Source organism: Nocardiopsis sp. CC223A, assembly GCF_030766825.1.
Taxonomy (GTDB): Bacteria; Actinomycetota; Actinomycetes; order Streptosporangiales; family Streptosporangiaceae; genus Nocardiopsis.
Map to the genome: position 1 here is coordinate 166,186 of NZ_JASFDV010000001.1, position 47,574 is coordinate 213,759.

Sequence of the window (47,574 nt, forward strand, 5' to 3'; positions counted from 1 at the left end):
CCGTTTACTTCTTTTCGCCCGGAACGTTCCGGTGACCGCATCAGTCCCTCCCCCCGCCCCGGGGAGGGACTGATGCGGCGTATCGCCATGTTCCGCTCACTGTCGGTGCGCAACTACCGCCTGTACGCGCTCGGCCAACTGCTCTCCAACCCCGGTACCTGGATGCAGCGCATCGCCCAGGACTGGCTGGTCCTCCAGCTCAGCGGCGGCAGCGGCATCGCACTCGGGATGACCACGGCGCTCCAGTTCCTTCCCATGCTGCTCTTCGGGCTGTGGGGCGGGGCCCTGGTGGACCGGCTGAACAAGCGCCGCCTGCTGGTGTTCACCCAGAGCACCATGGGCCTGCTCGCCGTCGCCCTCGGTGTGCTGGCCACCCTGGGAGCCGCCCAGGTCTGGCACGTGTACCTGTTCGCCTTCGGGCTCGGGCTGATCACGGTGCTCGACAACCCCGGGCGCCAGGCCTTCGTCCCCGAGATGGTCGACCGGGAGCTGCTGAGCAACGCGATCGCCCTCAACAGCGCCAGCTTCCAGCTCGGCCGGGTCACCGGACCGGCCGTCGCCGGGCTGCTCATCGCCTGGATCGGCAGCGGCCCCGTCTTCCTCGTCAACGGGGCCTCGTTCGGGTTCACCATCGTGGCGCTGCTGCTCATCCGCACCGCCGAGCTCAACCCCACCGAGCCGGTGCCGCGGGGCAAGGGGCAGATCCGCGAGGGCCTGGCCTACGTGAGCGGGCGCCGGGACCTCGTGCTGCTGCTCCTGCTGGCCGCGTGCACACAGTTCTTCGGCGCCAACGGGCAGACCCAGATCGCCCTGATGGTCAACAACGTGTTCGAGACCGGGGCGGCCGCGTTCGGCGTGGCCGCGGCCTGCCTGGCGGTCGGCGCCCTCGTCGGCGCGCTGCTGGCGGCGCGCCGCGAGCGCCCGCGATTGCGGCTCGTCCTCGTGGGGGCGATGGTGTTCGGCGTCGGCCAGGTCATCGCCGGGCTGATGCCGACCTACTCGGCGTTCGTGGTGGTGCTGGTGCCCATGGGCATCGCCTTCATGACCTACGTGACGACGCTCAACGCCACCTTCCAGCTCACCGTGGAACCGCACATGCGGGGGCGTGTCATGAGCATGTTCCTGCTGGTGTTCATGGGCGTGGCCCCGATCGGCGCCCCGGTGGTGGGCTTCCTCGCCGACGCCTTCGGACCGCAGACCAGCATGGTCATCGGCGGCACGTTCACGGTGCTCGTGGTCGCGGTGCTCGCCGTGCCGCTCTTCCGGGTCAAGGGCGTGCGCGTGCGCGACCTGCTCCCGCGCCGCCGCCCGGAGCCCCCGGCGGAGCCGGGAGCCGACGGGCCCGCCCCCGAACGGCTTGCCGCCGCCGAGGGGGGCGCGGCCGGGACGCCCGCCGCCTCCGAACGGCTTGCCGCCGCCGGGGAGGGTGTGGCCGGGACGCCCGCCGCCTCCGAACGCCGCGGCGGCCTCACCGCCTCTCGTCCCGGCTGACCCGGCCGACCGTCCCCGGCCCGCGAAGGCCGGGGACGGATGCGAGGATGCCCGCATGAGACTGTTCGTCGCACTGACACCGCCCCCCGGGGTCGTCGACGCCGTCCGCGGCGCCCGCGAGCCGGGGCTGCGGCACAGCCCCGACCTGCGCTGGACCCCGCCACAGGACTGGCACCTCACCCTCGCCTTCCTCGGCGAGGTCCCCGACGGGCTGCTGCCCGGCCTCACCGGAGCGCTGGGCGCGGCGGTCGGCGGACACGCCCCCTTCGACCTCACCGTCGACGGCTGGGGCCTCTTCCCCCACCCCCACCGCGACCGCGCCGCCGTCCTCTGGGCGGGGGTGGGCGGTGACACCGGCGCCCTCGCGGCACTGACCGCCGACCTGCGCGCCGCGGCCGTGACCGCCGGGCTGCCCGGCGAGGACCGCGCCCACGTGCCGCATCTCACCGTGGCCCGCAGCCGCCCGCCCCGGGACCTCACCGATCTGCTCGCGGAGCTGGGCGGCGGCCCGCACGCCCCCTGGCCCGCGCGTGACGTGCACCTCGTCGAGAGCCGCCCCGGACGGGAGGACCGCTACCGAACCGTCCGGACCTGGGCGTTACGCTGGAAAACAGACCCGGGACGATCACCAGAGCGGAGCACGGCATGAGCATGCTCACCAACAACCACAAACAGCGGTGGCTGCTGCCCGTGGTGCTGGGTGCCATCATGCTGATCGTGCTGGTCGGCGCCCTGCTGGACTGAGCCGGCCGGGACCGCGGACCGCCGCGGCGCGCCTCAGGCGGCCGCGGCCGCCAACCGCACCGCGTGCGCGACCAGCGCCGCGTTGTCCTCCGCCTCCGAACCGTCCGGCATCCGCATGGTGTCCTCCAGGCCGATCCGGACGTCCAACCCGGCGTCCAGCGCGTCCTCCAGCATCGGCCAGGCGGTCGCGTCCGAGCCGTGCAGCAACCGCGGCGCCCGCACCCCCGCCCGATCCAGCAGCGACAGGATCGAATCCGCGTTGCGTCGGGCGTCCGCCACCGCGACCTGGGTGGGCTCCACCAGCACCGCCGCCACCGGCACCTGCGTGGCGATGAGGATGCGGGCGGCCTCCACCGTCCACACCCCCGCCTCCACCGCCACCCGGCGGTCCCCCAGCAGGTGGATGAGGTCCACCGACCCGGCCTCGTGCAGGTTCACCGTCACCGAGTCGGGCAGTGCCGACGACGCCCAGCGCTGCACCAGGTCGTAGCGCCGCCACGGGTCGGACTGGGCGGACAGCGCCGTGGTCAGCGACACCGGGACGTCGGGGCCCTCGGCGCGCAGCCGCTCCATGAGGGGACCCACCACCTGCGGCTCCAGTGACTCCGCGCCCCCGGGATCGCGCGGATGCACGTGGAGGGCGGTCGCCCCGGCGGCCACCGCGGCGTGGGCGTCGGTCAGCAGCTGGTCCACGGAAACGGGCAGGGAGGGGTGCGCTCCGGGGCGGCGGTCCCCGTTCAGACATGCGACGATCCTCATGGATACTCCTCACGGCACTCCGTAAGCCGAATGTGCCCGTTCATACCGGTGTGCAAAAGCCGTCCCGGATGCGCAACCGAACCGATGTCCCCTGGCAGGATGTCCGTCATGAGACGACCGCTCGTGTGCGCCCTGGCCGCGCTGTCCGTGTTCCTCCCGGCACCCGCCCTGGCGGAACCGGAGATCCCGGACGGGGGTACCGGGTTCGACTACCCGCGCGGCGGCGAGGGGCCGGAGGGGTCGGAGGTCGCCTTCACCTTCCAGGACCCGCGGATCTCGGAGTCCAGCGGACTGGCCCCCTCGCTACGGCACGAGGGGGTGTGGTGGACCCACAACGACAGCGGTGACCACCCCACCGAGGTGTACGCGGTGGACGGGGAGGGGAACACGGTCGCCACCGTCACCCTGGCCCTGGAGCGGCGCGACTGGGAGGCGATCACCGTCGCCCCCGGGCCGGACGGTGAGCCCGCGGTCCACATCGGGAACATCGGCGACAACTTCGGCGGGAGCTGGAGCGAGGTACGGGTCTACCGGTTCACCGAACCGGAGGTGCTGGCCGACACCACCGTCGAGCCGACGGTGCTGACGTTCTCCTACGCCGACGGGGGCCGCGACGCCGAGTCGATGATGATCGACCCGCGCGACGGGCGGCTGTACGTGGTCTCCAAGGAGTTCGCCGGCGGGCTGTACGCCGCCCCGGAGGAGATCGACCCCGAGGGGGTGAACACCCTGGAACGGATCGACTCGGCGCCGCTGTTCGCCACCGACGCCGCGTTCGGCCCGGACGGCACCCGGTACGTGATCCGCACCTACTGGGGGGTGACGGTCTACGACTCCACCGACGGGGTGCCGGGCACCTCGCTGGGCGGGTTCGACCTGCCCGAGTCCGACCAGGGCGAGTCCATCGCCTTCACGCCCGACGGTACGGAGCTCATGGCGGGCACCGAGGGGCCGGCCGCCCCGGTCTGGCGCGTCCCGTTGGAGGAGCGCTTCCGCACCGGGGAGGTCGTGAGCGGAGAGGCCGGGAGCGGGGAGGCCGGGAGCGGGGAGGCCGGGGCCGAGGAGGAGGGCGCGTCCCCGTCGGAGGCCGCCGGTGAGCCGGCCGGGGACGACGGGGAGCGGGGGAGCGCGGTGCCCTTCCTCGCGGGCGGCGCCGCGGTGGCCGTCCTGCTCATCGGCGGCATCGTCCTACTCGCCCGCCGCCCCTAGACCGGGGCCGCCCCGGCGGCCGGTGCCCGCGGCCGGGGGACCGGCCGCGGCGGGTCAGCCGCCCTTCTTCTGGCCGCCCTGGCCGCCCTGGCCGTTCTGGGCGGCCTGCCCGGCGTCCAGGAAGTGCTCGCGCACCAGGAACGCGTGCCGGGAGAAGTCCGTGAACACGCCGTCCACGCCCAGCTCGAAGAACAGCTCGTACTCCGCGGCGAAGGAGCCGTAGTCGCCCGCGTCGCCGTCCGAGCGCAGCGCCGGCGGCAGGAAGTGGTTCTCGCTGCGGAACGTGTACGGGTGCACCAGCAGACCCGCCTCGTGCGCGTCGTCCACCAGCGAGGTCGGCTCGGTGAAGTCCCCGTCCTCGCCGACCGGCGCGATCAGCGCCTTGTCCGGGCCGATCGCGTGCGCGAACGCCGCCACCTCGGCCAGCCCGTCCGGAGTGGTGTAGTGCCGCCAGTGCTCCTCGGTGCCCATGAGGAACACCAGCGGCAGCTCCGTCCCGGCGAGCTTGCGCAGGCTCTCGGCCTCGAACGACTGGAGGAACACCGGCACCCGCGGCTCCGGCCCGGTCAGCCCGGCCTCCTTGAGCGCCGCGATCAGCGGCGGCTCCAGCTCCAGGTCCTGGGACACGTGGTAGGAGGGGTGCTTGGTCTCCGGGTAGATCCCGATCGGCCGCTTCAGCTCCGCGGTGAGGGAGAACGCCAGGTCGATGACCTCCTCCAGGGTCGGGATCTCGTAGGTCCCGTCCATCAGCGCGTTCATCGTGCGCACGTCCTGGAGGCGCTCCCTGGCGCGCAGCGTCTTGATCTCCTCCAGGGTGAAGTCCTGGGCGAAGAACCCCGTGATCTCCCGGCCGTCGATGGTCCGGGTGGTGCGCCGGTCGGCGAACTCCGGGCGGTCGGCGACGTCGGTGGTCTCACCGATCTCCGCCTCGTGCCGGCAGATCAGCCGGCCGTCCCTGGTGGCGACCAGGTCCATTTCGATGAAGTCGCCGCCGTGCCGGGCCCCCAGCTCGTAGGAGGCCAGGGTGTGCTCGGGCCGGTGCCCCGAAGCACCCCGGTGGGAGATGATCTTGATGGGGGAATCCAACTTGTTCCTGCGCACAGTCGACCCGTCCTGGAAGTCCGGAAAAGGAGAAAAAGAGGAGGTCGGTCCGCGGGGAACGGACCGACCTCCATTCTGCCCCTTCGCGCGACCGGGCCGCGGCCGGCGGCGGGGCGGTGCCCGAAAGCGTCAGGAGAGCCGTGCGAGCACGTGGTCGATGCACTCGGTCAGGGCCTGCACGTCGGCGGGCTCGACCGCGGGGAACGTCGCGACGCGCAGCTGGTTGCGGCCCAGCTTGCGGTACGGCTCGGTGTCCACGACGCCGTTGGCGCGCAGCACCTCGGCGACGGCGGCGGCGTCCACGTCGTCGCTGAAGTCGATGGTCGCCACGACCTGGGAGCGCTTGGCCGGGTCGGTGACGAACGGCGTCGCGACCGCGGACTTCTCGGCCCAGGTGTACAGGATCGAGGAGGACTCGGCGGTGCGGGCCACCGACCAGTCCAGGCCGCCCTGCCCGTTGATCCACTCCAGCTGCTCGGCCAGGAGCAGCAGGGTGGCCACGGCCGGGGTGTTGTAGGTCTGGTCCTTGCGGGAGTTGTCGATGGCGGTGGTGAGCGAGAAGAACTCGGGGATGTACCGGCCGCTCGCCGCGATCTCCTCGGCCCGGGCCAGAGCCTTGGGCGACATGACGGCCAGCCACAGGCCGCCGTCGGCCGCGAAGCTCTTCTGCGGGGCGAAGTAGTAGACGTCCGTCTGGGCGATGTCGACCGGCAGGCCGCCGGCGCCGCTGGTGGCGTCGACCAGCACCAGCGCGTCCTCGTCGGCCCCGGCCACCCGCGCGATGGGCGCGGCCACACCGGTGGAGGTCTCGTTGTGGGTGAGGGCGTAGGCGTCCACCCCGGCCTCGGCGACGGCCTCGCCGTGGGTGCCCGGGTCGGTGCCGATGACGGTCGGCTCGGCCAGCCACGGGGCGCCCTTGGCGACCTTCGCGAACTTGCCGGAGAACTCGCCGAACGACAGGTGCTGGGACTTCTCGCGCAGCAGGCCGTGGGCGGCGATGTCCCAGAAGGCGGTGGTGCCGCCGTTGCCGAGGACGACCTCGTACCCCTCGGGCAGGGAGAACAGGTCGGAGACCCCGGTGCGCACCCGAGAGACCAGGGACTTCACGGGCTTCTGCCGGTGCGAGGTCCCCAGGTAGCGGGAGCCGGAGGAGGCCAGCGCCTCCAGCTGGGCCGGGCGGACTTTGGAGGGGCCGCTGCCGAATCGGCCGTCGGAGGGCAGGAGGTTCGCGGGAATCTGAATCTCGGTCACGGTCCCCAGGGTAGTGGTGGGGGCGGTGACGCCGCCGGTCAGGGGTGTTATTCGTGTGCGTGAAAACACGTGAGGCGGGATCGCCGCATCACAATCCTCTGGCGGTGGCCGGTACGGGCCGATGACAATTGGGCCGAATAAGTGAAATACGGGTGGCCTTTGTCGTCCAACGGGGTCGCCTCGGGGGCGACCCGGGCCGACGGCCACGACCGGGGTGCCCGCGCGTGTCCGAGCCCATCGGCTCCACGGGCTCCCCCCGGACTCCCGAGAGCACCGAGGCCGCGGTCGGCCCCGGTCCCGGCCGTGTGTGACGCGCGCGTCGCCGCGGCCGGGTGGCGCGGCCGGGCCCCGGCGAGAGAAGATGCCCCCTGTGGACCGTACAGACCCCGCCGAGCTGCGCAAACCCTACCTGGGGGCGCCCCTGCGCCGCGCCGACCTCGCCGAACACCCCATGACCCAGTTCCACCTGTGGTTCGAGGAGGCCCACGAGTCGGGCCTGGCCGAGCCCAACGCGATGGTGCTGGCCTCCACGGAACCCGACGGCATGCCGCGGGCCCGTACGGTGCTGATGAAGGGCTACGACCGCAGGGGCCTGCGCTTCTTCACCAACTACACCTCGCGCAAGGGCGTCGCCCTGGAGGCCGACCCCCGGGCGAGCGTCGTCTTCCCCTGGCACCCCATCCGCCGCCAGGTCCTCATCGCGGGCCGGGTGGAGCGCCTGGGCGACGCCGAGAACGACCGCTACTTCGCGTCCCGCCCGCGCGGCTCCCGCCTGGGCGCCTGGGCCAGCGAGCGCCAGTCCCAGCCGGTCGCCGACCGCGACGACCTGGACCGCCTCTACCGCGAGTTCGAGACGGTCTGGCCGGGCGACGCCGAGATCCCCCGCCCCGCCTACTGGGGCGGCTTCCGCCTGGTCCCGCGGGAGGTCGAGTTCTGGCAGGGCGGTGCCGACCGCATGCACGACCGCTTCCGCTACCTGCTCGCCGAGGACGGCACCTGGGACATCACCCGCCTCGCCCCCTAGACCCCGGACCGGGCCGCGGGGCGGGGAACGGAACCGGGCCCGACGGCCGGGTGCGTACGGAATTCCGGGTCCTTGCCGTCACGATATGCTTGCGGTATTCGGTGGTCGCTCCCGCGGTCGTGCGGACGCCCCGGTCCCCACTCGGCTCTCGGGAATCGCATCGCCCCGGCCTGTGTTGTGAGAGACCTGCCGTGCCCGCCGTGACCGTGCGCCGGGCGCAGAGTCATGGGAGGGGAGTCTTGACCGCACACGGGCTGATCGACACCACGGAGATGTACCTCCGGACGGTATTCGAGCTCGAAGAGGAGGGCATCGTCCCCCTTCGGGCCCGGATCGCCGAGCGCCTGCACCAGAGCGGCCCGACCGTCAGCCAGACCGTGGCCCGCATGGAGCGCGACGGCCTGCTGCGGGTCGAGAACGACCGGCACCTGGTCATGACCGCCGAGGGGCGCAGGCTGGCCACCCATGTCATGCGCAAGCACCGGCTCGCCGAGCGGCTGCTGGTCGACGTCATCGGACTGCCCTGGGAGGACGTCCACATCGAGGCCTGCCGCTGGGAGCACGTCATCTCCGAGGCCGTGGAGGAGCGTCTGGTGACGCTGCTCAACGCGCCCTCGGTGTGCCCCCACGGCAATCCGATCCCGGCCCTGGACGAACTGGGCCTGGACGACTACTCGCCCGAGCCCTTCACCGACGAGTCCATCGTGCCGATGGTCGACGTCGCCTCGGGGCCGGAGACCACCGTCACGGTCCGCCGGATCAGCGAGCAGATCCAGTCCGACGCCGACGTCATGCGCACCCTGCGCGAGGCGGGGGTGCAGCCCGAGCGCGAGGTCGTGCTGCGCGCCACCGACGACGGGGTGCGGGTGCTGGCGGAGGACGGCGAGGGCACCGATCTCACGTCGGAGATCGCCGGGCACATCTTCGTCGCCAAGCCGTGACGACGGGGATCCGTTGCTCATCAGGATTGTCACATTGCGCTGCGGGAACGTTGACGGTGTTGCTACGCTCGCTGCAAGGTGCGGTCGTTCGGGTGATCCGGGGCGGGCATGCTTGCAGTTCATGACGGCGAGGTGGCGGCTAGATGACACGGTGGGGTGAGCCCTTCCGGGAAGGCGACGCGCTCGCCACGGCCGCCGTCGTGGACCGCGCGCAGATCGCCATCGTCGTCATCGACCGGTTCAGCCTGCTGCGCTACTGGAACCCCTTCGCCCGCGAGCTCTTCGGCTTCGTCGGCGGCCGCGACTACGTCGGGCTCTCCCTGCTGGACATCGGCATCCACGAGTCCGACCGCGAACACGCCTCCCAGCTGGCCCGCCGCGTCCTGCGCGGCGAGCCCTGGGAGGGCACCTTCGCGGTCCTGCGGGGCGACTCCACCTGGATCCACGTCCGCGCGCAGGCCGTGCCCATGCGCAACGACGACGGCGAGATCGACGGCATCACGCTGATCGCCCGCGAGGCGCTGCGCAGCGGCCGGGTCGAGGAGCAGTACGGCCTGCTGGAGCGGATCGGCAGCCGGCTGGCCGGCTCCCTGGAGTTCGACTCCACCGTGCGCGGGGTCGCGGGCATCCTGGTGCCCCAGTTCGCCGACCACTGCTTCATCGACCTCTACGACCACGACCGCCTGGTCAGACGGGTCTCGGTGCACGCCGAGGGGTGGACACCCCCGGCCCGCACCTGGTTCGACGTCGGGGACGAGGTCCGCTACCCCGAGCGCCACTTCGTGACCCAGGCGCTGCGCCGCCTGGAGACGGTCGTCAGCAGCGACTACCTCTTCGAGAGTTCCCCCAACACCCGCTCCGACATGGTCTCCCGGCAGGTCGGCGTCACCTCCGCGATCGCCGCTCCGCTGCGCGCTCGCGGCGAGGTACTGGGAGTGCTCACCCTGGCCCTGTCCGGGCTGTCCCCGCGCCAGAAGGACACCTACGGCGGCTTCGACCGCGACCTCGTGGGCGCCATCGCCTCCCGCGTCGCACTGGCCATCGACAACGCCCGCCTGTTCGAGGAGGAGCGCAGCACCGCCCTGGCCTTCCAGAACAGCCTGCTGCCCAACGGCTTCCCGCCCCAGGACGGGCTCACCATCGCCTCCCGCTACCTGCCCGCCGGACCCACGCAGGCGCACGGCCACGGCATCCAGACCCAGGTGGGCGGCGATTTCTACGACGTCATCCCGCTCTCGGCCGGCCGGGTGGGCCTGGTCATCGGCGACGTCGAGGGCCGCGGCCCGCACGCCGCCGCCGTCATGGGCCAGCTGCGCGCCGCCCTGCGGGCCTTCGCCCAGGCCGACCGCGAACCCGCCGACATCCTGCGCGAACTCGACGAGTGGGTGCGCCGCCTGGGCCGCCCCGTCGACGGCGGCACCTGGATCCCCAGCGTCAGCTGCCTGTACATGGTCTACGACGCCTGGTCGCGCGAGCTCTCCTACGCCAACGCCGGGCACGCCCCCCCGCTGCTGATCACCTCCGACTCCGTCGAGGCCCTGGAGCTGGAGGTCAACGACCGCATGCTCGGCACCCGGGTCAAGGGCGGCGCGGGCGAGGACGTGGTCTACCACCAGGCGGAGCTGCGGCTGCCCACCGGTGCCACGCTGCTGCTGTACACCGACGGCCTGATCGACCGCACCCCCGTCGGCGGCGCCCGCGACCCCGAACGGGCGTTCCGCAGTCTCACCGAGCGGGTCTCCGAGGTCGCCGACAAGGACGTGGAGCAGATCGCCGAGGCGGCGGTGCACAGCGTTCCGGGCGAACTGGACGACGACACCGCGCTGCTGGTCATGCGCACCGACTCCGACGAACTGGCGCTGCGGGAGGGCTGGTTCCCCTCCGAGGCCTCCACCGTCGGCGAGGCCCGCCACCTGGCGGCCAACACCTTCAAGGAATGGGGGATGGACCGGGACCAGTCGGAGCTGGCCTGCCTGCTGGTCTCGGAGATCGTCACCAACGTCGTCATCCACGCCACCCCGCACCCGGTGCACCGCGAGTTCACCGACGGCGGGGTGCGCGACTCCGAGACGCCCTTCGACGGCACCGCCTCCTTCGACGAGTTCGACGAGGACTGGAGCGACCTGTTGGACGAGGTCGCCGAGGCCGACGAGGCGGAGGCCCAGGACGGCGACAAGGAGTTCCTGCTCCGCCTGCGCAAGGGTGCCTCCCGGGTGTGGGTGGAGGTCTTCGACCACGACCTGCGCCTGCCGCGCATCCGCAGCGCCGCCGCGGACGACGAGGGCGGCCGGGGTCTGTACCTGGTGGAGCAGCTGGCGACCCGCTGGGGTTCGCGGCCGACCCCGGACGGCAAGGCGGTCTGGTTCGAGATGCCCATGCACGCGCCGGTGGAGGACGGGGACGCCGGGCCACCGGCCTGACCGGCGCACGGGCGAACGCGTGACCTGCCGGGCACTCTGCGTTTCGTGACGCAAAAGACCTGGATTCACCCCCGGCCAGGTAGGTAATTTGTACGGCATTCCCGTCCCCCATCCCGCGGAGTGAGCCGATGACCTCCCGCCACCTGCCCGCGCTCGGCGCCCTCGCCGCCGGGGCCGTCCTGTTGGCCACCGCCTGTGCCCCGGCCGACGACGCCGCCTCCGGATCCGGCGAGGAGAACGCCGCCGAGTGCACGCCCGGCGGCCTGCCCACCCTCACCGAGGGCGTGCTCACCATCGGCACCGACAGCCCGGCCTACCCGCCGTGGTTCGCCGACGACGACCCCGCCAACGGGGAGGGCTTCGAGGCGGCCGTCGCCTACGCGGTCGCCCTGGAACTGGGCTACGACGCCGAGGACGTCACCTGGACGACGGTGGCGTTCAACAGCGCCATCCAGCCCGGCCCCAAGGACTTCGACTTCGATATCAACCAGTTCTCCATCACCGAGGAGCGGGCGCAGGCCGTCGACTTCTCCAGCCCCTACTACGACGTCCGCCAGGCCGTCGTGGCGCTCGCCGGCTCCGAGGCCGCCGAGGCGGCCTCCACCGCCGACCTGGCCGGGCTGACCATCGGCGCGCAGGTCGGCACCACCAGCTACGACACCCTGCTGGAGACCGTGGACCCGCAGACCGAGCCGCTGGTGTACAACAACAACGACGACGCCAAGCAGGCACTGGAGAACGGCCAGGTGGACGCGGTCGTCTTCGACCTGCCCACCGCGTTCTACATCACCGCCGCCGAGCTGGAGGACGCCGTCATCGTCGGGCAGCTGCCCCGCACCGAGGAGGCCGCCGAGCAGTTCGGCCTGGTGCTGGACCTGGACTCGCCGCTGACCGACTGCGTCAGCGGGGCCCTGGACTCCCTGCGCGAGCGCGGGGTCCTGGCCGAGCTCGAACAGGAGTGGTTGGCCGAGGCCGCGGACGCTCCCGAGCTGGACTGACGTGGCGGCACACGACACCGGGCACGCCCCCAGCCCCCTGGAAGTCGAACGGGCCGCGCTGCGCCGCCGCCAGAGCATGCGCTCGGTGCTGGTCGGCGCGGTCTCCACCGCCGTGCTGGGCGCCGTCCTGGTGACCGTCGTGGTCGGCTCACCCGGCTGGGAGCGGGTGCGCGAGACCTTCTTCGACCCCGAGGTGGCGCTGGAAGCCCTGCCGGCGGTGCTCACCGGCCTGTGGCTCAACGTGCGGCTGCTGGTGTTCTGCGCACTGGGCGCGCTCGCCGTCGGCCTGCTCGCCGCGGTGCTGCGCACCCTGCGCGGGCCGGTGTTCTTCCCGCTGCGCGCGATGGCGACCGCCTACACCTACGGTTTCCGGGGCGCCCCGCTGATCATCGTGCTGTACCTGATGGCGTTCGGGGTGCCCGGGCTGCGGCTGGAGAACACCCCGAGCGTGCTGGTGCTCGGCGGGATCGCGCTCGTGGTCACCTACGGCGCCTACATCGCCGAGGTGTTCCGCGCCGGGATCGAGTCGGTGCACCCCAGCCAGATCGCGGCCGCCCGCTCCCTGGGGCTCACCTACCCGCAGGCGATGCGCTGGGTGGTGCTGCCCCAGGCGGTGCGGCGGGTGTCGCCGCCGCTGCTCAATGACATGGTGGCGCTCCAGAAGGACGTGGGCCTGATCTCCCTGGCCGGACCCATCGACGCGATCCGGGCCGCGCAGATCGCCACCGCGCAGACCTACAACTTCACGCCGTACATCGTCGCCGGGGTGCTGTTCGTGCTCATGGCGGTCCCGCTGGTGGCGATCACCGACCAGGTGACGCTGCGGGCGGCGCGGCGCCAGTCCGCGGAGGGGGACCGATGAGCGAACTGGAGCGGGCGGCCCGGATCGAGGGCCCGGCCCCGGTGCTGCGCCTGCGCGGGGTCCGCAAGGAGTTCCGCGGGAACACCGTTCTGGACGGGCTGGACCTGGACGTGCCCGAACACGCCGTGGTGGTGCTCATCGGCGCCTCCGGCTCGGGCAAGTCCACTCTGCTGCGGTGCGCCAACCTGCTGGAGCCGGTCACCGACGGGACCATCCACCTGGACGGCGAGCACATCACCGACCCGCGGGTGGACGCCGACCGGGTGCGTCGCAGGATCGGCATGGTGTTCCAGTCGTTCAACCTGTTCCCGCACATGACCGTGCTGGACAACGTCACCCTGGCCCCGCGCCGGGTGCACCGGCGCGAGCGCCGGGAGGCGGAGGAGAGGGCGCGGGAACTGCTGGACCGGGTGGGCCTGGCCGACAAGGCCGGGGAGTACCCCGACCGGCTCTCCGGCGGCCAGCAGCAGCGGGCGGCGATCGTGCGGGCACTGGTCAACGGGCCGCGGCTGCTCCTGCTGGACGAGATCACCAGCGCTTTGGACCCCGAGCTGGTGGGGGAGGTGCTGGACCTGGTGCGGGGGCTGCGCGACGACGGCATGACCATGCTGCTGGCCACCCACGAGATGGGGTTCGCCCGCCAGGTCGCCGACACGGTGTGCTTCCTCCAGGACGGGCGGGTCCTGGAGCAGGGGCCGCCCGAGCAGGTGCTGGGCGACCCGCACGAGCCGCGGACGCGGCGGTTCCTCCAGCGGATCATCGACTCCGGCCGTCTGTGAACGTTCCCCGCGCCGAACGCGCGGGGAACACTCCGCTCCGGTCCCGAACACCCGGAGAACTCCGCGTTGCCCCCGTTGCGCGGGGGCGGTCCCCCTGGTGTCATCGACTCCGACCGGCACGCCCACGCCCCGCTCGCTGACTCAGAGTGATCACGCGAACCCCGTGCGGCGTTCCGGCCACCGGCGCACCCCCTGTGCCGGACACCGAGAGGAGACCCCCTTGTCGCAACGCGCACCCTCCCGTATCGCGCGCCGGGCCCTGGCCCTGGCCGCCGCCCTGGTCCTCGTCACCCCCGGGATCGCCCTGGCCGCGCCCCCGGCGGCGCTGCCCACCGCCCACACCGCGGAGGAGGGCCGGTGGCAGCCGGCCTTCGACTACGACACCGACGGCTGCTACTCCACCCCCGCCATCGGCCCGGACGGCACCCTCAACGGCGGCCTGAACACCAGCGGCGCCCTCAACGGGAGCTGCCGCGACCGGTCCGACCTGGACAACACCAACTCCTACTCCCGGTCCAAGTGCGACCCCAGCGGCTGGTGCGCGTACATGTACGCGCTGTACTTCGAGAAGGACCAGGTGCTGCCGGGCTGCTGCGGCCACCGGCACGACCTGGAGCACGTCGTGGTGTGGGTGTTCGGCGGCCAGGCCCGCTACGTGTCCGCGTCGGCCCACGGGGACTACGACACCCGCCCGGCCGACCAGGTGCGCTGGGAGGGCACCCACCCCAAGATCGTCTACCACAAGGACGGCGCGTCCACCCACGCCTTCCGGTTCGCCGCCGGGCACGACGACCCGCCGGAGAACCACTACGGCGTCTGGCAGTACCCGGACCTGGTCGGCTGGGACCACTTCCCGCCCGGCATCCGCGACATCCTGACCTCCGCCGACTTCGGCAGCGCCCAGCTCGACCTGCGGGACGGCTCGTTCCCGGGCGCGCTGAGCAGGGCCGAGCCTGCCGGCATCGACTTCGACCCCTGGGCCTGACCGTGTTCTTCCGAACCCCCGCCTCGCCGCGGTCCGTCCGTCGGGGACCGGAAGGTCCTCAACGGATGGCCTGCGGCCACAGGCCATTCCGCGAAGGTGTCCGCCCCGGACCTCCGGAACCCCGCCCCGCCGGGACCTGAGGGCGTGTCCACCCGCCCTTCTGGGCCGCCCCCGACGTAGTGTTCCCACGTCCGGGGCGCGCGGCCCGGGGCTGGGGCGGAGGGACATGGACGGCGCGGAACTGGGCACGATGGGCATGCTCCTGGCGCTCCTGGTGGCGGCCCTGCTGGCCCCGCTGCTCGGCGACCGGCTGGCGCGGTGGGTGATCGTGCCCTCGGTGGTGCTGGAGATCGGTTTCGGAATCGTGCTCGGGCCCTCGGCGCTCGGCATCGTCCGGGAGAACGAGACGATCACCCTGCTGGCCGACCTCGGTCTGGCCCTGCTCATGTTCATGGCCGGGTACGAGATCGACTTCCGGCGGATCAAGGGCAGGCCGCTCAACCGCGCCCTGCTGGCCTGGGCCTGCTCGGTGGCGCTGGGGCTGGCCATCGGCTGGGCGCTGCTCGGCACCTCTCAGGCGGCGCTGATCGTGGGTCTGGCACTGACCACGACCGCGCTGGGGACGGTCCTGCCGATCCTGCGCGACTCCGGGGCGCTGGGCGGGGCGTTCGGCACCCGGTTCCTGGCCTCGGGCTCGGTCGGCGAGTTCGGGCCGATCGTGCTGATCGCCCTGCTGCTCAGCGGCTACCGACCCTGGCAGGGCACCCTGCTGCTGGCCGCCTTCTTCGCACTGGCCGGGGCGTGCGCCTGGGCGGCCACCCGGCCGCGTTCGGAGCGGTGGGCGCGGCTGATCCGGGCGACCCTGGGCTCCAGCACCCAGGTGGCGGTCCGCCTGTGCATGGTGGTGATCGTGGCGCTGGCCTGGCTGGCGTCGGTCATGCAGTTGGACGCCCTGCTCGGGTCGTTCGCGGCGGGCGTCGTCATCAGGCTCATGATCTCCATCAACCACGGGGAGGAGGCGGAGCAGGTGGAGGCCAAGATGGACGCCATCGGCTTCGGGTTCCTCATCCCCGTGTTCTTCGTGGTCACCGGGGTGCGCTTCGACCTGGCCTCGCTGCTGGCGCAGCCGCTCCTGCTGCTGCTCCTGCCGGTGCTGCTGGCGGCGTTCCTCCTGGTCCGGGGCGGGCCCGAGTACGTGTTCTCGCGCGGGGACGTCCCCGACGCCCAGCGCCCCGCGCTGGTGCTGTTCTCGGCCACCGCCCTGCCGCTGCTCACGGTCCTGACCACGATCGGCACCCGCGACGGATCCCTGGACAGCGCCCACGCGGCGGCGATCGTGGGGGCCGGGATGCTCAGCGTCCTGATCCTGCCCCAGGCGGGCGGTGCCCTGCTGCGCCGGGCCACGGGCGCGGGGCCCGCGGCCCCCGCGAACCGGCGCCGCGAGGTGGACGAGGAGGAGGACTACTGACCCGGCCGGTTCTCCCGGCCGCCGCCGCGCTCCGGCCCCCGCCGAGCGCTCAGCGCCAGGACCAGGCCCACAGCATCAGGCACATGAAGATGAAGAAGACCACGATCGCGCTGGTCTTCCAGGGGATGTGGACCTTGGGGCGCAGCCTGCGCACACCGATGACGAGCAGCACGACCAGCAGGCCCATGACGATGAGGCCGTCCCACGCACCGCTCATGACCGACTCGACCCTTCTGGACGGGGGCTGGCCCGGCTACAGGCCCAGGCCGCGTCCCACGATCTCCTTCATGATCTCGGTGGTGCCACCGTAGATCGTCTGCACGCGGGTGTCCTGCCAGGCCCGTGCCACCGGGTATTCCATCATGTACCCGTACCCGCCGTGAAGCTGTAGGCAACGGTCCATCACCTTGTTGCACAGCTCCGTGGTCCACCACTTGGCCATGGCGGCGTCCTCGACGGTGAGTTCGCCCCGGTCGAGCAGGGTCACCGCGCGGTCCACGTAGGTGCGGGCGATGTCGACCTCGGTCGCCAACTCGGCCAGGACGAAACGGGTGTTCTGGAACCGTCCGATAGGACGGCCGAAGGCGGTGCGCTCCCGGCAGTACTCGATGGTGTGCTGGAGCATGTACTCGGCGGAGGCCGTCGCGCAGACGGCGATGGACAGCCGCTCCTGCGGCAGGTTCTGCAACAGGTGGATGAACCCCTGCCCCTCCTGCCCGATGAGGTTGGCGGCCGGGACCCGCACGTCCCGGAAGGACAGCTCGGCGGTGTCCTGCGCCTTCATGCCGATCTTGTCGAGGTTGCGGCCCCGCTCGAAGCCCGGGGTGCCGCGCTCGACGACGATGAGGGAGAAGCCCTGCGCGCCGGCCTCGGGGTCGGTCCGGCACACCACGATGACCAGGTCGGCGTTGATGCCGTTGGTGATGAAGGTCTTGGACCCGTTGATGACCCACTCGTCGCCGTCGCGGACCGCGGAGGTGCGGATGCCCTGGAGGTCGCTGCCGGTGCCGGGTTCGGTCATGGCGATGGCGGTGATGATCTCCCCGCCGGCGAAGCCGGGCAGCCAGCGCCGCTTCTGCTCGTCGTCGGTGAGGTCGACGAGGTAGGGGGCGATGACGTCGTTCTGGAGGGTGACGCCCAGCCCGCTGGCGTGGGCCCGGCACACCTCCTCGTTGACGATGGCGTTGTAGCGGTAGTCCTTCAGGCCGGTGCCGCCGTACTCCTCGGGGACGCCGTGCCCGAGCAGGCCGACCTCGCCCGCCCTGACCCAGACCTCGCGGGGGACGATGCCGTCCTTCTCCCACTGGTCGTGGAAGGGTACGACCTCCCGCTTGAGGAACTCGGCCACCGCTTCGCGGAAGAGGTCGTGGTCGGCATCGAAGAGTTCCCGCTTCATGCTTGCGCTCCGAGGGTGTCGTGGATCACGGTTGCCGCCACAGTAACCGAATCGAATTCGGTTTAGAAGAGGGGGGTCCAAGCGGCGGCAAAGTTCCCGTTCTCCGGGGCGTTTCGGGCTCTTCGCCCCGTGAGTCCGCTTCTAGGGTGACCGCACCGGCCGACGGAAGGCGGAGCCGATGGTCCAGACCCGCAGGGAGCGGCGCGAACACCGGGGCGGGCGGATCGCGGTGATCATGGCCGCACTCATGCTCACGGTGCTGCTGTCCGCGCTCGACCAGACGATCGTGTCCACGGCCCTGCCGACGATCGTCTCCGACCTGGGCGGCCTCAACCACCTGTCCTGGGTGATCACCTCCTACCTGCTCGCGGTCACCGCCAGCACCCCGCTGTGGGGCAAGCTCGGCGACCAGTTCGGCCGCAAGACGCTGTTCCTGGTGTGCATCGCCGTGTTCGTGGCCGGGTCGGCGCTGTGCGGCCTGTCCCGGGACATGCTCCAGCTGATCCTCTTCCGGGGATTGCAGGGCATCGGCGGCGGCGGGCTGATGGTGCTGTCCATGGCGATCGTGGGCGACGTCGTCTCCCCGCGCGAACGCGGCCGCTACCAGGGGTGGTTCGGCGCGGTCTTCGGCGTCTCCAGCGTGGCCGGGCCGCTGCTGGGCGGGCTGTTCGTCGACCACCTGTCCTGGCGGTGGGTGTTCTACGTCAACCTGCCGCTGGGCGTGCTGGCGTTCGCCGCGGTCCTGGCGGTGCTCCCCGCCTCCCGGCCCACCGGGAGGCGGACCATCGACTACGCCGGGATCGTGCTGCTGGCCGCCACCGCCGTGTGCCTCACCCTGGTCGCCTCCTGGGGCGGCACCGTCTACGACTGGGCGTCGCCGCAGGTCATCGGGCTGGCACTGGCCGGTGTCGCGCTCGGCTTCGGCTGGTGGCTGTCGGCCCGCCGCGCGGCCGAGCCGGTGATGCCGCTGGGGCTGTTCCGCAACCCCGTCGTGGTGATCGCCATGGGCGTCGGCCTGTGCGTCGGGTTCGCGATGATGGGCTCGATGGCGTTCCTGCCGCTGTTCCTCCAGGTCGTGCACGGCCTGTCGCCGACCGCCTCGGGACTGTTCCTGCTGCCGATGGTGGTCGGGCTGTTCCTCACCTCGATCACCTCCGGGCGGCTGGTCACCCGCACCGGCCGGTACAAGCCCTACCCCATCGCCGGGATGGCGGTCACCGCGGCGGGGCTGTTCCTGCTGTCGTGGCTGGGGCCGGACACCTCCGAGTGGCAGATGTGGGGCTCGTTCTTCGTCCTGGGGGTGGGTCTGGGGCTGGTCATGCAGGTCGTGGTGGTGGTCGTGCAGAACGCCGCCGACTACGCCGACCTGGGCGCGGCCACCTCGGCCGCGACGTTCTTCCGGTCCATCGGCGGGTCCTTCGGCACGGCGGTGTTCGGCGCGGTCTTCTCCGGACAACTGGCCGCCGACCTGGCCGCCCGCGCCGGGGAGATGACACTGCCCCCGGGCGTGGACACGGCGAGCCTGGAGAGCGACCCGCGGGCCCTGGACGCGCTGCCCGCGCAGACGCAGGCCATGTTCCTCCAGGCCTACGCCGACGCGATCGACGTGGTGTTCCTGTGGGCGGTGCCGGTGGCGCTGGTCGGGCTGGTGCTCGCCCTGTTCCTGCCCGAGGTGCCGCTGCGCACCACGGTCGGGTCGCAGCCCGCCGACCTGGGGGAGTCCGTCCCGCCGGTGGCCTCGGGCGGGCGCACGGCCATGGAGACCGTCGAACGGGAGATCTACCGGACCTGCGGCCACGAGGGGGCGCGGGAGATGTACACCCGGCTGTGCGGTGCCGCGGGGCTGGAGGTCTCGCCGCGCGCCTGCTGGACGCTGAGCCACCTGGCGGTGACCGGTCCGCTGCGGGTGTCCGAGCTGGTGGAGATGTCCCACCTGCCCGACGACCGCTGGGAGGCGGTGCACCGGGAGCTGCTGGAGGCGGGCCACCTCACCGGGGAGGGCGAACCCTGGGAGCTGAGCCCCGCGGGAGAGGCGGCCGCCCGCCGCGTCTTCGACGCCCAGCGGGAGGCACTGCGCTCCCTGCTCGACGACTACGACCCGGAGCTGCACCCGGAGGTGGCGGCCGCGTTGGAGCGGATGACCGCCGAGACGCTCGGTGACGAGGGCGACGCGGGCCGCGTGGTCCGGGAGGGCGGCCGAGGCTAGGGCCGGGGGGCCGCGATGCGTCGGCGGGGGTTTGGAGGCCCGGAGGAGGCGTCCTGGAGGGAGGTCCGCACCCGCCGGGCCGCCCGTTGAGGGCGGCGGTGGGCGGGCCGGAGCGAAGCGGAGGTTCAGAAGAACACGGCCCAGGGCGTGTTCGGCGGATGCTTTCGCAGGTGCCCCTACCGTGCCCTGCCTCGCAGGCTCGGCGGTGCCGCACGGCGAGGCCAGCCCGGGTTCGGCCGTCCAGGCGAAGGCGGTGCCGCGAGAGGCGGCCCGGCGGCTTCGCGGAGGCACCGCGCCGAAGGCGTCCGCTGAGGGTGGCGGCGGGCGACGGGCGGGCGGAATGACCCGTCGAACACGGCCTAGTCCGCGCCGTCGCCGCCGGGCGCGACGAAGCCGGGGTAGTGCCGGGCGGCCTCCTCGTCGGCGTCCGCCCAGCGGGAGGCCAGGTGGAGCCAGCCCCACAGGGCCACCGCGAGGGACACCGGGATCAGGAGGGCCCACAGCGGTGCCTCCCCCAGCAGGCGGGCGGCCCAGAACCCGGCGGCGAGAGCGCCCCCGCCGACGGCCCAGGCCAGGGCGCGGCGCCCGGAGGCGAAGGTGAGGAAGAACAGCACCATGCCTGCGGCCGTGCCCAGGGCTATGGCCACCCCGCTCATCGACGTCTCCTCTCGTCGGTTCCAGAGCAGCACACCGGGGTGAACAGACGGGGAAACGGACGGTGAAGGGGGGCCGGGGTCTTGCCGGATCCACAAAACCGAATACAGTTCGGTTCACAGGAAACGTCACCCAGGCCCTTGGAGGACCCGTGGCCGAGGCATACATCGTCGGCGCCGTACGCACCCCCGTCGGTACGAAGAAGGGCGCGCTGGCCGCCGTCCACCCCGCCGATCTCGGCGCGCACGTGCTCAAGGAACTCGTCGAGCGCACGGGCGTCGACCCGTCCGCGGTCGAGGACGTCATCATGGGCTGTGTGAGCCAGGTCGGCCCGCAGGCCCTGGACCTGGCCCGCACCTCCTGGCTGTCCGCCGGGCTGCCCGAGAGCGTCCCCGGCGTCACCATCGACCGCCAGTGCGGCTCTTCCCAGCAGGCCGTCCACTTCGCCGCCCAGGGCGTCATGTCCGGCACCCAGGACCTGGTCGTGGCCTCCGGCGTCGAGAACATGGGCATGGTCCCCATGGGCTCCAACGTCCAGTACGCCATCGACAACGGCCTGAGCCTGTACGGCGAAGGCTGGACAGAGCGCTACGGCCCCCAGGAGATCTCGCAGTTCCGCGGCGCCCAGCTCATGTGCGAGAAGTGGGGCTTCAAGCGCGAGCAGCTGGAGCAGTACGCCCTGGAGAGCCACCAGCGCGCCGCCAAGGCCCTGGCCGGGGGCTACTTCGACGCCCAGATCGCCCCGCTGGCGGGAGTGACGCAGGACGAGGGCGTGCGCCCCGACACCACCCTGGAGAAGATGGCGGGCCTGAAGCCCCTGCGCGACGGCTGGGAGCTCACCGCCGCCGTGGCCAGCCAGATCTCCGTGGGCGCCGGCGCCGTGCTCATCGCCTCCGAGCGCGCCGTGGAGCAGCACGGGCTCACCCCGCTGGCCCGCGTCGTCCAGCTCTCCCTGGTCGGCGACGACCCGGTCTACATGCTCACCGCCCCGATCCCGGCCACGAGGATCGCCCTGGAGAAGGCGGGCCTGGGCATCGACGACATCGACGTCACCGAGATCAACGAGGCCTTCGCCCCGGTCCCGCTGTCCTGGATCGAGGAGCTGGGCGCCGACCCGGCCAAGGTCAACCCCAACGGCGGCGCCATCGCCCTGGGCCACCCGCTGGGCGCCACCGGCACCGTTCTCCTGACCAAGCTGGTCAACGAGCTGCACCGCACCGGCGGCCGCTACGGCCTCCAGACCATGTGCGAGGGCGGCGGCCAGGCCAACGTCACCATCATCGAACGCGTCTGACCCCACGCGCCGACCGGGCCGCGCGTCCCCCGGGGCCGCGCGGCCTCCGCGCGTCCGGGCGGACCCGCGATCTCCGGCTCGCCCCCGAACGCGCACCGGTTCTGGAAGCATGGGCCCGGTGGCGCACGAAGTGAACGACGAAGCGAAGAAGCTCAGGGTCGCGCTCACCCGCGCCGGCCTTTTGGACGTTTCCGGTGTGCCCCGGCGGCGCCCCGAGCAGGCGGCCTTCGAACGAGCCCGCACGGCCGCCGGAAGCGGTACACCGCTGTCGGATCTCGCGTCGGAGGAACGCGAGTGAACAAACCCCTGAAGGTAATACCTCGAAAGTATTACCGTGGTGGCATGAGAATCACGGAAAAGGGTCAGGTCACCATCCCCGTCGAGGTTCGCAGAAGCATGGGCCTCAAGCCCGGTGACGAGGTCGAATTCGTGCTGGACGGGACCGGTGCCAGGGTGGTGCGTGCCGCATCCGCGCCCAGCAAGGGCGCGCGGCTGGTCGAGCGCCTGCGCGGCAAGGGGGACGTGCTGCTGTCCACCGATGAGATCATGGCGATGACCCGGGGGGACGACGATGACGGGGGCTGACTCGATCTCCTGTGCGACCCCCCGGGGCGGAGAGCCCGCCCAGGTGCTGGTCGATGCCAACGTGATACTGGATGTCTTCAGCGAGGATCCCCATTGGGGCGAATGGTCCGCTCAGGCGTTGGCCGATGCGACGAACCAAGGGCCGTTGATCATCAACCCGATCATCTATGCCGAGATCTCGATGCGCTTCACACGGATCGAAGACCTCGAAGAGCTTCTCGCCGATGACTTCGTCCGGGCGGACCTGCCGTGGGAGGCCGCCTTCCTGGCGGGTAAGTGCCACAGCCGCTACCGAAAACAGGGCGGGACCAAGACCGCGCCGCTGCCCGACTTCTACATCGGGGCGCACGCCGCGGTCTCCGGCCTCCGACTACTGACCCGGGACGCGCGCAGATTCCGCACCTACTTCCCGAACGTCAAACTCATCTCACCGAACTAGCGGGCCAGGGCGGGGCCGCCGGGGCCGTTGGGGAGGCCGAGCCAGGCGGCCATCTCGGCCAGGTGCTCCACGAGCTGCGGCAGGGTGTCGTCCGGGGCGCCGTCCTCCAGGGTGATCCGCTGGGCGAGCAGGGTGCCCGCGGCGCGGTCGGCCTTGAGGTCGACGCGGGCCACCAGGTCCTCGCCCAGCAGGAACGGCAGCACGTAGTAGCCGTGCACCCGCTTGGCGGCCGGGGTGTAGATCTCGATGCGGTACCGGAAGCCGAACAGCCCCTCGGCCCGGTCCCGGGTCCACACCAGGGAGTCGAACGGGCTCAGCAGCGCCCGCGCGTCGACCCTGCGCGGCACCCGGGCGTCCCGGTGCAGGTAGGCGGTGCGGTCCCAGCCGCGGACCCGGACCGGGACCAGCTCGCCGGAGTCCACCAGGTCGGCGACGGCCGGTCGCGCCTCGGCGCCCTTGAGCCGGAAGTAGTCGCGCAGGCAGGGCTCGGTGGCGATCCCGTGCGCACGGGCGGCGATGGCCACCAGCTCCCGGTGGGCGTCCGCGTCGCTCGGCAGGGGGGTGGCGTGCACCTCGGCGGGCAGCACCCGCTCGGGCAGGTCGTAGCGGCGCTCGAACTGGGAGTTGCGGCCGTTGGAGGTCAGGTCCCCGATCCAGAACAGGTACTCCAGGGACTTCTTCACCTCCGACCAGTTCCACCCCCAGTGGTCCTTGGCGCGCGGCACGTCGTGGGCGAGCGCGGCCTCCACCTCGCGGGCGGTGGCCGGGCCGATCCGCGCGACCTCCTCGTACACCGCCTTGACCAGCTGGGGCTTCTCCACTTGGACGCTGTTCATCCAGCCGTTCCCGGCCCCGGCCCGGTTGCGCTCCATGCGGTACCGCATGAGCTGCCGGGTGGCCGGGGGCACCAGGCTCGCCTCGTGCGCCCAGCACTCGACCAGGCGGGCCGGGCTCGTCTTGGCCGCGGTGGTGGCCGCCCGGTCCAGCAGCGCGGTGTCGTAGCCGCCCATCCGGGCGAACACCGGCAGGTACTGGCTGCGCGCCAGCACGTTCACGCTGTCGATCTGGATGATCCCCAGACGGCGCACCACCCGGCCCAGGTGGCCCAGGTTCGGGGTGCCGGCGGGCCGGGGATCGGCCAGCCCCTGGGCGGCGATCGCGATCCGGCGGGCCTGGGAGAGGGACAGTTCCGCGTCGCGGCGGGGGTGGGGTTCGGGCATGCCGAACACGGTAGCTCCCGCCGCCGACAATCCGCGGGCCGGCGGCTCAGCCCATGCGCCGGTGCAGGTCCTTCTCCCGGGAGGGCCCCGGCTCGGCCGGGGAGATCAGCGGGCCGGGCAGGGACGGGTCGACCACGCCCTCCTCCAGCCACGTGTAGGAGTCGTCCATGACCCGGCGGGCCAGCTTGCCGTCGATGTCGTCGGTGTTGGACCACAGCCCTTCGAGCAGCGCCTCGACGCGCAGCCGCGACTGGCGGCAGAACACGTCGGCGAGCTCCAGCGGCGTCGTCCCGCGCTCGGGCCGGGTGTCGGCGTCGTGCCGGGCCCGCACCACCACCGCGCTCATCGCGAACAGCTCCGCGCCGATGTCCACCACCCGGCCCAGGAATCCCTGCTTGACCTCCATCCTCCCCTGCCAGCGCGTCATCCCGTAGAACGTGGACCGCGCCAGCCTGCGGGCGGTGCGCTCCACGTACCGCAGGTGCCCGGCCAGCGGACCGAACTCCACGTACGCCGACGGCAGCTGCCCCCGGCCCACCGCCAGCGTCGGCAGCCAGGCGGCGTAGAACCCGGTCGCCCGGGTCAGCGCCCGCGCCTTGGCCGCGCGGTCCGCGTCCGGGTCGATGATGTCCCCGGCCACCGCCAGGTGGGCGTCCACCGCCTCACGGGCGATGAGCAGGTGCATGATCTCCGTGCTGCCCTCGAAGATCCGGTTGATGCGCAGGTCCCGCAGCAGCTGTTCGGCCGGGATCCCCCGCTCGCCGCGGGCGGCCAGCGAATCGGCGGTCTCGAACCCGCGCCCGCCGCGGATCTGGATCAGCTCGTCGGCGATCCGGTAGGCGTGCTCGGACGCCCACAGCTTGGCGATGGCCGCCTCGATGCGGATGTCCTTGCGCTTCTCGTCGGCCATCCGGCTCGCCAGGTCGAGCATGGCCTCCATGGCGTAGGTGGTGGCGGCGATGTAGGAGATCTTCTTGGCGATCTCCTCGTGCTTCCCGACCGGCCGCCCCCACTGGACCCGTTCGCGCGACCACTCGCGCGCGATCTTGGTGGCCCACTTCCCGGCGCCCACGCACAGGGCGGGCAGGGACAGCCGCCCCGTGTTGAGCGTGGACAGGGCGATGCGCAGCCCCTGTCCCTCCTCGCCGATCCGGTTGGCGACCGGGACCCGCACGTCGTGCAGCCGGGTGACGCCGTTCTCCAGCCCGCGCAGGCCCATGAACCGGTTGCGCCGCTCCACGGTGATCCCGGGGGAGTCCCCCTCGACCACGAACGCGGTGATGCCGCCCCGGTGCCCGGGGCCCTCCGGCACCCGCGCCATCACCACCAGCAGGTCGGCGACGACGCCGTTGGTGGTCCACAGCTTCACCCCGTCGATCCGGTAGCCGGTCCCGTCCTCGGTGGGCACGGCCGTGGTCCGCAGCCGGGCCGGGTCGCTGCCCACGTCGGGTTCGGTGAGCAGGAACGCGCTGATGGCGTCGCGGGCGCAGCGCGGCAGGAACTCCTGCTTCTGCGCCGGGGTGCCGAACATGGACACCGGCTGGGGCACACCGATCGACTGGTGGGCCGACAACAGGGCGCCGATCGCCGGGGACACGGAGCCGACCAGGGTGAGGGCGCGGTTGTAGTGCACCTGGCTCAGCCCCAGGCCGCCGTACTCGACGGGGATCTTCATGCCCAGGGCGCCCAGCTCGCGCAGCCCGGCCACGACCTCGTCGGGGATGCGCTCCTCGCGTTCGATGCGCTGGGCGTCGATCCCCTCGCAGAAGTCGTGCAGCCGGGCCAGGAAGGCCTCGCCGCGCTCGTCGTCCTCCCGGTCGGGGACGGGCATGGGGTGGATCAGATCCAGGCGCAGGCGGCCCAGGTACAGCTCCTTGGCGAAACCGGGCAGGTCCGAGGTGCTCTCGCGGGCCTGTTCGGCCACGGCTCTGGCACGGCGTTCGTCGATCTCGGGTGCGGTGGGGTCGGGGGTCTGCGCGCGGGCTTCGGGGTCGGCCGCGGACATGGTCTTCACCTCGTCCTGGAAGGGGTGTTTCGTGTGGCCTGTATCACAGCACTACCCGGGAGCGGGCGTGTCGACGCACGACGGGACCGGCTCTCCGCGCCGAGGAGGACGCCACGGCAAAAACCTTGGGCCAAATGCGAACCTCAGGGCCCACTCGGCCGTCTTACGGGACGCGACGGAAACAACCGGGCATGTGCTGGGAGTCCCGTCAGGCCCCGGTGCGGAGGACGGCCGCACCGGGGCCCACCCGTCACCCACCACCACCCTCAACGGACGGCCTCCGGCCGACCACCCTCCCCTCTCGTCGCCCACCACCACCCTCAACGGACGGCCTCCGGCCGACCACCCTCCCCCCGTCGCCCATCTGTCGCCCACCGCCCCCGTGTTCACCGCAGGTGTCGCCGCGAAGCCCTAGGCTTGCGCTGTGCGTATCGCGACTTGGAATGTGAACAGTGCCCGGGCCCGGGTCGAGCGGATCGGGGCCTGGCTCGACCGGAGCGACGTCGACGTCCTCGCCATCCAGGAGACCAAGGCCAGGGACGACCAGTTCCCCGCCGCCGTCTTCACCGACCGCGGCTACGAGGTCGCCCACCACGGGATCTCCCAGTGGAACGGCGTCGCGATCGCCTCCCGGGTCGGCCTGGAGGAGGTGCGGGTCGGGTTCCCCGGCCAGCCCGGCTACGGCGACCCCGAGGAGGCCGAGGCCCGCGCCATCGGCGCCACCTGCGGCGGCGTCCAGGTGTGGAGCCTGTACGTGCCCAACGGCCGCGAGATCGACCACCCCCACTACGCCTACAAACTGCGCTGGCTCCAGGCCCTGCGCGAGGCGGGCACGGCCGCGCTGGCGGCCGACCCCGACGCGCAGATCGCCTACGTCGGCGACTTCAACATCGCCCCCCAGGACGACGACGTGTGGGACATGGCCGAGTTCGACGGCCTCACCCACGTCACCGAGCCCGAGCGGGAGGCCTTCCGGGCCCTGAACAAGGCGGGTTTCGAGGACGTCGCCCGCGCGTACACCCCCGGCCCCGGCGTCTACACCTACTGGGACTACAAGGGGCTGGCCTTCCCCAAGCGGCGCGGTATGCGGATCGACTTCGTGCTGGCCTCCCCGGCGCTGCGCGCCCGGGTGAGCGGCGCGAGCGTCGACCGGGAGGAGCGCAAGGGCAAGGGCGCCTCCGACCACGCGCCCGTCATCGTCGGCCTGGACGGGGAAGAGGGTCTGCCCCGCGACAAGAAGAAGGAGGACGGGGCGTGAGCACCCCGCGCATCGCCGTCTTCGGCAGCGTCAACATGGATCTGGTGGCCTACGTGGACGCCGCGCCGGCCACCGGTGAGACCGTCACCGGCACCGCCTTCCGGCAGGTGCCCGGCGGCAAGGGCGCCAACCAGGCGGTCGCCGCCGCCCGCGCGGGTGCCGACACGGTGTTCCTGGGCGCAGTGGGCGACGATGCCTTCGGCACCGAGCTGCGGGACAACCTGGTCGCCGCCGGCATCGACGCCACCGGCCTGCGCACCGTCCCGGGCCCCTCGGGCATCGCCCACATCGTCGTGGACGGCCGCGGCGGGAACTCGATCATCGTCGTGCCCGGCGCCAACGGCGAGGTCACCGGCACCGTGCCCGGCGACCGGGAGCTCATCGGCGGGGCCGACGCCCTCCTGCTCCAACTGGAGCTGCCGATGGAGGCGGTCGTGGCGGCCGCGCGCACCGGCCGCGAGCGGGGCGTCCGGGTGTACCTCACCCCGGCCCCGGCGCGGGACCTGCCCGACGAGCTGCTGGAGTCGGTGGACGTGCTCGTCCCCAACGAACACGAGGCGGCCGCGATCACCGGTCGCACCGACCCCCGCGAGGCGCTGGCGGCGCTGCTGGAGTGGGTCCCGGAGGTGCTCGTCACGCTGGGCGGCGAGGGCTCCCTCTACGGCGCGCGCGGCACCGGGCCGGTGCACGTCCCGGCGCTGAAGGTCGAGGCCGTGGACACCACCGCCGCAGGTGACACCTTCTGCGGTTCCTTCGCGGTCGCCCGGACGGAGGGCGCCGACCCGGCGGAGGCGATGCGGTTCGCCGCCGCCGCGGCCGCCCTGTCGGTCCAGCGCCACGGCGCCAGCTCCTCGATGCCCTCGCGGGCGGAGGTCGAGGCCCTGCTCAGGGGCTGATCCTGCGGGCGGCGGGCCGGACGGCGGTACCGCTCCCGGCCGCCGGTCAGGCGTAGGCGTACGCCCGGGTGCCGTAGGCCGGGGTGACGACCCTGTGGGTCATCGTGTCCTTCGAGGGGTCGTCGGGGGCGTTCGGGCGGTCGGACGCTCCCGACGCCGATTCGGTGCCCCCTGCGGGAGGACGCTCAGGAATCGTGGCCGATCTGCGCCAGGAACGGCGCGGGGTCCTGGTCCTGGAGCCGCACCTCCAGGACGATGTCGACCTCGTCCCCGACCAGGCGGCCGCCCCAGGGCACCTCGCCGCCGTCGCCCACCCCGTGGTCGGACAGGCGGATGCGGGTGGTGGCGGAGAAGAAGTGGCCGTACACGTCGTCGGGGAACGCGTAGTCGGGGGCCTCGCCCACCCACTGGGCGTCCAGGGTGACGGGGGCGGTCGTGCCGTGCAGGGTGAGGTCTCCGTGCAGGCGGAAGGCGTTGCGGCCGCGGCCCCCGGGCTCCACCCCGGTGGAGGTGAACCGCAGCTCCGGGTGGTTCCCCACGTCCAGGAAGTCGGGGGAGCGCAGGTGGGCGTCACGGGCGCCGACGCCGGTGTTGATGCTGGAGGCGTCCATGACCACCTCGACCTTGGAGGCGCCGGGGTCCTCGGCGACCAGCACCCGGCCCCGGGCGCGGCCGAACGTCCCCTGGACCCGGCCGAAGCGCAGGTAATGGGCGACGAAGATGAGGCTGGAGTGCAGGGGGTCCAGGTGCCAGAGACCCGGCGCCGGGCCGACCGGAGTGGATTCCATACCTACTTCTCCCTTTTGTCCGTATAAGACCTTTTGTCCGTCCACCCTAGGTCCGATGTGTCATCCCGATCCGGGGTTCGGACGCGAGGGAGGGCGAGAGATGAGACTCGCTTCGTCCCGAGAAGCGGAGAAACCTGGTGTACAAGGAAATTCGTCCGCTATGAGAGTTCTCTCGGACGATGACCGGTCCGGGACCCTGTCCGCGTCCGGCCACGGACCCCGCGCACGACGAAGGGCCGGAACGCGCCACCGCGTTCCGGCCCTTCGGGTGCCGCGCCCTACATGTGCCGGGGAGCCTCCACGCCGAGCAGGTCCAGGCCCTGGACCAGCACGCGCAGCGCCAGCGCGATCAGCGTCAGCCGGGACTCGCGCTCGGCCTCGGTGTCGGCGGCCAGCACCGGGCAGTGCTCGTAGAACGCCGTCAGCGACTGGGCCAGTTCGAACAGGTACGTCGACAGCCGGTGCGGCTGGAGCAGGTCCCCGACCTGCGCCACCACCGGGCCGAACTCCAGCAGCTTCAGCGCCAGCGCCCGCTCGGCCGCGTGGCCGATGGTGATGTCCGCCCGCGCCTGCTCCGGGGACAGCCCGCCCTTGCGGAAGATCGACCGGATCCGGGCCTGCGCGTACTGGAGGTACGGCCCGGTGTTGCCGGTCAGCGCCAGCATGCGGTCGAAGTCGAAGGTGTACTCGGTGTCGTGCGCCACCGACAGGTCCGCGTACTTGACCGCGCCGATGCCCACCTGGCGGGCGATCTCGGCCTGCTCCTCGGCGGGCAGGTCGGGCCGGTTCTCCCGGACCACCGCGGCCGCCCGGTCGATCGCCTCGTCCAGCAGCGCCATCAGCCGCACCGGGGCGCCGCTGCGGGTGCGCAGGATCTTCCCGTCCGGGCCCAGCACGTTGCCGATCTGCACGTGGGTGGTCTCGACGGAGTCCGGCAGCCAGCCCGCCTCGCGCGCGGCCGCCCACACCATCTTGAAGTGCATCGCCTGCGGGGCGCCCACCACGTACAGGATGCGGTCGGCCTTGAGGTCCTCCACCCGGTACCGGACGGTGGCCAGGTCGGTGGTGGCGTAGCCGTAGCCGCCGTCGCTCTTGCGGATGATCAGCGGCACCGGCTTGTCCTCGCGGCCGGTGAACCCGTCCAGGAACACGCACAGGGCGCCGTCGCTGACCTCGGCGATGCCCTTGGCCTCCAGCTCGTCGCACACGGCGGCGAGCATGTCGTTGTAGGTGCTCTCACCGGCGAGGTCGGCGTCGGTGAGGGTGACGCCCAGCTTGGTGTACACCCTGTTGAAGTACACCTTGGACAGGCCCACCAGCTTGCGCCACAGGCGCAGCGTCTCCTCGTCGCCGCCCTGGAGGGCGACCACCCGGCGCCGGGCGCGGGCGGCGAAGCCCTCCGGTTCGGAGCCCGAGGCGTCGAACTTCGTGCGCGCCGCCTGGTAGAAGGCGTTGGGGTCGGTGGTGAGCAGGTCCGCATCGGGGGAGTCCTCGCCGACCTCCAGCAGGTGCTCGATGAGCATGCCGAAGGGGGTGCCCCAGTCACCGATGTGGTTCTGCCGGATGACGTTGTGGCCCAGCAGCTCCAGGGTCCGCGCCAGCGAGTCGCCGACCACGGTGGTGCGCAGGTGGCCGACGTGCATCTCCTTGGCCACGTTGGGCGCGGAGTAGTCGAGCGGGATGTTCTGCCGCTCCTGCACGGGCACGCCCAGGCGCTCGTCGTCCAGCAGTTCGCGGGTCCGCCCGGAGATCCAGTCGTCGCGCAGGGTCAGGTTGATGAAGCCGGGCCCGCTGACCTCCACGGCCGAGCAGACGTCGGCGACGTCGAGGTGTTCCATGATCGCCGCGGACACCTCGCGCGGCTTTCGGCCCAGGCGCTTGGCGAGTGCGAGCGCGGCGTTCGCCTGGTAGTCGGCGAACTGTGACGGGCGGATGACGGGGTCGGTGTCGGCGTACTCGGGGCCGAAGGCGGCCCCGAGGGCGGACTGGACCCGTCGCGAGAGTACTTCCTGCGGGTCGGCCATGCCCCAAGCGTACCGAGCCCGCAGGGGTGTTCTCAGCGCTTTTCCACCCGCCCCGCCGGACTTCAGCGCCCTTCGGCGGGGCCCTCGGACTGGGCCAGACGGTGCAGCCACCCGGCCGGACGGGTGTGCAGGCGGCGGCGGACGTGCTCGCCGATGTCCCCGGCGGCCAGGTCGTGGGCGAGGCGGCAGGCGTGGGCGATGCCGCGGGCCCGGCTGTCGCCGTGGGCGATCACGACGGTGCCGTTGAGCCCCAGCAGCGCGGCGCCGCCGTAGGTCTCGCTGTCCAGGCGCTCGCGCAGCCCGCGCAGGGCCCTGCGCTGGAGCATGGCCCCGGCCTTGGCCGCCATCGACGAGGTCAGCGCGGTGCGGACGGCGTCCATGGCGAACGCCGCGGTCCCCTCCACGGCCTTGAGCGCCACGTTCCCGGTGTGCCCGTCGGTGACGATCACGTCGACCTTGCGGGCGAGCAGGTCGTGCCCCTCGATGTTGCCGCGGTAGTCCATGACCGGGGAGTCCTCGGCGGCGGCCGCCAGCAGCTCGGCGCTGCGGCGGATCAGCTTGTTGCCCTTGCCGGGCTCGGAGCCGATGGTGAGCAATCCCACCCGGGGCCGCCGCACCTTGAACGCGGTCTGGGCGTAGGCGCACCCCAGGTGCGCGAACTGCACCAGCATCTCCGGTTTGGCGTCGGCGTTGGCCCCCGCGTCCACCAGGACCGTCGGCGTCTCGCCGGTGGGCAGGGTGACCGCCAGGGCGGGCCGCAGCACCCCGTGCTGGGTGCGCAGGCGCACGGTGGAGGTGGCCACGACGCCGCCGGTGGACCCGGCCGAGACCAGGGCGTCGGCGTCCCCGCGCCGGATCAGGCGGCAGGCGACGGCGGCGCTGGAGCGGGGGCGGCGCCAGCTGGCGAGCGCGCCCTCGTGCATGGCGAGGCTGTCCTCGGCGTGCACGACCGGGATGTCGCGCAGGGCGTCGTGCTCGGCGAGCATGCCGGCGATCTCGGTGCGGCGGCCCACGAGGACGACCCGCAGGCCCAGCTCGCGCACGGCCAGGACGGCGCCCTTGACGATCTCCCCGGGTGCGTTGTCGCCGCCCATCGCGTCGACGGCGATGATCGGCGGCGAGGTGCGGCGGAGTGCGGCGGGTGCGTCCGCGTCGGAGGTGCCGGTCACGTGGCGTCCTTCACGGTGAGGTGATTCGGTGGACGCACGCCGTCGGTGCAGGTCCCCGCGCCGGTGCGGGCACACGCCGACGGGTGCGCGGGTGGTGTGCGAACACCGTATCGGGTGGCGAGGGAAGCGCCGTGGTTCGGGATATTCATCCACTCATGCGAGGATACTTCCCGTATGTCCAGGTCAGGGCTGTATTTTGCTCCACCTGGGTACAAACCCCCAAGTAGGGGTATATCCGCTCGCTGGCCCGGGTGTCCATGACGCTCCGGGTACATGTGACAACCGAACACGAATTCCGTTTCCGGAGGTTTCCCGGGTGCACACACGCCGGAACCCCCGGATCAGGGCTGCCCTCACGACCCGCACGGGCGGCCCTGAATCACATGCAGGAGAGGAGAGGCGTGAGCGTTACGCCAGAGGCGGCACTGTCCCCGTCCACCGGACGTCGGTTTCGTGCCTACACGACGAAGCACATTGACGAGCTCACAGCGCGAGCCGGTCTCGCCGCCGATGAGCGGCTCGCGGTGCAGGCGGTGGCGACCGTCCTGCCCTTCCGGGTCAACGGCTATGTCCTCGACGAGCTGATCGACTGGGACGCCGCGCCGAACGACCCGATCTACCGGCTGGTGTTCCCGCAGGCGGACATGCTGCCGCAGAGCGACGTCGCGCGGATCGCCGACCTGATCAAGGCGGGAGCACCCCGCAAGGAGCTCAACGAGGCGGCCAACGCCGTCCGGGCGCGGCTCAACCCGCATCCGGCCGGGCAGATGGACCTCAACGTCCCCAAGGTGGACGAGGAGCCCATCCCTGGCATCCAGCACAAGTACCGTGAGACCGTGCTCTTCTTCCCCAAGCAGGGGCAGACCTGTCACGCTTACTGCACGTACTGCTTCCGCTGGGCCCAGTTCGTCGGCGACGCCGACCTGAAGTTCGCCTCCAGCGAGATCGACCAGATGGTCGACTACGTGCGCTCGCGCCCGGAGATCACCAGCGTCCTGTTCACGGGCGGCGACCCGATGATCATGGGCGAGGGCGTGATCTCCAAGTACATCGAGCCGCTGCTGGAGATCGAGCACCTGGAGGCCATCCGGATCGGCACCAAGGCGCTGGCCTACTGGCCGCAGCGCTTCGTCACCGACCCGGACGCCGACGACACCCTCCGGCTCTTCGAGAAGGTCGTCGCCTCGGGCAAGAACCTGGCGTTCATGGCGCACTTCTCGCACCCGAACGAGATGCGGCCGGAGATCGTGCAGGAGGCCGTGCGGCGCATCCGTTCCACCGGGGCGGTCATCCGTACCCAGGCGCCGCTGATCCGCACGATCAACGACGACCCGGCCACGTGGGAGAGCATGTGGCGCACCCACATGCGCCACGGGATGGTCCCTTACTACATGTTCGTCGAGCGCGACACCGGTCCGCAGGACTACTTCGCGGTGCCGCTGGCGGAGGCCTACGAGATCTTCCGCAACGCCTACAAGAACGTCTCCGGTCTGGCCCGCACCGTCCGCGGCCCGTCCATGTCGGCGACCCCGGGCAAGGTGTGCGTGGACGGCGTCACCGAGATCGCCGGCGAGAAGGTGTTCGCGCTCCACTTCATCCAGGCGCGCGACCCCGAGCTGGTGGGCAGGCCGTTCTTCGCCAAGTACGACGAGAAGGCCGCCTGGCTGTTCGACCTCAAGCCGGCCCTGGGCGCCACCCACTTCCCGTGGGAGACGCCCCCGGTGGCCGTCGGCGACGGCGGTGTGGACCCCACCCGCCTGTAGGGGGCCACCGCGGCGGCGGGGTTCTTCCGCGCCCGTACAGGGCATTGAACACAGGACGTCATCCGCGCCCCCTCCGCCTCCCGGCCCCGGGGCCGTACAGGACGAGGAGCCCGGTACCCCTCGACGGGGTACCGGGCTCCTCGTGCGTCCGCACCGTGGACGGAAGGCGGTCACCGCGCGGCCGGGGTCCGGCACGGTGGCCATCGGCGCGGACGGCTTCTCCAATGGGGTTCGGGGCGGTGTGCGGCCGAAGGTCCTCCACCGGTTCCCGGGGCCTTCGGACGCCTGCGCCTAACTCAGCAGCGCGTCGAAGTCGCCGGTCTTGGCACCGCGGACGAAGGCCTCCAGCTCGGCGTGGGTGTAGACCAGCACCGGTCCCTGGGGATCGCGTGAATTGCGCACCGCGAACTCCCCGCCGGGCAGGGTCGCCACCTCGACGCAGTTCCCATCCGGGTTGCTCCAGCTGCTCTTGGTCCACTCGACCTTGGGCAAACGGCCTGCCGGAACGCCGTTATAGATGGGAGACATCTCGACCTCCTGGGACTTCGGGGGACGTGTGAGCGGGTGTCCACGTGCTGCGGCCGACACGTCGGGGGCACTCGTGCCGGAGCCACCGGACCGGTCGGGTGCTCGGGGAGAGATCTTCCCCGATGTGCCGTTCCGTCCCCGGTGCGCACCCAGAGAGTAGCCCATGCACGTGCATACGTGATTACGTCGGTAAGCACATATGCAAGATCCGAGGGTGAGGACGTGCATGTCACCGCTAACGCCGGGGGTCGGGCGGGGGGTTCTCCGAACCCTGATCGTTCTCCAGTCGTGGCCGAAGCCGGTCAGCGCCGCCGCACAGGTGTGCGCACACGGCGAACGCCCGGACGCGGAGCGGTACCGGGCGTTGGGAAGAGGGCCGGGGGATGTGTGTCGTGGGGACGTCCGGGGTGCGGAGGCGGGGTCAGTCCCGATAGCGTTCCAGGAACGAGCGCAGGATCCCCTCGGTGGCCGAGGGCTGCGGAGCCTGGGTGGCCAGGTGGTCCATCGTCTGGGCGTAGAGGCTGGTGTCCTCGAACTTGTCGAAGTACAGCGAGCTGCTCAGCTGCTCCAGGTAGACCACGTCGGGCAGTTGCGGGGTGGGGAAGCGCAGGATGCTGAACGGCCCCCCGGCCGCCGGGTGCCCGCCCATGGCGAAGGTCGCCACCTGGACGGTGATGTTGGGCCGGCGGGACATCTCGATCAGGTGCTCGATCTGTCCGCGCATCACGGCGGCGTCACCGAAGGGCCGGTGCAGCACGGCCTCGTCGATGACCGCCCACAGGCGGGGTCCCTCCCCCTCGGTGAATCTGCGTTGTCTGTGCATGCGCATCTGCACACGACTGTCGATCTCCTCGTCGGAGGTGGCGGTGCGGGAGAGCCGGATCACCGAACGGGCGTAGCCCTCGCTCTGTAGCAGGCCGGGGACGAACTGCACCTCGAAGGTCCGGATGACCGAGGCGGCCTCCTCCAGGCCCACGTAGACGCCGAACCAGTTCGGCAGCACGTCGCTGTACTTGTGCCACCAGCCCTGGGCGTTGGCGCTGGTGATGAGGCCGAGCAGCGCTTCGCGCTCGGCGGCGTCGGTCACGCCGTACAGCTTGAGCAGGTCCTCCACGTCGCGGTGCTTGAAGCTGACCTGTCCCAGCTCCATGCGGCTGATCTTGGCGTGGGAGGCGCGGATGGCGTATCCGGCGTCCTCCCGGGAAATCCCCTTCTCCTGGCGCAGCTTGCGGAGCTGCGTTCCGAGAAGAATGCGCAGGACGGTCGGGCCACCACTGGAATTCGCCAGGAAATCTCGGGTGACCTGGAAGTTCTCTGCATGATCGGCGACCACATCGCCTCCCTGTAGCGGCTTTGGCGCGAGCGACCGCTCAGTATACCGAGCCCATTCCGCTGGGAACAGGGGTTCAGGGTGGACGCTCCGACGCCTTCTGTGCCGACTGTAAACCCGGATGCCCGTGTGTGAATTCTTCGAAGGGGATCTACCAATAAGGGCAGTTCGTCCTATAGGCTTGCCGAGCGTTGATCTGCACGTGCATCTGTGGCTTACATCGGTAAGACACGATGCCACCCGCGGACAAGGCCGAGCGAACCAGCATCACCACTCGTAAGGATCGTGATGAACGCAGAGCTGATGTCGTCGGAGCGGCACTCCGGGGCATCCTGGCGCCGTCCCTCCCTGACCGAGGTCCCCCGGCTCCCCGGCGGGCAGTGGACGGACCCGCTGGGCGGCACCCCTCTGGGCCGCACCGATCACACCTCCGACCACGTCGTCGGCTCCTTCGCCTCGGTTCCCGACTCCGTGGGCGCGGCCCGCCGGCTCGCCGACCTGGTCCTGGCCGAATGGGGCCTGTCCGAGGCCGTCGACGACGTCCGGCTCGTGCTCTCCGAACTCGTCGGCAACGCCTGCCGCCACGCCCTGACCCCCGACCACGACCCCGAGACCACCCCGGTCGTGGTGCGGCTGAGCCGGGACGGCGAATCCGGGCGGGTGGCCTGCCTGGTCGCCGACACCAGCGACCGCGCCCCCCACAGGGTCGACGCCCACCACTTCGCCGAATCCGGCCGCGGCCTGAGCCTGGTCGCCGCGTTCAGCGGTGAATGGGGCTGGAACCCGATCCGCGGCGGCAAGATCGTCTGGGCCGTCTGCGGCGGGCGGGACTGACCCCTTCCCCTCTCCCTTCCCCCGGCCGCCGGGTACGCCCCGGCACCACGGACCCACATCCCCGTCCCGGGCCCACGCTGGCCGGTCCCGGAGCAGAGTAGGCTGTCAGCGCATGTCGGTATTCGACCGATCGCGTCCGACAGGGGAAGTTTTCCGACGCGGGGAACGGGGCGTGGACGTGCTGGACACGGGACGGGACAGGTTCATCTGCGACGGCGCCGCCGTCGTCGCGCTCGGCGGCGAGCTGGACATCGCCACCGCCGAGGCCGCGTACGCCGCCATCGCGGCCGCCGCCGCCCGGGGCTGTGTCGTCGTCGACCTGTCCGCGGTGGAGTTCATCGACGCCTCCGGGGTCAACGCCTTCATCAACGCGATGCGGGTCACCACCCGCGAGCGCCACCATCTGGCCCTGGCCTGTCCGCCCCGCCAGCTCTCGCGCATCCTCGATGTACTGAACCTGCGTACCCTGCTGCCCACCCACGGTGACCTGGCCTCCGCGGTCGCCGCGCACGCGGGGACCCGTACCGCCGCCCGCTGAACGCCTCCGGGCGAATCCATCGACGCGATGCGGGTCACCACCCGCGAGCGCCACCATCTGGCCCTGGCCTGTCCGCCCCGTCGGCTCTCGCGCATCCTCGATGTACTGAACCTGCGTACCCTGCTGCCCACCCACGGTGACCTGGCCTCCGCGGTCGCCGCGCACGCGGGGACCCGTACCGCCGCCCGCTGAGCGCCTCCGGGCGAACGGCGAAGGCGCGCCCGACGGGGTCGGACGCGCCCTGTGCGGCTTCTCCGGCGGGACTACTCCACGGTCACGCTCTTGGCCAGGTTGCGCGGCTGGTCCACGTCGTTGCCCTTGGCCAGCGCCAGCTCGCAGGCGAACACCTGCATCGGCACGGTCGCCACGATCGGCTGTAGCAGGGTCGGCACCGCCGGGATCTCGATGAGGACGTCCGAGTACGGGCGCACCGACTCGTCACCGGCCTCGGCGATCACGATGGTGCGGGCGCCGCGGGCGCGCACCTCCTGGATGTTCGACACGATCTTGTCGTGCAGCACGCTGCGGCCCTGCGGGGAGGGCACCACCACGACCACCGGCAGACCCTCCTCGATCAGGGCGATCGGCCCGTGCTTGAGCTCGCCCGCAGCGAACGCCTCGGCGTGCATGTAGGCGAGCTCCTTGAGCTTGAGCGCGCCCTCCATCGCCACCGGGTAGCCGACGTGGCGGCCCAGGAACAGGACCGTGTCGGCGTCCGCCAGCGACCGGGCCAGTTCGCGCACCGGCTCGACCGTGTCCAGCACCTTCTCCACGTGCTCGGGCATGGTGGCCAACTGGGCGATCACGGCTTCGATCTCGTCGCCGAACTTCAGCCCGCGCACCTGCGCCAGGTACAGACCGATGAGGTAGCAGGCGGCCAGCTGGGTGAGGAAGGTCTTGGTGGCGGCCACCCCGACCTCCGGGCCCGCGTGCGTGTACAGCACGCCGTCGGACTCGCGCGGGATGGTGGAGCCGTTGACGTTGCAGATCGCCAGCACCTTGGCGCGCTGCTCGCGGGCATAGCGCACCGCCATCAGGGTGTCCATGCTCTCGCCCGACTGGGAGATGGCGATCACCAGGGTCTGCCGGTCCAGGATCGGGTCCCGGTAACGGAACTCGCTGGCGACCTCGACCTCGCACGGGATGCGGCACCAGTGCTCGATGGCGTACTTGGCGATCAGGCCCGCGTGATAGGAGGTACCGCAGGCGATGATGACGATCTTCTCGACCGAGCGCAGGTCCTCCGGGGACAGGCGCATCTCGTCCAGGGTCAGCGCGCCGTCCACGGACAGGCGGCCCAGGAGGGTGTCGGCGATCGCGCGCGGCTGCTCGACGATCTCCTTGAGCATGAAGTAGTCGTAGCCGCCCTTCTCGGCGGCGGAGGCGTCCCAGTCCACGTGGTACTCGTTGACCTCGACGGGGTTGCCGTCGTAGTCGGTGACGCGCACCGAGTCCGGGCGCAGCTCCACGACCTGGTCCTGGCCCAGCTCGACCGCCTCGCGGGTGTGGGCGATGAACGCGGCCACGTCGCTGGCCAGGAAGTTCTCCCCCTGGCCGCGGCCGACGACCAGCGGCGAGTTGCGGCGGGCGGCGACCACGAGGTCGGGGTCGTCCACGGAGACGGCGACCAGGGTGAAGGCGCCCTCCAGGCGCTTGCACACCGCGCGCATCGCGGCGGCGAGGTCCTTGTCGCCGTGCCGGGCCAGCTCGGTGCTGAGCAGGTGGGCGGCCACCTCGGTGTCGGTCTCGGAGATGAACTTGCAGCCCACGTCCTCAAGCTCCAGCCGCAGGGCGGCGAAGTTCTCGATGATGCCGTTGTGGACGACCGCCACCCGTTCGTCGTTGTCGACGTGGGGGTGGGCGTTGACGTCATTGGGGGCACCGTGGGTGGCCCACCGGGTGTGGCCGATGCCCGCACCCTCCCCGGCGATCGGGTGCTCCTCCAGGGCACCGCGCAGGTTCGCGAGCTTGCCGGCCCGCTTCTCGGTGTGCAGGGCGCCCTCGCCCAGCACGGCGACACCCGCGGAGTCATATCCGCGGTACTCCAACCTCGCGAGGCCGTCCACGACGACCTGGAGCGCCGATTGCGGCCCGACGTAGCCAACGATTCCGCACATGGCCGCCAGCGTAGGCCAAAAAGGACGGCGAATCGACCAACCACCCATCGATACCAATGGTCGTTTTCGCAGGTAACGGTATAGACCATTTGGTGTACCACGGGTAGACCGCGCAGGTGGGAAGGCGTGCGGGGCGTCCGAGTGGAACCGATTCCACCCGGCCGTATCCGGCCAAAAAATCTTCGCCCACGAGAGGGTGAACGTGTGGTTTCGACCACGTTCCGGCCCTGCTTCGGGCTTACCCGGGACCCGGGCGCCCGGACCGGTGGAGGCCCTCGTCTAGGGTGGTCATTCGTGTCCCACCCGACGAAGAACGGCGTCTCAACGCCGTACGTGGAATTGGACCGGGAGGCCTGGGCGGCTCTGCGGGCCGCCACTCCGCTCTCCCTGACCGAGGCCGAGCTCGCCCGGCTGCGCGGTACCACCGACCCGACGTCCCTGGAGGACGTACGGGACATCTACCTGCCACTGTCCCGGCTGCTCAACCTGTACGTCGGCGCCACCCAGCAGCGGCACGCCGCCGTCCGCGGCTTCCTCGGGGAATCCGACCGGCCCTCCCCGTTCATCATCGGCGTGGCCGGGAGCGTCGCGGTCGGCAAGTCCACCACCGCGCGCCTGCTGCGCTCCCTGCTGGCCCAGTGGCCCAACCACCCCGACGTGGAACTGGTCAGCACCGACAACTTCCTCCACCCCAACGCGGTGCTCGAAGCGCGCGGCCTCATGCGCCGCAAGGGCTTCCCCGAGAGCTACGACCGGCGGGCCCTGGTCCGGTTCGTCTCGGAGATGAAGGCGGGGGCCGACCGCATCGACATCCCCGTCTACTCGCACCTGAACTACGACATCGTCCCCGGCGAGCGGCAGACCGTGCACCGCCCCGACATCCTCATCGTCGAGGGCATCAACGTGCTCCAGCCCGCCACCGCCGGGCGGCTGGCCGTGTCCGACTTCTTCGACTTCTCGATCTACGTCGACGCCAAGGTCGACAACATCCGCAACTGGTACCTGGACCGGTTCCGGGAGCTGCGCCGCACGGCCTTCTCCGACCCGCGGTCCTACTTCCACCACATGGCCACCACCATCCGCGAGGAGGAGGCCCTGGAGTTCGCGGCCAACACCTGGCGCACCATCAACGAGATCAACCTCGTCGAGAACATCCGCCCCACCCGGGGGCGGGCCACCCTCGTGCTGTTCAAGGGGGACGACCACCGGGTCAGCCGGGTCCGCCTGCGCAAGACCTGAGGGCGGTCCGGAACGCGCACGGGCGACGGTAGGCTGATTCTTCTTTCTCTCCACGGCCCACCCCGTACGGGACGCCGTGCGCTTCACGAGGATCGGAACGAACCGGGCCCTTCGGGCGACCGGGGCGGGACCCGCGCACGCGCGAGGCCGTGCCGTGTCCCGTCGATCCCTCCCGAGGTCCGCATGACCACGACCGATCCCACGACCGCGCCCGCCGACCCCGAACTGGTCGCCGAACGAGACTCCCTCGCCGCCGCCCGCGCCGCCCTGCGGGCGATGCGCGAGGAGGTCGAGGGCACCGACCTGATGCTCGGCGACGTCGTCACCGACAAGGTCACCAACGCCGCGCTCCAGCGCGGGCGACAGCGCCGCCTGGCCTCCCTCGCCGACATGCCCGGGGCGCCGCTGTTCTTCGGCCGCCTCGACTTCGACCCCGGCACCGTGTTCCTCGACGAGGACGCCCACCGGGGCCCCGACCGGATCCACATCGGCCGCCGCCACGTCCACGACCCGCAGGGCCGCCCCATGGTCCTGGACTGGCGCGCGCCGATCAGCGTCGCCTACTACCGGGCCTCGCCGACCGACCGGATGCGCGTCCTGGTGCGCCGCCGGTACGGGTTCACCACCCTCGACCACGGGCCGTGCCGGGACCCCGAGGCGGTGCTCACCGCGTTCGAGGACGAGCACCTGACCGGCGCCCCCGAACCCGACGGGCGGCCCGGGGAACTGCTGGCCGCCGAGATCGAGCGGCCCCGCACCGGGCCGATGCGCGACATCGTCGCCACCATCCAGCCCGAGCAGGACGACCTGGTCCGCGCACCGCTGGGCACCACCCTGTGCGTACAGGGGGCGCCGGGCACCGGCAAGACCGCGGTGGGCCTGCACCGCATCGCGTTCCTGCTGTACACCGAGCGCGAACGCCTGTCCCGGGCGGGCGTGGCGATCATCGGGCCCAACCGGTCGTTCCTGTCCTACATCCGCGACGTGCTGCCCGCCCTGGGCGAGGTCGACGTCTCCCAGACCACCGTCGAGGACCTGGTCACCCGCGGCCTGCCCGACCGGTTCCGGCCCGCCGCCGGGTGGGTGCGCCGGGTGGAGGAGCCCTTCGCCGCCCGGGTCAAGGGTGACGCCCGCATGGGCGAGGTGATCCGCCGCGACCTCTGGTCCCGCCTGCGCGAACCCGCCGAGGCGCTGGTGGTCCGCCGCGGCTCGCGCCGCTGGCGGCTCTACCCGGAGGACCTGCGGCCGCTGCTGGACGAGCTGGCGGGGCGCGGCGTCGCCTACGGCTCGGGGCGCGAGCTGCTGTCCCACCGCATCGCGCACACGGTGCTCACCCTCATGGAGTCCGAGGGGGAGGTCTGCGACGACCGCACCCACGAGCAGGTCCGCCGCGACCCCGCGGTCCGCTCCGCGGTGACCGCCCTGTGGCCCAAGGCGGAGCCGGTGGCCCAGGTGCTGGGGCTGCTCACCGACCCCGGGCGGCTGGCCCGGGCCGCCGACGGGATCCTCACCCCCGAAGAGCAGGCCGCCGTCCTGCTGCCGGGGAGGCCGCGCGGACCCAAGTCGGCCCGCTGGTCGGTGGAGGACCTGGCGCTCATCGACGAGGCCGCCGCGCTCATCGACCGGCCCGCGGGGCTGGGCCACATCGTCGTGGACGAGGCCCAGGACCTCAGCCCCATGCAGTGCCGGGCCATCGGGCGCCGCTGCGAGTCGGGGTCGCTCACCGTCCTGGGCGACATCGCCCAGGGCACCAGCCCGTCGGCGGTCCGCACCTGGTCCACGCTGCTGGAGCACCTGGGCAAGCCCACCGGGCACCTGAGCGTCCTGGACCGGGGCTACCGGGTGCCCGCGCAGATCATCGACTTCGCCGCCCGGCTGCTGCCGACCATCGCCAGGGGGCTGGGCGCGCCGGTCGCGGTCCGCCGCGCCCCGGGTTCACTGCGCGTCATCCCGGCCGCCGACGGTCTGGCCGCCCACGTGGCCGAGGCCTGCCGCGCCGCCCTGGCGGGGGAGGGCTCGGTGGGGCTCATCGCCGCCGACGCCCACCTGCCCGCCCTGCTGAAGGATCTGGCCGCCGGGGGCCTGGACGTCCCGGTCCTGGACGACGACACCGGCCCGGACGCCGCCCGCCTGGTCGCCGTCCCGGCGGGCCTGGCCAAGGGCCTGGAGTTCGACGCGGTCGTGGTCGCCGAGCCCGCCGCCATCGCCGAGGCGGAGGAGCGCGGTCTCAACCGCCTCTACGTGGTCCTCACCCGCGCCGTCAGCACCCTCCACGTCGTCCACTCCCGGCCCCTGCCCGCCGCCCTGGCCGAGGAGGCGCCCCCTGCCTGACGGCTCACCCGGCGGTCCGGGACCGCTCCGCGGAGATCTGGGAGACCCGCTGGTGGGAGATGCCCAGCAGCAGGGCGATGTCGCGCCGGCCGGCACCGATGCCGCGCAGGGCGTCGATCGCCCCCGCCAGCGCCTCCCGCTCCCGGAGCACGGCCAGGTCCCGGGCCTCCCCGGCCGTACGGGCCCTGGCCACCCGGTCCTCCACACCCTGGACGTCAAGGGCGACGGAGACTTCGCCCATGGGGACGTCGAGGACACCGGCGACGGCGTCCCGGGCCATCTCCTCGGCCTCGCCGAGTGTGTGGGCGTAGGTGTGGATGCGCAGTTCGGGTACGTCGATGGACCAGGAACGGCCGTCCCGCTCGCACCATGCCTCATAGTGGTGATCGACCCGGTTCACAGGTTCTCAATCTCCTTGATGGTCTTGAGCGCGGTGAGCTCGGGGATGTCGGAGCGGCGTCCCACGGGGAAACGGTGGTCCCCGACCTGGTAGATGTCGTGTCTGCCGCCACTGCGCACGAATTCCAGCGCCATTCCCCTCTGCTCGGCGGTCTCCCTGAGGCGCTTCAGCAGTTCACGTCGCTTCACACAGCGTGGTTCCAGGATGGTGGCCAAACCATGGCTAGGGAACCGGCCGGTAATCTGTGTTCGACGGATCGACGGATCGACGGATCGACGGATCGACGGATCGACGGATCGACGGATCGACGGTCAGCGGGCGGCGGGGGCGGGGCGGCGGGTGCCGGAGCGCTTCCAGGGGCCGGGCAGGACACCGGTGGTCAGCAGCCACAGGGCGACCGTGACCAGGTGGGCCCGCTCCAGGAAGCCCAGTGCGACGCCCGGGGAGCCGTCGCCCCCGGAGAGCCGGACGGCCAGGACCAGGACGGCGACCGCGGCCAGCGCCTGGAGCGCGGCCACCACGGCGACCCAGGTCCAGGCCGGGTCGGCGGCCCGACGGCGGTCCAGGGCAAGGGACACCGCGCCGATCAGCGCGGCCAGGATCGTGACGGTCGCGATGACGGGCTGGGCGACGGTGGCCCCGCCCACCCCCTCGGCCAGCGCCTCCGACGCACAGGCCACGTCCGTGGAGACCGCGCAGCGGCCGGGCAGCAGCGAGGCGATGAAGGAGGCCGCGCCGAACACGGCCATCGACCACCAGGACACGGTCAGCCAGAAGCCGGTCCGGCGGGCGCCCAGCGTCAGGCCCAGCACGGCGGCGAGCACCACCAGGATCGACCCCGTGCGGTGGGCGCTGTCCAGGAACCGGCCGAACACCGAGTCCGGGGCGGCCAGCGCGCCCTGCACGGCGGCTCCGCCGGGCAGCAGGACCTCCAGCGTCCACATGCTGTACACGATGGCTGCGGCCACGGCGGCGACCCGGCCGTCCCGGTAGTCCCAGTGCCAATGTCCCGCGTAAGACATCGAGCCCTCCGTTCTCACCCGAAGCCCCCTCCACACCTCTCGGACGGGGGATCCGCGGATGCTCCCGGTCACGACCGGTCCGTCAGGTGGACTTATGCCCCAGGGGGTGCCCGGTCACCCTTAGGGTGACCCCGCCTCGGCCAACTCGCGGCATCACCGTTATCCACGGGTGCATCTGGGCGCGGCATCATGCAGGGAACGGAGCAGACGGGTACGGACGGACGACCCGGCCGGAGAGGGAGTGCGCACGATGGACGATCCGACCACGACACGTTGGGTGATCGTGGGGGTCGACGGCACCGATTCCAGCCGCCACGCACTGGAATGGGCGGCGCAGCAGGCGGTGCTGCGCGGACTCGGCGTGCGGATCGTGGCCGCGGCCGGCGCCCTGACCTCGGTCGGGGTCTTCGGGGCGCACACCCGCCTCGACGTCCCCCCGGACGAGGCCGACACCGGCGACGCCGAGCGCCTGCTGTCCTACGCCGCCGACTGGATATCGCGGCTCTTCCCCGAACTGCGGGTGCGGACCCGCCTGTCCTACGCCCGCCCCGTGGATGCGCTGCTGGCCGAGGCCAACGCCGAGGGAACGGTCGCCGTGGTGGTGGGCTCGCGCGGCCTGCGCGGGATCGTGGCCGCCTTCGTCGGCTCCGTCGGCATCGAGCTGGCCGCCCGTTCCCCCGTGCCGGTGGTGGTGCTCCCGCACGAGCACGCCGCCGCGCACGGCGTCCGCGGCCGGGTCATCGTCGGCATCGACGGGTCCGAACCCAGCCGCCGGGCCGTCGGCTTCGCGTTCACCCAGGCCGAGTTCGCCGACACCGAACTGGTCGCGGTGAGCGCCTGGCAGCCGCTGGTGGCGTTCGCCGCCGCCACCGGGCCGATCCCACCGGAGCTGTTCGACGACACCACCGCCGCCGAGGCCGCCCGCCAGTCACTGGACGAGGAGCTGGCCCGGGCGCGGCTGCGCCACCCGCAGGTCTCGGTGAGCACCCGCGTGGTGCGGGCCCACCCGGTGGTCGCCCTGCTGGAGGAGGCCACCCCCGCCGACCTCATCGTGGTGGGCTCGCGCGGCCGCGGCGGTTTCCGGGGCCTGCTGCTGGGCTCGGTCAGCCATTCGGTCCTGCACGGTGCCCGCGGCCCGGTCGCCATACTGCGTTAGGGGGAGCTCACGCGCAGGGCCAGGGCCGGGCACATGCGGACGGCGCGGTCGGCCTCGGCCTCCTGGAAGGCCGGGACCGGCAGGTCGGGGTCCTCGGGGTAGCCGTTCGCGTCCAGCCGGATCAGGTCCGGGAGCAGCTCGGCGCACAGGCCGTGGCCGTCGCAGCGCGACCAGTCGACCGACAGCCGGGGCCGCGGCTCGGGCCGGTCGCCGGGCATCGGCAGCAGCCCGCGCACCGGCCGCCCGCAGCTCCCGCCGAGCGCGTGCCGGGAGGCGTCGTCGGCGAACACCCTCAGCGCGCTGCGGGCGAACGCAGCGGTCCCGTCCGGGTGCGCGCACGCGCCCTTGCCGTCGCCGATGCCCGCCGCGGCCGCCGCGGCGGCCGGGTCGCCCTCACCGGAGATGAGCGCGGTGAACGCGTCGGCCAGCGCGGGCAGCCCGCGCACGCACGGCCCGCACTGCCCGGCGCTCTCCCGCGCCAGGTACCGCAGCACCCGCGCGGACTCGCCGAGCGGGCAGACCCCCTCGGCCAGCGGCAGCACGATCCCCGCGCCCAGGGTGCCCCCGATCTCGGCCATCCGGCTCCGGGACAGCCGGGCCCGGGCCACGGCGGGCGGGTCCAGCCAGGACCCGTGGTACCCGCCGACCAGCACGGCCTGCGCGGGCGGAGCCCCGCACACCCCGAGCACGTGGACGAGCGGGGTCCCGGCCGGGGCCTCCACCACCGTGTCCCCGCCCACGGTGAGCAGCACCGTTCCGGGCTGGTCGGCGGTGCCCACCGCGGCGTAGGCGTCGGCCCCGCCGGAGGCGAGCAGTGCCAGCTGGGCGTAGGTCTCGGCGTTGGACAGCAGGGTCGGCAGCCCGTCCACCCCGGTATCGCTGGCGCGCACCGGGGTGCCGGGGGGCAGCGGGATCCGGCCGTTGACCCCCTGGATCAGGGCGCCGCTCTGCCCGGACACGAACCGGTGCGGCATCCGCACCACCCGGAACCCGACCACCGAGACCGCGCTGCGCTCGGCGACCGCCTCGCGCAGCGACTCGCTCACCGGATCGGCGTCCGAGCCGCGGGTCCCGCGGTCGGCGATCCCCACGACCACCTGCGGGGCCCCCAGAGCGCGGGCGGCCAGTTCGGCGCCGTCCAGCACCAGGTGCGGGGCGCGGGTGAGCAGCATCGCGTCCTTGGCGCTGCCGGGTTCGCCCTCGGCCGCGTTGACCACGACCCGGGTTCCGGCCTGGCGCCGGGCCGCCGCGGTCTGTACGGCCCGCAGCTTGCGCGCGAAGGGGAACCCGGCGCCCCCGCGTCCGCGCAGGCCGCCCATCCCGGCGAGGGTGATGAGGTCGTCCGTGCCCAGGTCCGGCAGGGTCCCGTGCAGCGCCCGGTGGGCGTCGTGGGAGACCCGGCGGTACCGGTCCAGACCGAGGGTGAGCCGGGGTTCCCCGAGGCTGAGGGTCTTCACCGCCGCTCCCCGCCCCGCAGCGACGACCAGAACGCCAGCTCGTCGCGGACACCGCCCTCGGTGGCGCCGACCGGCGGCGTGAGCAGCTCGGAGTCGGCGCGCGGCTGCTCCGGCGCCGGGCGCACGGTCACGACGAGCCGCACGATGAGCGCCGCGCACACCGCGAGCAGGCACAGCAGGTAGCAGACCACCACCCAGCCGGGTGCGGTGCGGCCCGCGGTGAGTCCGTGCACCAGGGCGAGCGGCCAGCACAGGTACGCGCTCGCGTGCACGGCCCGCCACGTCCACGGGCGGCCGCGGCCGGCGAACCGGCCGCGCAGGACCCCGGTGACGGTGATGACCAGCAGCAGGTCCGTGGCGATGATCCCGCAGGCCACCGCGGGGTCCACGCCCAGCGGGACCAGCGCGTTCCAGGGGACCAGTCCGGTGAAGGCGATCTGGAGCACGATGTGCGCGATGAGGAAGCCCACCGAGATCAGCGCGGCGGAGCGGTGCGCCGCCTGGAGCAGCAGCCGGCCGCGCGGGGTGGCGACGAGCCGGTCGGCGGCGGCCAGCCCGAACGCGGTGGCGACGGTGAGGCCCACCAGGGCCAGCACCCCGGAGTACGTCCACAGCAGGTCCTGGACGCCGCGCAGCACGACGGTGTGTCCGGGGGCGGTCAGGGCCAGCAGGGTGTTGGCGGCCACGACCCCGGCCAGCAGCGGCACCCACAGCCGGGTGCGGACCCGGCGGTCGGTGCGGGCGGAGATCGGACGGTGGGGGTGGGGTGGGGCCAGCGGGCCCCGGGAACGCCGGAAGCGATCGAACATGTCGCCCCTTCGCGGACAGGGGGGAGGGCACGGCCCTGGGAGAGGCGCGGCACAGGGGCCGCAGGGCCCGTCAGCGGACGAAGG

General features: G+C 72.3%; 44 protein-coding genes. 25 read left to right on the forward strand and 19 right to left on the reverse strand.

The genetic code is table 11. From position 1 onward, the window contains the following. The first annotated feature begins 72 nt into the window (after positions 1-72). Complete coding sequence (locus QJS33_RS00815; protein ID WP_306365852.1) at positions 73-1,491, forward strand: MFS transporter; 1,419 nt, start codon at positions 73-75, stop codon at positions 1,489-1,491. Positions 1,492-1,546: 55 nt separating this feature from the next. Further along, the gene (gene thpR, locus QJS33_RS00820; RefSeq protein ID WP_306365853.1) at positions 1,547-2,140 is read left to right on the forward strand and encodes an RNA 2',3'-cyclic phosphodiesterase; all 594 of its coding nucleotides are present in this window, start codon (positions 1,547-1,549) and stop codon (positions 2,138-2,140) included. Between the two features lie 128 nt (positions 2,141-2,268). Here thpR and QJS33_RS00825 read toward each other — a convergent pair whose 3' ends face one another. Next, the gene (locus QJS33_RS00825) at positions 2,269-2,994 is read right to left on the reverse strand and encodes a 3-keto-5-aminohexanoate cleavage protein (protein WP_306365854.1); all 726 of its coding nucleotides are present in this window, start codon (positions 2,992-2,994) and stop codon (positions 2,269-2,271) included. 108 nt (positions 2,995-3,102) lie between these two features. Between QJS33_RS00825 and QJS33_RS00830 the strand changes: the two genes are divergently transcribed. Further along, positions 3,103-4,203, forward strand: a complete 1,101-nt coding sequence (locus tag QJS33_RS00830) for a hypothetical protein (RefSeq protein WP_306365855.1) — start codon at positions 3,103-3,105, stop codon at positions 4,201-4,203. A 54-nt stretch (positions 4,204-4,257) separates the two neighbouring features. On the opposite strand, the gene QJS33_RS00835 is transcribed toward QJS33_RS00830, so the two are convergent. Together QJS33_RS00835 and serC are read right to left on the reverse strand one after the other, a co-directional pair. Further along, the gene (locus QJS33_RS00835; RefSeq protein ID WP_306365856.1) at positions 4,258-5,304 is read right to left on the reverse strand and encodes a glycerophosphodiester phosphodiesterase family protein; all 1,047 of its coding nucleotides are present in this window, start codon (positions 5,302-5,304) and stop codon (positions 4,258-4,260) included. A gap of 129 nt (positions 5,305-5,433) precedes the next feature. Continuing rightward, positions 5,434-6,555 carry a phosphoserine transaminase gene (serC, locus tag QJS33_RS00840; RefSeq protein ID WP_306365857.1) on the reverse strand — a complete coding sequence of 374 codons (1,122 nt, stop codon included), beginning with the start codon at positions 6,553-6,555 and terminating at the stop codon, positions 5,434-5,436. 370 nt (positions 6,556-6,925) lie between these two features. On the opposite strand from serC, the gene pdxH reads away from it, so the two are divergent. The 8 genes from pdxH (at position 6,926) to QJS33_RS00880 (ending at position 16,032) form a co-directional block, all read left to right on the forward strand. Continuing rightward, complete coding sequence (gene pdxH / locus QJS33_RS00845; RefSeq protein ID WP_306365858.1) at positions 6,926-7,579, forward strand: pyridoxamine 5'-phosphate oxidase; 654 nt, start codon at positions 6,926-6,928, stop codon at positions 7,577-7,579. Between the two features lie 239 nt (positions 7,580-7,818). Then, positions 7,819-8,520 (forward strand): metal-dependent transcriptional regulator, encoded by a 702-nt coding sequence (locus tag QJS33_RS00850; RefSeq protein WP_306365859.1) that lies wholly within the window; start codon positions 7,819-7,821, stop codon positions 8,518-8,520. 143 nt (positions 8,521-8,663) lie between these two features. Then, entirely contained in the window at positions 8,664-10,940 is a 2,277-nt protein-coding gene (locus tag QJS33_RS00855) for a SpoIIE family protein phosphatase (protein WP_306365860.1), read from the forward strand. 128 nt (positions 10,941-11,068) lie between these two features. Beyond that, positions 11,069-11,938: a transporter substrate-binding domain-containing protein gene (locus tag QJS33_RS00860; RefSeq protein WP_306365861.1), complete on the forward strand. Its 870-nt coding sequence runs from the start codon at positions 11,069-11,071 to the stop codon at positions 11,936-11,938. Between the two features lies 1 nt (position 11,939). After that, the gene (locus QJS33_RS00865; RefSeq protein ID WP_306365862.1) at positions 11,940-12,800 is read left to right on the forward strand and encodes an amino acid ABC transporter permease; all 861 of its coding nucleotides are present in this window, start codon (positions 11,940-11,942) and stop codon (positions 12,798-12,800) included. After that, positions 12,797-13,579, forward strand: a complete 783-nt coding sequence (locus QJS33_RS00870; protein ID WP_306365863.1) for an amino acid ABC transporter ATP-binding protein — start codon at positions 12,797-12,799, stop codon at positions 13,577-13,579. The genes QJS33_RS00865 and QJS33_RS00870 overlap by 4 nt, the downstream gene beginning before the upstream one ends. A gap of 220 nt (positions 13,580-13,799) precedes the next feature. Beyond that, a complete protein-coding gene (locus QJS33_RS00875) occupies positions 13,800-14,564 on the forward strand; it encodes an NPP1 family protein (RefSeq protein WP_306365864.1) in 765 nt (254 codons plus the stop codon). A 226-nt stretch (positions 14,565-14,790) separates the two neighbouring features. Continuing rightward, positions 14,791-16,032, forward strand: a complete 1,242-nt coding sequence (locus tag QJS33_RS00880; protein WP_306365865.1) for a cation:proton antiporter — start codon at positions 14,791-14,793, stop codon at positions 16,030-16,032. A gap of 49 nt (positions 16,033-16,081) precedes the next feature. Here QJS33_RS00880 and QJS33_RS00885 read toward each other — a convergent pair whose 3' ends face one another. Together QJS33_RS00885 and QJS33_RS00890 are read right to left on the reverse strand one after the other, a co-directional pair. Then, positions 16,082-16,249 (reverse strand): hypothetical protein, encoded by a 168-nt coding sequence (locus QJS33_RS00885; RefSeq protein ID WP_306365866.1) that lies wholly within the window; start codon positions 16,247-16,249, stop codon positions 16,082-16,084. A gap of 36 nt (positions 16,250-16,285) precedes the next feature. Then, positions 16,286-17,428, reverse strand: coding sequence for an acyl-CoA dehydrogenase family protein (locus QJS33_RS00890; RefSeq protein WP_306365867.1), 1,143 nt, complete (start codon positions 17,426-17,428; stop codon positions 16,286-16,288). Between the two features lie 178 nt (positions 17,429-17,606). Between QJS33_RS00890 and QJS33_RS00895 the strand changes: the two genes are divergently transcribed. After that, complete coding sequence (locus QJS33_RS00895) at positions 17,607-19,634, forward strand: MDR family MFS transporter (RefSeq protein ID WP_306365868.1); 2,028 nt, start codon at positions 17,607-17,609, stop codon at positions 19,632-19,634. 359 nt (positions 19,635-19,993) lie between these two features. Here the strand turns inward: QJS33_RS00895 and QJS33_RS00900 are convergent, their stop codons facing one another. Continuing rightward, positions 19,994-20,290 carry a hypothetical protein gene (locus QJS33_RS00900; protein ID WP_306365869.1) on the reverse strand — a complete coding sequence of 99 codons (297 nt, stop codon included), beginning with the start codon at positions 20,288-20,290 and terminating at the stop codon, positions 19,994-19,996. A 149-nt stretch (positions 20,291-20,439) separates the two neighbouring features. On the opposite strand from QJS33_RS00900, the gene QJS33_RS00905 reads away from it, so the two are divergent. The 4 genes from QJS33_RS00905 to QJS33_RS00920 all read left to right on the forward strand — a co-directional run bounded on the left by QJS33_RS00905 (position 20,440) and on the right by QJS33_RS00920 (position 22,606). Then, entirely contained in the window at positions 20,440-21,582 is a 1,143-nt protein-coding gene (locus QJS33_RS00905; protein WP_306365870.1) for an acetyl-CoA C-acetyltransferase, read from the forward strand. A 118-nt stretch (positions 21,583-21,700) separates the two neighbouring features. After that, a complete protein-coding gene (locus QJS33_RS00910) occupies positions 21,701-21,880 on the forward strand; it encodes a hypothetical protein (RefSeq protein WP_306365871.1) in 180 nt (59 codons plus the stop codon). Between the two features lie 44 nt (positions 21,881-21,924). Continuing rightward, positions 21,925-22,167, forward strand: a complete 243-nt coding sequence (locus QJS33_RS00915) for an AbrB/MazE/SpoVT family DNA-binding domain-containing protein (protein ID WP_306365872.1) — start codon at positions 21,925-21,927, stop codon at positions 22,165-22,167. Positions 22,168-22,210: 43 nt separating this feature from the next. Then, positions 22,211-22,606, forward strand: coding sequence for a type II toxin-antitoxin system VapC family toxin (locus QJS33_RS00920; protein ID WP_306365873.1), 396 nt, complete (start codon positions 22,211-22,213; stop codon positions 22,604-22,606). On the opposite strand, the gene QJS33_RS00925 is transcribed toward QJS33_RS00920, so the two are convergent. Together QJS33_RS00925 and QJS33_RS00930 are read right to left on the reverse strand one after the other, a co-directional pair. After that, positions 22,603-23,826: a winged helix-turn-helix domain-containing protein gene (locus QJS33_RS00925; RefSeq protein ID WP_306365874.1), complete on the reverse strand. Its 1,224-nt coding sequence runs from the start codon at positions 23,824-23,826 to the stop codon at positions 22,603-22,605. The genes QJS33_RS00920 and QJS33_RS00925 overlap by 4 nt on opposite strands. Before the next feature lie 46 nt (positions 23,827-23,872). Beyond that, positions 23,873-25,831 (reverse strand): acyl-CoA dehydrogenase family protein, encoded by a 1,959-nt coding sequence (locus QJS33_RS00930; RefSeq protein ID WP_306365875.1) that lies wholly within the window; start codon positions 25,829-25,831, stop codon positions 23,873-23,875. A gap of 424 nt (positions 25,832-26,255) precedes the next feature. Between QJS33_RS00930 and QJS33_RS00935 the strand changes: the two genes are divergently transcribed. Together QJS33_RS00935 and rbsK are read left to right on the forward strand one after the other, a co-directional pair. Then, on the forward strand, positions 26,256-27,089 hold the full coding sequence (locus QJS33_RS00935; RefSeq protein ID WP_306365876.1) for an exodeoxyribonuclease III: 834 nt from the start codon (positions 26,256-26,258) through the stop codon (positions 27,087-27,089). Beyond that, on the forward strand, positions 27,086-27,985 hold the full coding sequence (gene rbsK, locus QJS33_RS00940) for a ribokinase (RefSeq protein ID WP_306365877.1): 900 nt from the start codon (positions 27,086-27,088) through the stop codon (positions 27,983-27,985). Before QJS33_RS00935 ends, rbsK begins: the two co-directional genes overlap by 4 nt. A gap of 185 nt (positions 27,986-28,170) precedes the next feature. Here the strand turns inward: rbsK and QJS33_RS00945 are convergent, their stop codons facing one another. The 3 genes from QJS33_RS00945 to plsX form a co-directional block, all read right to left on the reverse strand. Next, the gene (locus QJS33_RS00945; protein WP_306365878.1) at positions 28,171-28,773 is read right to left on the reverse strand and encodes a YceI family protein; all 603 of its coding nucleotides are present in this window, start codon (positions 28,771-28,773) and stop codon (positions 28,171-28,173) included. Positions 28,774-29,051: 278 nt separating this feature from the next. Further along, positions 29,052-30,797 carry an arginine--tRNA ligase gene (argS, locus tag QJS33_RS00950; protein ID WP_306365879.1) on the reverse strand — a complete coding sequence of 582 codons (1,746 nt, stop codon included), beginning with the start codon at positions 30,795-30,797 and terminating at the stop codon, positions 29,052-29,054. Between the two features lie 62 nt (positions 30,798-30,859). Then, positions 30,860-31,966: a phosphate acyltransferase PlsX gene (plsX, locus tag QJS33_RS00955; RefSeq protein ID WP_306365880.1), complete on the reverse strand. Its 1,107-nt coding sequence runs from the start codon at positions 31,964-31,966 to the stop codon at positions 30,860-30,862. A gap of 524 nt (positions 31,967-32,490) precedes the next feature. Here plsX and QJS33_RS00960 point away from each other — a divergent pair. Then, entirely contained in the window at positions 32,491-33,729 is a 1,239-nt protein-coding gene (locus QJS33_RS00960) for a KamA family radical SAM protein (RefSeq protein ID WP_306365906.1), read from the forward strand. A gap of 291 nt (positions 33,730-34,020) precedes the next feature. Here QJS33_RS00960 and QJS33_RS00965 read toward each other — a convergent pair whose 3' ends face one another. Then, positions 34,021-34,257, reverse strand: a complete 237-nt coding sequence (locus QJS33_RS00965) for a DUF397 domain-containing protein (RefSeq protein ID WP_306365881.1) — start codon at positions 34,255-34,257, stop codon at positions 34,021-34,023. Between the two features lie 421 nt (positions 34,258-34,678). Further along, positions 34,679-35,590 (reverse strand): helix-turn-helix transcriptional regulator, encoded by a 912-nt coding sequence (locus QJS33_RS00970; protein WP_306365882.1) that lies wholly within the window; start codon positions 35,588-35,590, stop codon positions 34,679-34,681. Positions 35,591-35,875: 285 nt separating this feature from the next. Here QJS33_RS00970 and QJS33_RS00975 point away from each other — a divergent pair, with 285 nt between their 5' ends. The 3 genes from QJS33_RS00975 to QJS33_RS00985 all read left to right on the forward strand — a co-directional run bounded on the left by QJS33_RS00975 (position 35,876) and on the right by QJS33_RS00985 (position 37,151). Further along, positions 35,876-36,421, forward strand: coding sequence for an ATP-binding protein (locus QJS33_RS00975; RefSeq protein WP_306365883.1), 546 nt, complete (start codon positions 35,876-35,878; stop codon positions 36,419-36,421). Positions 36,422-36,593: 172 nt separating this feature from the next. Further along, positions 36,594-36,959: an STAS domain-containing protein gene (locus QJS33_RS00980; protein WP_306365884.1), complete on the forward strand. Its 366-nt coding sequence runs from the start codon at positions 36,594-36,596 to the stop codon at positions 36,957-36,959. Positions 36,960-36,986: 27 nt separating this feature from the next. After that, complete coding sequence (locus QJS33_RS00985; protein ID WP_306365885.1) at positions 36,987-37,151, forward strand: hypothetical protein; 165 nt, start codon at positions 36,987-36,989, stop codon at positions 37,149-37,151. Between the two features lie 71 nt (positions 37,152-37,222). Here QJS33_RS00985 and glmS read toward each other — a convergent pair whose 3' ends face one another. Next, complete coding sequence (gene glmS / locus QJS33_RS00990; RefSeq protein WP_306365886.1) at positions 37,223-39,076, reverse strand: glutamine--fructose-6-phosphate transaminase (isomerizing); 1,854 nt, start codon at positions 39,074-39,076, stop codon at positions 37,223-37,225. Positions 39,077-39,409: 333 nt separating this feature from the next. Here glmS and coaA point away from each other — a divergent pair, with 333 nt between their 5' ends. Further along, a complete protein-coding gene (gene coaA, locus QJS33_RS00995) occupies positions 39,410-40,315 on the forward strand; it encodes a type I pantothenate kinase (RefSeq protein WP_306365907.1) in 906 nt (301 codons plus the stop codon). Between the two features lie 183 nt (positions 40,316-40,498). Beyond that, entirely contained in the window at positions 40,499-42,646 is a 2,148-nt protein-coding gene (locus tag QJS33_RS01000; RefSeq protein WP_306365887.1) for an ATP-binding domain-containing protein, read from the forward strand. A 4-nt stretch (positions 42,647-42,650) separates the two neighbouring features. Here QJS33_RS01000 and QJS33_RS01005 read toward each other — a convergent pair whose 3' ends face one another. The 3 genes from QJS33_RS01005 to QJS33_RS01015 all read right to left on the reverse strand — a co-directional run bounded on the left by QJS33_RS01005 (position 42,651) and on the right by QJS33_RS01015 (position 44,068). Then, positions 42,651-43,046 carry a type II toxin-antitoxin system HicB family antitoxin gene (locus QJS33_RS01005; RefSeq protein WP_306365888.1) on the reverse strand — a complete coding sequence of 132 codons (396 nt, stop codon included), beginning with the start codon at positions 43,044-43,046 and terminating at the stop codon, positions 42,651-42,653. Then, a complete protein-coding gene (locus QJS33_RS01010) occupies positions 43,043-43,234 on the reverse strand; it encodes a type II toxin-antitoxin system HicA family toxin (protein WP_306365889.1) in 192 nt (63 codons plus the stop codon). Before QJS33_RS01010 ends, QJS33_RS01005 begins: the two co-directional genes overlap by 4 nt. 123 nt (positions 43,235-43,357) lie before the next feature. Next, positions 43,358-44,068 carry a DUF998 domain-containing protein gene (locus tag QJS33_RS01015; protein WP_306365890.1) on the reverse strand — a complete coding sequence of 237 codons (711 nt, stop codon included), beginning with the start codon at positions 44,066-44,068 and terminating at the stop codon, positions 43,358-43,360. Positions 44,069-44,318: 250 nt separating this feature from the next. Between QJS33_RS01015 and QJS33_RS01020 the strand changes: the two genes are divergently transcribed. Then, the gene (locus tag QJS33_RS01020; protein ID WP_306365891.1) at positions 44,319-45,224 is read left to right on the forward strand and encodes a universal stress protein; all 906 of its coding nucleotides are present in this window, start codon (positions 44,319-44,321) and stop codon (positions 45,222-45,224) included. Here QJS33_RS01020 and QJS33_RS01025 read toward each other — a convergent pair. Both QJS33_RS01025 and QJS33_RS01030 read right to left on the reverse strand, forming a co-directional pair. Beyond that, positions 45,221-46,681 carry a ferredoxin gene (locus QJS33_RS01025; RefSeq protein ID WP_306365892.1) on the reverse strand — a complete coding sequence of 487 codons (1,461 nt, stop codon included), beginning with the start codon at positions 46,679-46,681 and terminating at the stop codon, positions 45,221-45,223. The two genes, QJS33_RS01020 and QJS33_RS01025, sit on opposite strands and share 4 nt — an antisense overlap. Beyond that, positions 46,678-47,490 carry a hypothetical protein gene (locus tag QJS33_RS01030; protein ID WP_306365893.1) on the reverse strand — a complete coding sequence of 271 codons (813 nt, stop codon included), beginning with the start codon at positions 47,488-47,490 and terminating at the stop codon, positions 46,678-46,680. The genes QJS33_RS01025 and QJS33_RS01030 overlap by 4 nt, the downstream gene beginning before the upstream one ends. Positions 47,491-47,574 lie beyond the last annotated feature (84 nt).

What these genes read in the sequence shown, in the direction of transcription:
- QJS33_RS00815 (WP_306365852.1), top strand. Translation starts at nt 73, where the DNA reads ATGCGGCGTATCGCCATGTTCCGCTCACTGTCGGTGCGCAACTACCGC.
- thpR (WP_306365853.1), top strand. Translation starts at nt 1,547, where the DNA reads ATGAGACTGTTCGTCGCACTGACACCGCCCCCCGGGGTCGTCGACGCC.
- QJS33_RS00825 (WP_306365854.1), bottom strand. Translation starts at nt 2,994, where the DNA reads ATGAGGATCGTCGCATGTCTGAACGGGGACCGCCGCCCCGGAGCGCAC.
- QJS33_RS00830 (WP_306365855.1), top strand. Translation starts at nt 3,103, where the DNA reads ATGAGACGACCGCTCGTGTGCGCCCTGGCCGCGCTGTCCGTGTTCCTC.
- QJS33_RS00855 (WP_306365860.1), top strand. Translation starts at nt 8,664, where the DNA reads ATGACACGGTGGGGTGAGCCCTTCCGGGAAGGCGACGCGCTCGCCACG.
- QJS33_RS00860 (WP_306365861.1), top strand. Translation starts at nt 11,069, where the DNA reads ATGACCTCCCGCCACCTGCCCGCGCTCGGCGCCCTCGCCGCCGGGGCC.
- QJS33_RS00870 (WP_306365863.1), top strand. Translation starts at nt 12,797, where the DNA reads ATGAGCGAACTGGAGCGGGCGGCCCGGATCGAGGGCCCGGCCCCGGTG.
- QJS33_RS00880 (WP_306365865.1), top strand. Translation starts at nt 14,791, where the DNA reads ATGGACGGCGCGGAACTGGGCACGATGGGCATGCTCCTGGCGCTCCTG.
- QJS33_RS00885 (WP_306365866.1), bottom strand. Translation starts at nt 16,249, where the DNA reads ATGAGCGGTGCGTGGGACGGCCTCATCGTCATGGGCCTGCTGGTCGTG.
- QJS33_RS00890 (WP_306365867.1), bottom strand. Translation starts at nt 17,428, where the DNA reads ATGAAGCGGGAACTCTTCGATGCCGACCACGACCTCTTCCGCGAAGCG.
- QJS33_RS00895 (WP_306365868.1), top strand. Translation starts at nt 17,607, where the DNA reads ATGGTCCAGACCCGCAGGGAGCGGCGCGAACACCGGGGCGGGCGGATC.
- QJS33_RS00900 (WP_306365869.1), bottom strand. Translation starts at nt 20,290, where the DNA reads ATGAGCGGGGTGGCCATAGCCCTGGGCACGGCCGCAGGCATGGTGCTG.
- QJS33_RS00915 (WP_306365872.1), top strand. Translation starts at nt 21,925, where the DNA reads ATGAGAATCACGGAAAAGGGTCAGGTCACCATCCCCGTCGAGGTTCGC.
- QJS33_RS00925 (WP_306365874.1), bottom strand. Translation starts at nt 23,826, where the DNA reads ATGCCCGAACCCCACCCCCGCCGCGACGCGGAACTGTCCCTCTCCCAG.
- QJS33_RS00930 (WP_306365875.1), bottom strand. Translation starts at nt 25,831, where the DNA reads ATGTCCGCGGCCGACCCCGAAGCCCGCGCGCAGACCCCCGACCCCACC.
- QJS33_RS00945 (WP_306365878.1), bottom strand. Translation starts at nt 28,773, where the DNA reads ATGGAATCCACTCCGGTCGGCCCGGCGCCGGGTCTCTGGCACCTGGAC.
- argS (WP_306365879.1), bottom strand. Translation starts at nt 30,797, where the DNA reads ATGGCCGACCCGCAGGAAGTACTCTCGCGACGGGTCCAGTCCGCCCTC.
- QJS33_RS00965 (WP_306365881.1), bottom strand. Translation starts at nt 34,257, where the DNA reads ATGTCTCCCATCTATAACGGCGTTCCGGCAGGCCGTTTGCCCAAGGTC.
- QJS33_RS00975 (WP_306365883.1), top strand. Translation starts at nt 35,876, where the DNA reads ATGAACGCAGAGCTGATGTCGTCGGAGCGGCACTCCGGGGCATCCTGG.
- QJS33_RS00985 (WP_306365885.1), top strand. Translation starts at nt 36,987, where the DNA reads ATGCGGGTCACCACCCGCGAGCGCCACCATCTGGCCCTGGCCTGTCCG.
- glmS (WP_306365886.1), bottom strand. Translation starts at nt 39,076, where the DNA reads ATGTGCGGAATCGTTGGCTACGTCGGGCCGCAATCGGCGCTCCAGGTC.
- QJS33_RS01000 (WP_306365887.1), top strand. Translation starts at nt 40,499, where the DNA reads ATGACCACGACCGATCCCACGACCGCGCCCGCCGACCCCGAACTGGTC.
- QJS33_RS01015 (WP_306365890.1), bottom strand. Translation starts at nt 44,068, where the DNA reads ATGTCTTACGCGGGACATTGGCACTGGGACTACCGGGACGGCCGGGTC.
- QJS33_RS01020 (WP_306365891.1), top strand. Translation starts at nt 44,319, where the DNA reads ATGGACGATCCGACCACGACACGTTGGGTGATCGTGGGGGTCGACGGC.
- QJS33_RS01030 (WP_306365893.1), bottom strand. Translation starts at nt 47,490, where the DNA reads ATGTTCGATCGCTTCCGGCGTTCCCGGGGCCCGCTGGCCCCACCCCAC.